The organism is Comamonas sp. 17RB (assembly GCF_030056555.1).
GTDB classification, from domain to species: Bacteria; Pseudomonadota; Gammaproteobacteria; order Burkholderiales; family Burkholderiaceae_C; genus Comamonas; species Comamonas terrigena.
The window spans coordinates 282,756-328,411 of record NZ_JASHHY010000007.1; the positions used below are offsets into that span (position 1 = coordinate 282,756).

General features: G+C 66.9%; 38 protein-coding genes and 1 tRNA gene (1 of these 39 only partly in view). 7 read left to right on the forward strand and 32 right to left on the reverse strand.

The features are described 5' to 3' along the window. The 5 genes from QM470_RS14435 to QM470_RS14455 form a co-directional block, all read right to left on the reverse strand. Positions 1-2,365, reverse strand: partial view of a valine--tRNA ligase gene (locus QM470_RS14435; RefSeq protein ID WP_283339739.1) — the 5' portion only. It extends 524 nt beyond the left edge of the window; only the first 2,365 of its 2,889 coding nucleotides appear in the window; the start codon lies at positions 2,363-2,365; its stop codon lies beyond the left edge, outside the window. 238 nt (positions 2,366-2,603) lie between these two features. Beyond that, on the reverse strand, positions 2,604-3,272 hold the full coding sequence (locus tag QM470_RS14440; RefSeq protein WP_283339740.1) for a VOC family protein: 669 nt from the start codon (positions 3,270-3,272) through the stop codon (positions 2,604-2,606). Between the two features lie 155 nt (positions 3,273-3,427). Further along, entirely contained in the window at positions 3,428-4,000 is a 573-nt protein-coding gene (locus tag QM470_RS14445) for a YceI family protein (RefSeq protein WP_066540688.1), read from the reverse strand. A gap of 161 nt (positions 4,001-4,161) precedes the next feature. Beyond that, positions 4,162-4,734: a YceI family protein gene (locus QM470_RS14450; protein WP_280011709.1), complete on the reverse strand. Its 573-nt coding sequence runs from the start codon at positions 4,732-4,734 to the stop codon at positions 4,162-4,164. A 37-nt stretch (positions 4,735-4,771) separates the two neighbouring features. Continuing rightward, complete coding sequence (locus QM470_RS14455; protein WP_280011710.1) at positions 4,772-5,335, reverse strand: cytochrome b; 564 nt, start codon at positions 5,333-5,335, stop codon at positions 4,772-4,774. Between the two features lie 175 nt (positions 5,336-5,510). Here QM470_RS14455 and QM470_RS14460 point away from each other — a divergent pair, with 175 nt between their 5' ends. Further along, entirely contained in the window at positions 5,511-6,107 is a 597-nt protein-coding gene (locus QM470_RS14460; RefSeq protein ID WP_283339743.1) for an IMPACT family protein, read from the forward strand. An 86-nt stretch (positions 6,108-6,193) separates the two neighbouring features. Here the strand turns inward: QM470_RS14460 and QM470_RS14465 are convergent, their stop codons facing one another. The 4 genes from QM470_RS14465 to hemC are packed head-to-tail and all read right to left on the reverse strand — an operon-like array spanning position 6,194 to position 10,355. Beyond that, positions 6,194-7,474 carry a heme biosynthesis HemY N-terminal domain-containing protein gene (locus QM470_RS14465; RefSeq protein WP_283339744.1) on the reverse strand — a complete coding sequence of 427 codons (1,281 nt, stop codon included), beginning with the start codon at positions 7,472-7,474 and terminating at the stop codon, positions 6,194-6,196. Positions 7,475-7,489: 15 nt separating this feature from the next. After that, positions 7,490-8,602, reverse strand: coding sequence for a uroporphyrinogen-III C-methyltransferase (locus QM470_RS14470; RefSeq protein ID WP_283339745.1), 1,113 nt, complete (start codon positions 8,600-8,602; stop codon positions 7,490-7,492). After that, positions 8,599-9,414, reverse strand: a complete 816-nt coding sequence (locus QM470_RS14475) for a uroporphyrinogen-III synthase (RefSeq protein ID WP_283339746.1) — start codon at positions 9,412-9,414, stop codon at positions 8,599-8,601. Before QM470_RS14475 ends, QM470_RS14470 begins: the two co-directional genes overlap by 4 nt. Then, positions 9,414-10,355: a hydroxymethylbilane synthase gene (hemC, locus tag QM470_RS14480; protein WP_283339747.1), complete on the reverse strand. Its 942-nt coding sequence runs from the start codon at positions 10,353-10,355 to the stop codon at positions 9,414-9,416. Before hemC ends, QM470_RS14475 begins: the two co-directional genes overlap by 1 nt. A 74-nt stretch (positions 10,356-10,429) precedes the next feature. On the opposite strand from hemC, the gene ppc reads away from it, so the two are divergent. Then, on the forward strand, positions 10,430-13,270 hold the full coding sequence (ppc, locus tag QM470_RS14485; RefSeq protein WP_192334703.1) for a phosphoenolpyruvate carboxylase: 2,841 nt from the start codon (positions 10,430-10,432) through the stop codon (positions 13,268-13,270). 192 nt (positions 13,271-13,462) lie between these two features. After that, positions 13,463-14,065 carry a C40 family peptidase gene (locus tag QM470_RS14490; RefSeq protein ID WP_283339748.1) on the forward strand — a complete coding sequence of 201 codons (603 nt, stop codon included), beginning with the start codon at positions 13,463-13,465 and terminating at the stop codon, positions 14,063-14,065. A gap of 87 nt (positions 14,066-14,152) precedes the next feature. On the opposite strand, the gene QM470_RS14495 is transcribed toward QM470_RS14490, so the two are convergent. From QM470_RS14495 to modA, 15 genes are all read right to left on the reverse strand, one after another. Further along, positions 14,153-15,430 carry an amidohydrolase family protein gene (locus QM470_RS14495; RefSeq protein WP_283339749.1) on the reverse strand — a complete coding sequence of 426 codons (1,278 nt, stop codon included), beginning with the start codon at positions 15,428-15,430 and terminating at the stop codon, positions 14,153-14,155. An 81-nt stretch (positions 15,431-15,511) separates the two neighbouring features. Beyond that, positions 15,512-16,435 carry an ABC transporter permease gene (locus tag QM470_RS14500; RefSeq protein WP_283339750.1) on the reverse strand — a complete coding sequence of 308 codons (924 nt, stop codon included), beginning with the start codon at positions 16,433-16,435 and terminating at the stop codon, positions 15,512-15,514. 109 nt (positions 16,436-16,544) lie between these two features. Then, positions 16,545-17,606: an ABC transporter permease gene (locus tag QM470_RS14505; protein WP_272970984.1), complete on the reverse strand. Its 1,062-nt coding sequence runs from the start codon at positions 17,604-17,606 to the stop codon at positions 16,545-16,547. Positions 17,607-17,628: 22 nt separating this feature from the next. Further along, positions 17,629-19,206 (reverse strand): ABC transporter ATP-binding protein, encoded by a 1,578-nt coding sequence (locus QM470_RS14510; RefSeq protein ID WP_283339751.1) that lies wholly within the window; start codon positions 19,204-19,206, stop codon positions 17,629-17,631. A gap of 205 nt (positions 19,207-19,411) precedes the next feature. After that, positions 19,412-20,416: a BMP family protein gene (locus QM470_RS14515; protein ID WP_066540723.1), complete on the reverse strand. Its 1,005-nt coding sequence runs from the start codon at positions 20,414-20,416 to the stop codon at positions 19,412-19,414. 365 nt (positions 20,417-20,781) lie between these two features. Continuing rightward, positions 20,782-22,113 carry a tRNA (N6-isopentenyl adenosine(37)-C2)-methylthiotransferase MiaB gene (miaB, locus tag QM470_RS14520; protein WP_283339753.1) on the reverse strand — a complete coding sequence of 444 codons (1,332 nt, stop codon included), beginning with the start codon at positions 22,111-22,113 and terminating at the stop codon, positions 20,782-20,784. Positions 22,114-22,226: 113 nt separating this feature from the next. Next, complete coding sequence (locus tag QM470_RS14525; protein WP_218332891.1) at positions 22,227-22,589, reverse strand: hypothetical protein; 363 nt, start codon at positions 22,587-22,589, stop codon at positions 22,227-22,229. Positions 22,590-22,654: 65 nt separating this feature from the next. After that, positions 22,655-23,584, reverse strand: a complete 930-nt coding sequence (gene fdhD, locus QM470_RS14530; protein ID WP_502846846.1) for a formate dehydrogenase accessory sulfurtransferase FdhD — start codon at positions 23,582-23,584, stop codon at positions 22,655-22,657. A gap of 111 nt (positions 23,585-23,695) precedes the next feature. Then, positions 23,696-24,643: a formate dehydrogenase accessory protein FdhE gene (fdhE, locus tag QM470_RS14535; protein WP_283339755.1), complete on the reverse strand. Its 948-nt coding sequence runs from the start codon at positions 24,641-24,643 to the stop codon at positions 23,696-23,698. Next, complete coding sequence (locus tag QM470_RS14540; protein ID WP_283339756.1) at positions 24,640-25,299, reverse strand: formate dehydrogenase subunit gamma; 660 nt, start codon at positions 25,297-25,299, stop codon at positions 24,640-24,642. The genes fdhE and QM470_RS14540 overlap by 4 nt, the downstream gene beginning before the upstream one ends. Further along, positions 25,296-26,204, reverse strand: a complete 909-nt coding sequence (fdxH, locus tag QM470_RS14545) for a formate dehydrogenase subunit beta (RefSeq protein WP_283339757.1) — start codon at positions 26,202-26,204, stop codon at positions 25,296-25,298. Before fdxH ends, QM470_RS14540 begins: the two co-directional genes overlap by 4 nt. Before the next feature lie 9 nt (positions 26,205-26,213). After that, positions 26,214-29,264, reverse strand: a complete 3,051-nt coding sequence (fdnG, locus tag QM470_RS14550) for a formate dehydrogenase-N subunit alpha (protein WP_283339758.1) — start codon at positions 29,262-29,264, stop codon at positions 26,214-26,216. Between the two features lie 383 nt (positions 29,265-29,647). Next, positions 29,648-30,745: a molybdenum ABC transporter ATP-binding protein gene (gene modC, locus QM470_RS14555; RefSeq protein ID WP_279998064.1), complete on the reverse strand. Its 1,098-nt coding sequence runs from the start codon at positions 30,743-30,745 to the stop codon at positions 29,648-29,650. Continuing rightward, positions 30,742-31,440 carry a molybdate ABC transporter permease subunit gene (gene modB / locus QM470_RS14560; RefSeq protein ID WP_283339759.1) on the reverse strand — a complete coding sequence of 233 codons (699 nt, stop codon included), beginning with the start codon at positions 31,438-31,440 and terminating at the stop codon, positions 30,742-30,744. Before modB ends, modC begins: the two co-directional genes overlap by 4 nt. A 124-nt stretch (positions 31,441-31,564) precedes the next feature. After that, positions 31,565-32,323, reverse strand: a complete 759-nt coding sequence (gene modA / locus QM470_RS14565) for a molybdate ABC transporter substrate-binding protein (protein ID WP_283339760.1) — start codon at positions 32,321-32,323, stop codon at positions 31,565-31,567. Positions 32,324-32,406: 83 nt separating this feature from the next. On the opposite strand from modA, the gene QM470_RS14570 reads away from it, so the two are divergent. Continuing rightward, on the forward strand, positions 32,407-33,216 hold the full coding sequence (locus tag QM470_RS14570; RefSeq protein ID WP_283339761.1) for a TOBE domain-containing protein: 810 nt from the start codon (positions 32,407-32,409) through the stop codon (positions 33,214-33,216). A 178-nt stretch (positions 33,217-33,394) separates the two neighbouring features. Continuing rightward, positions 33,395-33,943 (forward strand): hypothetical protein, encoded by a 549-nt coding sequence (locus tag QM470_RS14575; RefSeq protein WP_066540746.1) that lies wholly within the window; start codon positions 33,395-33,397, stop codon positions 33,941-33,943. A 64-nt stretch (positions 33,944-34,007) separates the two neighbouring features. Here QM470_RS14575 and QM470_RS14580 read toward each other — a convergent pair whose 3' ends face one another. Further along, positions 34,008-35,081 (reverse strand): DNA/RNA non-specific endonuclease, encoded by a 1,074-nt coding sequence (locus QM470_RS14580; RefSeq protein WP_283339762.1) that lies wholly within the window; start codon positions 35,079-35,081, stop codon positions 34,008-34,010. Positions 35,082-35,364: 283 nt separating this feature from the next. Between QM470_RS14580 and QM470_RS14585 the strand changes: the two genes are divergently transcribed. Next, positions 35,365-35,441 (forward strand) — tRNA-Arg (locus tag QM470_RS14585). A 141-nt stretch (positions 35,442-35,582) separates the two neighbouring features. Here QM470_RS14585 and QM470_RS14590 read toward each other — a convergent pair. The 7 genes from QM470_RS14590 to QM470_RS14620 form a co-directional block, all read right to left on the reverse strand. Next, positions 35,583-37,916, reverse strand: coding sequence for a CHASE2 domain-containing protein (locus QM470_RS14590; protein WP_283339764.1), 2,334 nt, complete (start codon positions 37,914-37,916; stop codon positions 35,583-35,585). A 118-nt stretch (positions 37,917-38,034) separates the two neighbouring features. Continuing rightward, the gene (locus tag QM470_RS14595; protein WP_283339765.1) at positions 38,035-39,741 is read right to left on the reverse strand and encodes a FecR family protein; all 1,707 of its coding nucleotides are present in this window, start codon (positions 39,739-39,741) and stop codon (positions 38,035-38,037) included. Between the two features lie 61 nt (positions 39,742-39,802). After that, positions 39,803-40,519 (reverse strand): response regulator transcription factor, encoded by a 717-nt coding sequence (locus QM470_RS14600; protein WP_218332881.1) that lies wholly within the window; start codon positions 40,517-40,519, stop codon positions 39,803-39,805. A gap of 68 nt (positions 40,520-40,587) precedes the next feature. After that, positions 40,588-41,904 (reverse strand): tryptophan--tRNA ligase, encoded by a 1,317-nt coding sequence (locus tag QM470_RS14605; RefSeq protein ID WP_283339766.1) that lies wholly within the window; start codon positions 41,902-41,904, stop codon positions 40,588-40,590. Between the two features lie 61 nt (positions 41,905-41,965). After that, on the reverse strand, positions 41,966-42,634 hold the full coding sequence (locus QM470_RS14610; protein WP_066540769.1) for a site-2 protease family protein: 669 nt from the start codon (positions 42,632-42,634) through the stop codon (positions 41,966-41,968). A gap of 41 nt (positions 42,635-42,675) precedes the next feature. Then, positions 42,676-43,311 (reverse strand): L-threonylcarbamoyladenylate synthase, encoded by a 636-nt coding sequence (locus QM470_RS14615; RefSeq protein ID WP_066540774.1) that lies wholly within the window; start codon positions 43,309-43,311, stop codon positions 42,676-42,678. 31 nt (positions 43,312-43,342) lie between these two features. Next, a complete protein-coding gene (locus QM470_RS14620) occupies positions 43,343-44,221 on the reverse strand; it encodes a PHP domain-containing protein (protein WP_283339767.1) in 879 nt (292 codons plus the stop codon). A gap of 231 nt (positions 44,222-44,452) precedes the next feature. Between QM470_RS14620 and QM470_RS14625 the strand changes: the two genes are divergently transcribed. Continuing rightward, positions 44,453-45,656: methyl-accepting chemotaxis protein (locus QM470_RS14625; protein WP_283339768.1), on the forward strand; the 1,204-nt coding region annotated here is incomplete at its 3' end.

Sequence of the window (45,656 nt, forward strand, 5' to 3'; positions counted from 1 at the left end):
TGGCGATCGAGGCACCGGCACGGCCGGCCACGGGGGCCACCTTCTGCCACAGGGCTTCGGTGACGAACGGGATGATGGGGTGGGCCAGACGCAGAATGGTTTCCAGCGTGCGGATCAGCGTGCGGCGTGTGGCGCGCTGCTGGGCTTCGTTGCCGGTCTGGATCTGCACCTTGGCGATTTCCAGGTACCAGTCGCAGAACTCGTTCCAGACAAAGTCGTAGAGGGTGTTGGCGACGTTGTCCAGACGGAACTCTGCAAAGCCCTTGGCCACTTCGGCCTCGACCTTTTGCAGCTGCGAGACGATCCAGCGGTCGGGCTGGCTGAACTGCAGATAGCCGCCGGCACAGTCGGCCGCGGTGTGGTCCTGCAGACCGCAGTCATAGCCTTCGCAGTTCATCAGCACAAAGCGGGAGGCGTTCCACAGCTTGTTGCAGAAGTTGCGGTAGCCCTCGCAGCGCTTGCTGTCGAAGTTGATCGAGCGGCCCAGCGAGGCCAGTGCGGCAAAGGTGAAGCGCAGCGCATCGGCACCGTAGGCGGGAATGCCTTCGGGGAATTCCTTCTGCGTGTTCTTGCGCACCTGGGGGGCGGTTTCGGGCTTGCGCAGGCCGGTGGTGCGCTTGTCCAGCAGCGGCTCCAGCGAGATGCCGTCGATCAGGTCGACCGGGTCCAGCACATTGCCTTCGGACTTGGACATCTTCTTGCCCTGTGCATCGCGCACCAGGCCGTGGATGTAGACATGCTTGAACGGCACGCGACCGGTGAAGTGCGTGGTCATCATGATCATCCGGGCCACCCAGAAGAAGATGATGTCGTAGCCCGTCACCAGCACCGACGAGGGCAGGTAGAGGTTGTAGTCATCGTCGGCGGCATCGGTCTGGCCGGGCCAGCCCATGGTGGAGAACGGCACCATGGCGGACGAGTACCAGGTGTCCAGCACGTCCGGGTCGCGCGTGAGGGTCTTGCCGGGGGCCTGGGCCTGGGCTTCGGCTTCGTTCTTGGCGACGTAGAGATTGCCTTCCTCGTCATACCAGGCCGGAATCTGGTGGCCCCACCACAGCTGGCGCGAGATGCACCAGTCCTGGATGTTGTTCATCCACTGGTTGTAGGTGTTGACCCAGTTCTCGGGCACAAACTGCACTTCGCCAGAGGCCACGGCATCGATGGCCTTTTGGGCGATGGACTTGCCGGTCGGGTCCTGGTCGCTGACCTTGCTCATGGCAATGAACCACTGGTCGGTCAGCATGGGTTCGATCACCTGGCCGGTACGGTCGCAGATCGGCACCATCAGCTTGTGCTTCTTGATCTCGACCATCAGACCCAGTTCCTCCAGGTCGGCGACGATGGCCTTGCGGGCCACGAAACGGTCCATGCCACGGTATTTCTCGGGCGCTTCGTCGTTGATCTTGGCGGTCAGCGTCAGCACGCAGATCATCGGCAGCTTGTGGCGCAGGCCCACCTGGTAGTCGTTCTGGTCGTGCGCAGGCGTCACCTTCACCACGCCGGTGCCGAACTCGCGGTCCACGTATTCGTCGGCAATGATGGGGATCTGGCGGCCCACCAGTGGCAGGGTCACGGTCTGGCCGATCAGGTGCTTGTAGCGCTCGTCTTCGGGGTGGACCATCACGGCCACGTCGCCCAGCATGGTTTCGGGGCGGGTGGTAGCGACCACCAGATTGCCTTCACCGCTGGTCAGCGGGTAGGCAATGTGCCAGAGCGAACCGTCCTTTTCCTGGTTTTCCACTTCCAGATCGGACACGGCCGACTGCAGCACCGGGTCCCAGTTCACCAGGCGCTTGCCGCGGTAGATCAGGCCTTGCTGGTACAGCTTCACAAAGGTCTCGGTCACCACCTTGGACAGCTTGTCGTCCATGGTGAAGTACTCGCGGCTCCAGTCCACGGTGTCGCCCATGCGGCGCATCTGTGTGGTGATGGTGTTGCCGGACTTTTCCTTCCACTCCCAGACCTTCTTGGTGAACTCGTCACGGCCCAGGTCATAGCGGCTCACGCCCTGGGTCTGCAGCTGGCGTTCCACCACGATCTGGGTGGCAATGCCGGCGTGGTCGGTGCCGGGGATCCAGGCCGTGTTGTAGCCCTTCATGCGGTGGTAGCGCGTCAGCGAGTCCATGATGGTCTGGTTGAACGCGTGGCCCATGTGCAGCGTGCCGGTCACATTGGGGGGCGGCAGCTGGATGGCGAAATTGTTGCCCGCAGCGGTGGCTTCGGCGCCGGGCTGGCCCGTGCCGCGGTAACCGGCGTTGCCGTAGCCGCGCTTCTCCCACTCGGGGCCCCACTGGGCTTCGATGGCGGATGGCTCAAAAGACTTGGAGAGGCTGTCGAGGCCTGGCTGGGCAATGGTGTCGCTCATGGCTGCGTGAAGGAAATCTGGAAATGCAAACGGCATCCACAGGGGATGCCGTCTGCAGGGAAAAAGACGGATTGCAATGATTTTAGCCAGCACCCCCGGCTGCGCGCAGGTCGGGGTCTATGGTGCAGTGCCAGACCGGTGCCGCATGCCAGCGGCATGCGCATGGTGTGCTGTGAAATCAGGAGCACACCATGCCGTTGTCCGCGTGCCCCTGGCCGTGCGCGTGCGGCAGGCTCAATCAGCGTTGGCCGCCGTATTCCGGTCGGTCGTTGTGCTGGGGCTTGAGGGGCGTGCTGCTGGCGCCGGCCGCGCGTTCCGCACGCCACTGCTGCTTGCGTGCGGTCCATTCGGCCAGGCGGGCATGGGCGGTGGTGCTTTCGCGCGCCATCTGCACGGCATCGGCCAGCTGGGCCGACAGCTCCAGCCGGATGCCGTTGGGGTCGAAGAAATAAATGCTTTTGAAGATGTGGTGGTCGGTCACGCCCAGCACCTCCACACCATGCGCCTGCAGGCGGGCCTTGGTGTTTTCCAGCTCCTGCACGCTGTCCACGCGGAAGGCGATGTGGTTGATCCACAGCGGGGTGTTGGGGGAGGGCAGGGCTTTTTCGTCGTCGCCGATGTCAAAGAAGGCGATGAAGCTGCCGTCGCGCAGGCGGAAGAAGAAGTGGGTGTAGGGGCAGTACTCGCCCGTGGAGGGCACATGGTCGCTCTGGATGATGTGGTAGAGCGGCAGGCCCAGGATGTCTTCGTAGAAGTGGCGCGTTTCCTCTGCATCGCGCGCCTTGTAGGCGTAGTGGTGCAGCTGCTGGATGGCGGCAGGCGGTGGCAGCGTGGCCAGGTCCGGGCGGGCGCCGGCAGGGAGGCTGACCGGGGAAATGGCCTGGGGACTGGCAGAGGCGGTGGGCATGTGCAGCTCCTTTTACGTATATGCAATGCATTGCACTAAACGGAATTTTAGGAACTGGCGGCGCTGTTGGGCAAAGAAAAACCCGCATGCCGGGAGGGCAGGCGGGTGGCAGGCACGGCCGCGTGGGCGGCCATGCAAGGCGGTCGGTGCAGGGTTTACTGCTTGACGGCTTCCAGTTGCAGCACCAGGCGCACGTTCTTGGCAAAGCCCCAGTCCACGCCGTAGTTCACGCCCCACTGGGTGCGGTCGATGGTGGCTTCAAAGTCGCCGCCGCAGACTTCACGCTTGAGCATGGGGCTTTCGTAGCAGGTGAACTTGTTGGCCTTGATGGTGATGGGGTGGGTCTGGCCGTTCAGCGTCAGCTGGCCGGTCACTTCCTTGAGCTTGTCGCCGTCGAACACGAACTTGTCGGACACGAACTTGGACACCGGGTACTGGTCGGTGTTGAAGATGTCCTTGCTCTTCAGGTGCTTGTCGAAGGCTGCGGTGCCCGAGTTCACGCTGGTCATGTCCAGCGTCACTTCCACCTTGCCGGTCTTGGCGGCCTTGTCGAATTCCACGGCGCCTTGCTTCTTGTCGAAACGGGCGCGGTTGGTGGAGGCGCCGAAGTGGTCGATTTCGAAGGTGGCGAAGGTGTGGGTGGGGTCGATGGCGTACTGGGCCGGTGCAGCGTGGGCGGCGGTGGCGAACAGGCTGGCGGCGGCCAGAGCAAACAGGGTGGAACGCATGAAGGAATCTCCTGTGTGAAAAATGAATGAGAGAGGGAAAACGGAACCGTGAATCAATGGCTGCCTGTGTGCATGCCGCCATGCCCTGAACGCGTCTTGGAAATCAAGACCGCGTTCCTATGCAGCAGAGCGGGTGTGCACACCGGTGGCTGTCCAGAACGTCAGAGCTTGCCCACGCCGGTCAGTGCCAGCTTGAACTGCACGGTGACTTCGTCGGCCACCATGGAGGTGTCGGCCCAGTCGCCATCGCCGATCTTGAACGACAGGCGCTTGAGCGGCAGGGTGCCGGCAGCGATGGTGGTGGCGCCCGATTGGGTCAGCACCACGGGCACGGACACCTTCTGGGCGTTGCCCTTGATGGTCAGCGTGCCGTCCACCTGGTACTTGCCGCCGCCCAGCGCCTTGACGGCGGTGGAGTCGAACGTGGCCTTGGGGAACTTGGCGATGTTGAACCAGTCCGCGCCCAGCAGGTTGCTGTCGGTCTCCTTGGAGCCCATGGTGGCGCTGCCGGTTTCCACGGTGAAGTGGATCTTGCTGGTTTCGGGCTTGGCGGTGTCAAAGCTCACCTGCGCGTCGAACTTCTTGAACTGGCCTTGCAGGGGCACGCCCATCTGCTTGGCGGTGAAGTTGATGCTGCTTTGCGCCGGCACCAGGGCCTGGGCGGCCATGGCGGCGGTACCCAGCAGGGTTGCACTGGCAAGGATGGCGGCGCGGAAAGTGGTGCTGAAAGTCATGGTGAACTCCTGACGCTCGAAAAAAACAGGGGACGAATTAGGCGGTTTTGCCGGGCAGCATGCGGCGCAGCAGGCCGTCGCGGTCAATGAACTGGTGCTTGAGTGCCGCTGCAATGTGCAGGGCAATCAGGGCGGCCAGCGTGTAGGCGCTGATCATGTGCCAGGGCTTGAGGGCTTCGGCCAGTGCCGGATCGGCCGGCACGAAATTGGGCAGCTGCCACAGACCGAACCACACGATGGGGAAGCCGGCGGCCGAGCTGTAGGCCCAGCCCAGCAGCGGCACCGCAAAGAACAGCAGGTACAGCAGGTGGTGCACGCCATGGTGGGCGAGGTGCTGCCAGCGCGGCATGGCCGCCGCCATGGCGGCAGGCAGTGCGGGCGGGCGGTGGGTGATGCGCCAGACCAGGCGCAGCAGGCTGAGCACCAAAATGGTGACGCCAGCCCATTTGTGCCAGTTGTAGTACTTCAGGCGCGCCGGGGAGAACGGCAGCCCGGTCATGTACCAGCCAAAAGCCAGCAGGCCGATCAGGCCAACGGCCAGCAGCCAGTGCAGTGCGATGGCGGGCAGGCTGTAGCGGGTGGAAGCGGTGGGGGTGGGCATGGTTATGCGTTTTTTTTAAAGCACCTGGCAAGCGGCCATGAAGCGCGACAAGAGATGGAGTGTAGGAAGCAAAGGTGACAGAAAAGTTCAGGCAAATTGACGTGACAGTTCAAAAAGCTTGAATGCCGGAGTGGCCCGTGGTGGGGCCTCCGGCTCAGGTAAGCTCACCAGCCCTATGGCCCAGACCCTTGCTTCCCCCGCGCACAGTGAATTGATCATCAAGAAAAGCCGTTTCATCGGCTGCGTGCAGCCCATGCGCGACCGCGCCAGCGCCCAGGCCACCGTGGATGCCCTGTGGAAGCAGCACCCGGCAGCGGCCCACATCTGCTGGGCCTTGGTGGCCGGCGGCCAATCTGCGGCGGTGGACGACGGCGAGCCCAGCGGCACGGCCGGCCGGCCGATGCTGGATGTGCTGCGCCACCAGGAGCTGGAAGGCGTGCTGGCCACCGTGGTGCGCTACTTCGGTGGGGTCAAGCTGGGGGCTGGCGGCCTGGTACGGGCCTATACCGACAGCGTGGCGCAGGCGCTGATCGGCGCGGAAAAGATCACGCTGCAGCGCATGGCGCTGCAGCAGTGCGAGGTGCCCTATGCCATGGAAGGCTGGCTGCGCCGTGAAATCGCCCATGCCGGGGCCGAACTGCTTCAGGTGCAGCACGGTAGCATGGTGGCCGCGCAGTGGACCTTGCCGGAAAGTGCCGCCACCGCCCTGGTGGAGCGCCTCAACGACCTGGGGCAGGGGCGCCTGGGCTGGCTGGAGCACTGGCCGGACTGACGCCGCTGGCAAAGGACGCTCCTTCGCGCCAGGCTGGCGCCGGCGGCGTTCCCCGTCCGCTGTCCTCGGTGATGGGCGGGGGGGGGTTACTTGCCGTGCAGCGCCGCCTGCTTCCAGGCGTGGGCGGCTTCGTCGGGCGCTTCGTGGCGCTCGGCCAGAATGGCCAGAGCCGTCCAGGCGCTGTGCAGCAGTGCCTGGTCCTTGAGCTGCTGGGTGGACTGGCCCAGCAACTGCTGGGCCTTGCCCCACAGCTGGCGCTGCAGGCAGGCCATGCCGGCCAGGTACTGCAGGCGCGGGTTGTGCGGGGCATGCCGCAACGCCGCTTCGATGCGGCCCAGCCAGGCGGCGTCCAGATCGTCCAGGCTTTCCTGCAGCGCCAGGACCAGGCGGGTGCTGTGCTCGCTGTGCAGGCCCTGGGGTTGCTGCAGCTGGGCCTCCCAGACCGGCAGCAGCCATTCGCGTGCGGTGGCGCTGTCACCTCCCAGGGCCACCAGGCGGCGGGCGGCGGGAATGGCCAGCTCGGGCGCACTGCGTTCGCGCGCTTCCGCTTGCGACCAGGCGCTCAGCAGCTGCCCTGCGTCGTGGGCGCTGTGGATCTGCTCCAGCAGCAGGCTGCGCAGCAGGCTGGCCGACGCTTCGGGCGAGAACGCCTTGTGCTTGGCCAGCAGGCGCGCGGTTTCCAGTGCCGGCTGGGTCTGCCGGGCCAGGCGCGTGGCCTTGAGCTTGATGCGCAGCGCAATCGTGCGGCGTGCCGCGCCATGGGGCAGTTCGCTCAGGCGTTCCAGCGCGCCACTGGCGTCGCGGTCGTCCAGCGCCCAGCGGGCCGAGCGCATTTGCGCGCCTTCGCGCAGCTCCTGCTGCTGGGTGGTGCCGTTCAGCGGCGCCAGATCCAGCGCGGCGTCCAGGTGTTCATCCCGGGTGGCACGGTCCTGCAGGGCATGGGAGCTGTCGGCCGCCGCCATGTGGGCGATGGTGCGCAGCTGCAGCCGGTAGGCCACCGTGGCCTTGTCCTTGTCCAGCCCGTCTTCCAGCGTGAGCGACTGCAGGGCCGCCTTGCGGGCCCGCAGGAAACGGCCGGCATGCAGATGGGTCAAGGACTCCAGCAGGGCCTGGTGCATATTGCGTTCGCGCTGTTGCAGGCGCCAGCGCTTGGCCTGCAGCGGCAAGGTGACCAGGGCGGAAAAGCCGCGCAGGGCGCCATACAGAATAAAGAATGCCGCCAGCAACAGCAGCACCACCATGTTCAGGGACAGGTCCAGCCGGTAGGGCGGCCAGAACAGCATGACCGAGCCCTGGTTGTTGCCCGCAAACAGGGCGCCAGCCACGGCCAGGCAGAACAGACCGACAAACCACAATGCAGCGCGCATGCTGGGCCTCCCCGGTCAGCGGCTGGAAGCGGCTGTGGCCAGCGCGCTCAGCGTGTCGTTGATGGAAGGCTGCTCGGTCTGGCGCAAATGCGTCTGGATCTGCAGCATCAGGGCCTGGGCGCTTTGCGTGCGGCGGGACTGGCTGTCGAAGTACTTGGCCAGGGCGGTGTTGGCACTTCCCAGGTCGGAGCGTGCCGAGTCGTATTGGCGCGCCAGCAGGCCCAGGCGGGCATTGAGTAGCTTGAGCTTGAGGTTCTCGCGCAGGAAGAAAGCCTGTTCGGGCGCCAGCAGCACGGCGTCCGGGTGGTCGATGCGGCGGATGCGCACCAGATCGCGGGCTTCATCGGCCGAAGCGCTCCAGACGCGCTCGCCCCAATGCTTCCACCAGGCCCATTGGGTGGGGGTGACCGCCGCATCCAGCGCGGGCGGCAGCGGCACACCGGTGCTGGCGCTGCCCTTGGCCAGGTTGGGGGCCTGGGTCACGCTGTTGAGCATGGGGATCTCGTCCACCATGCGCACCAGCTCATCCAGCCGCGCCAGCAGGCCGGCGGTGTCGGTGACCGAGGCGCGGGACAGGCGTTCCAGATCCTGTTCGATGGCGCGCTGTACCGGGGCCAGGCGCGGCTGGGCCGTGCGTTCCACACGCTGGGCCGAGCCTTTGAGGGTAGCCACCAGCGGTTCCAGGCTACCGGAGAGCTGGGCCTGCTGCACGGCCATGCGCAGGGCGGATTCGAGGTCGATCAGCAAGGTCTCGTCGCGCGAGCGGGAGACGCTGTGCATCAGCTCTTCGAGCTGGGTGCGTTGCAGGGTGGCGTCCTGCATGCGGGCTTCCACCACGGCCAGGCGGCCGGTGGCGTCGCGCACCAGATCCTGGGATTCACGGGCAAGCGCACGGGCTTCGGTGGCCTGGGTGCCGGACTCGGCCGTCTGGCGCGCCAGTTGCTCCTGCATGCCATCCACCTTCTGCCACAGCAGCACGCTGCTGCCCAAGCCGGCCGCGGCCAGCACCATAGCCACCCAGGCCAGGGGCGAGGGACCGGTACCGGTGCGCACGGGGGCGCCTGGTGCCGTCGGGGGCTGCTCGGAAGATGGGGGGAAAGGAGGGTGCTGTGCGCCGTCGGTGCTCATGACCAGGATTCTATCGACGCAGACACACTTTCCACATCAGGCTTACATTCCAAAACATCGCCAAAGCCTGCGCTGCGCGCCGTGGCAGCGATGCGGGGGTGGGTGACCAGCGCGCGCTGGCGACTCCAGTCCTGTGCGGGGCACAGCTGCAGCAGGTGGGCAATGGCTTCCGAGCTGCTGAACAGCCACAGGTCGCGGGCGGCGCAATGGGCCGCAAGGCGTTCCTGCAGCGCAGGGGTGGTTGCAGGGCATTGGCGGCTGTAGACCCCCACCAGCTCGACCTGTGCGCCCAGGCTGCGCAGCTGGCTGGACAGCCATTCGCGGCCGGAGCCCTGGCTGTCGGTGGCGCTGTGGAGGCTGGCGCCGCGCACGATCAGCACGCGGTCGCCGGGGCGGATCTGCGGTGCCACGACGGCCCACAGGGATTCGGAATCGAACTGCGGCGCATCGGCGGGCGGGCTGTCGATGGCGGAGGCCGCAAGGCCCGATTGCTCCAGCACCTTGGCGGTGCCGGGGCCGGGTGCCCACAGGCGCAAGCCCTGGGCATGGACGGCCTGGGAAAGGAGGTCCGACATCCCGGGGGCGGCCAGCAGGCCGCGCACCGCATTCGGGCTGACAAACATCACGGCCCGGTAGCCCGCCAGTTCCTGGCCCACGCGCTGCAGCGCGGCCAGCGTGGCGGGATCGGCAGCGGGGGCAATGTCCAACAGCGGCAGCACGGCGGTATCCAGGCCCCGGGCCTGCAGCAGTTGCTGCCAATGCAGCGCCTCAGGCAGGGGACGGGTCAGGATGACGGCGGGCCGCGCGGCCATCACTGGGCCTTGGCGGCGCAGCGGGCGCCCTGGGCCAGCAGCTGTTCGGCCACGGCATTGCCCAGGGCTTCGGCCTGGTCCAGCGTGGTGACGTGGGCCTGCTGGCGCACCTGGATCAGGGCCTGCACGCCTTCGATATCGCCCCAGGCGGCATCCAGCGTCAGCGTGCCATCGTCGGCCAGCAGCGCATGGGCGGCCAGCGGCACGGAGCAACTGCCGCCCAGGCGGCGGCTGACGGCACGCTCGGCCGCCACGCGCAGCCAGGTGGGCATGTGCACCAGCGGCTGCAGTGCCGCAATCAGGTCCGTGCGGTCGCTGCGCACCTCGATGCCCAGTGCGCCCTGGCCGGCAGCGGGCAGCATGCTGCCCGGTTCGAATTCACAACGGATGCGCTCGGCCATGTTCAGGCGCTTGAGGCCGGCGGCCGCCAGCACGATGGCGTCGTACTGGCCTTCGTCCAGCTTGCGCAGACGGGTGTCGAGGTTGCCGCGCAGCGGCTCGATCTTCAGGTCCGGGCGCAGGGCCTGCAGCAGCACCTGGCGGCGCAGGCTGGAGGTGCCGACGACGGCGCCCTGGGGCAGCGCATCCAGGCTGGCGTAGCGGGGCGAGACAAAGGCGTCGCGCGGGTCTTCCCGTTCCATCACGCAGGCCAGTACAAAGCCTTCGGGCAGTTCCATGGGAACATCCTTGAGAGAGTGCACGGCAATGTGGGCACGGCCTTCTTCCAGGGCCACTTCCAGTTCCTTGACAAACAGGCCCTTGCCGCCGACCTTGGACAGCGAACGGTCCAGAATCTGGTCGCCCTTGGTGGTCATGCCCAGCAGCTCCACCTGGTGGCCACGCGCGCGCAGCAAGGCCTGCACATGTTCGGCCTGCCACAGGGCCAGGCGGCTTTCACGGGTGGCGATCACAAGAGAGGAAGAAGTGTGGGTAGCAGTCATGGGTTGTCAGCCTTCGGGGCAACTGGGAATGCTAGCATGCGCGCCGACACCATCCGCCACCTGGAGCCTTTTGCATGAATGCAGCAGCCCGCCGACGTTCCGAGTCCCCCACCACCGCGCCCGTCCGCCGTACCGACAAGGACCAGCCGCTGATTGACGATATCCGGCTGTTGGGCCGCCTGCTGGGCGATGTGATCCGCGAGCAGGAAGGTGCCCCCGCCTACGAGCTGGTGGAGCAGGTGCGCCAGCTGTCCGTGGCGTTCCGCCGCGACGCGGACCAGGCAGCCAACAAGGCGCTGAAGAAGCTGCTCAAGGGTCTCACCGGCGACCAGACGGTCAGCGTGATCCGCGCCTTCACCTATTTCTCGCACCTGGCCAACCTGGCCGAAGACCGCCACCACATCCGCCGCCGCGAGGTGCACGAGCGCGCGGGTCACAGCCAGGAAGGCAGTGTGGAGGTGGCACTGTCGCGCATCCGCTGGGAAGGGATCGACACCGATGCCGTGGTGCAGGCGCTGGCCGCCGCCTATGTGGCCCCGGTGCTGACCGCCCACCCCACCGAAGTGCAGCGCCAGAGCATTCTGGCGGCCGAGCAGGACATTGCCCGGCTGCTGGCCGAGCGCGACCTGATCCGTGCCCGGGCCCAGCTGTATGCCAGCAGCAAGGATGCGCTCAGCCCCAGGGAGCTGGCGCAGAACGAGGAGCAGCTCAAGGCCCGCGTGGTACAGCTGTGGCAGACGCGCCTGCTGCGCCATGCCAAGCTGACGGTGGCCGACGAGATCGAGAATTCGCTGCGTTACTACGAGGCCACGTTTCTGCGCGAGATTCCGCGCATCTACCGTGAAATGGAGCAGCAGCTCGATGGCAAGCGCATCCACAGCTTTCTGCGCATGGGCCAGTGGATCGGTGGCGACCGCGATGGCAATCCGAATGTGACGGCCGAGACCCTGGCACTGGCACTGCGCCGCCAGTCCGAGGTGGCGCTGCGCCACTACCTGACCGAGGTGCACTTTCTGGGTACCGAGCTGTCGATGGCCGCGCGGCTGGCCGACGTCTCGCCCGCCATGCAGCAACTGGCGGATGCGTCGCCGGACCGCAATGCGCACCGCGAAGACGAACCCTACCGCCGCGCGCTGACCGGCATGTACGCCCGCCTGGCGGCCACGCTGCGCAAGCTGTCGGGCGGGGAAGCCGCCCGCCACGCGGTGGCGCCGCAAAACCCCTATGACACGCCGCAGGAGCTGCTGGGGGATCTGCGCACCATCGAGGATTCGCTGCAGCGCAACCATGGCGGGGCACTGGCGGCACAGCGCCTGTCGCCGCTGATCCGTGCGGTGGAAGTGTTCGGTTTCCACCTGGCCACGGTGGACCTGCGCCAAAGCTCGGACCAGCATGAACTGGTGGTGGCTGAGTTGCTGGCGGTCGCCAAGATCGAGGCCGACTACAGCGCGCTGGACGAAGCCGGCCGCCAACAGCTGCTGCTGCGCATGCTCAGCGATGCCCGCCCGCTGCGCGTGGTGGGGGCGGCGTACTCCGCACACAGCCAGGCCGAACTGGCGATCTTTGCCACCGCCCGCCAGGCCCGTGCCGACTACGGCGCCGAAGCACTGCGCCACTGCATCATCAGCCACACCGAATCGGTCAGCGATCTGCTGGAAGTGTTGCTGCTGATGAAGGAAGTGGGGCTGATGCGCGGCACGCTGGACAGCAGCGAAGCCGTGGCCGACATGGTGGTGGTGCCGCTGTTCGAGACCATTGGCGATCTGCGCCAGGCGGCGTCCATCATGCAGGCCTATTACGACCTGCCCGGCATTGCCGCGCTGTGGAAGCGCTCCGGCGCCGAGCAGGACATCATGCTGGGCTACAGCGACAGCAACAAGGACGGCGGCATCTTCACCAGCAACTGGGAACTGTACCAGGCCGAATCGGCACTGGTGCAGGTGTTCGATCCGCTGGCGGCGCAGTACGGCATCCGCCTGCGCATGTTCCACGGCCGGGGCGGCACCGTGGGCCGGGGCGGCGGCCCCAGCTACCAGGCCATTCTGGCGCAGCCGCCGGGCACGGTGCGCGGCCAGATCCGCCTGACCGAGCAGGGCGAGGTGATTGCCTCCAAATACTCCAACCCGGAGATCGGCCGCCGCAATCTGGAAACCCTGGTGGCCGCCACGCTGGAAGCCACGCTGCTGCAGCCCACCAAGCTGGCGGGCAAGCCTTTCCTGGTGGCGGCCGAAGCGCTGTCGCAGTCCAGCATGGCGGCCTACCGCAAGCTGGTGTACGAGACCCCGGGCTTCACCGATTACTTCTTCAGCGCGACACCGATCCGCGAGATTGCCGAGCTGAACATCGGTTCGCGCCCGGCTTCGCGCAAGCCTTCGCAGAAGATCGAAGACCTGCGCGCCATTCCCTGGGGCTTCAGCTGGGGCCAGTGCCGTCTCACCTTACCGGGCTGGTACGGCTTCGGCACGGCGGTGCACGAGTTTGTCCATGCCAAGGGGCAAGACCCCGCCAAGCAGCAGGCCCTGCTGCGCCGCATGTGCAAGCAGTGGCCGTTCTTCCGCACGCTGCTGTCGAACATGGACATGGTGCTGGCCAAGAGCGACCTGGCGCTGGCATCGCGCTACAGCGATCTGGTGCCCGACGCCAAGCTGCGCAAGCGCATTTTTGCGTCCATCCAGGCCGAATGGCACCGTACGGCCGAAGCGCTGGAAATGCTGACTGGCGAGAAGGACCGGCTGGCACACAACAGCGCGCTGGCACGCTCCATCCGCCACCGTTTCCCCTACATCGACCCCTTGCACCACCTGCAGGTGGAACTGGTGCGCCGCTGGCGTGATGGGGCGGGCGATGAGCGGGTGAAGATGGGTATCCATATCTCCATCAACGGCATTGCCGCGGCGCTGCGCAACACGGGCTGACAGGGCCTTCGCGGCGCCCGCCGTGGCGCTGTGTGCCTGCAGCTGGCGCCTTGCTGCGCGCGGGCGATGGCCTGGGGTGGCAGGTGCCGGTCTGCGCCAGGGCCGGCATGCTGAAACCGCCATGGGCTAAAGCCCAGCGGGCTTGCGGGCCATGCTCCCGTGCTGATAGCGGGCAGCGCCATAATGCGGCCCATGCACCAAGCTCCCATCCCGTTGTCCACGGCGTGCGGTTCTGACCGTGCCGCATTGCCGCCTGCGCTTCACGTGCCTGCCCGCCGCCTGCTGTTGCTGACGGCGGCAGCGACGGCCGCTGTCCTGGCCGGCTGTGCCAGCAGCGGCAAGCGCAGCAGCACGGCAGCCGCTGTGCCCAAGGCGCGCGGCGGCGGGGTGCCCGCGGTGAACCCGCTGGCGCTGAGCAGCGATCTGCGCGAAGCCTTGCTGGCGCGGACCATGCTGGTGGTCAACACCCCTTACACCTATGGCGGCAACAACCCGGAAGGCGGGTTCGATTGCAGCGGGCTGATCCAGTGGGCGGTCGCAGGCATCCATGCCAGCCGCCTGCCGCGCACCACGGCCCAGTGGGCCCAGGCCAGCAGTCCGGTCAACCGCGATCTGCAGCGCGGCGACTTCGTGTTCTTCAACACCCTGGGCGGCGCATATTCGCACATGGGCATTTATGTGGGCAACGGCCAGTTCGTGCATGCCCCGTCCAGCGGCGGAACCGTGCAGCGGGTACGCATGGACAACGTCTACTTTGCCAAGCGCTTCACCGAAGCACGCAGCATCTTCGCCTGAAGACCACACCACTCCACACCAAAACGGCCTGCGATGGCAGGCCGTCTGGCATGGGGCAGGGCGTAGGCCGCAGTCTGCTGACCGCGCTCAGCCCCGGTGCAGCAGAGTGGTCTGTGCCGGGCGGCCGGGCAGGTTCAGCGTGGCCACCGGTGCCGGCGTGCTGGCAATGCGCTGGCCGCGGCGCCACACACCCAGGCGGGTGCTCTTCAGGCGCAGGGCTTCGACCGGGTCCTTGGCGTGCAGCAGCACGAAGTCGGCGTTGCAGCCGGCCTGCAGGCCGTAGCCTTCCAGACCCAGCAGCCGGGCCGGGTTGCGGGTGATGGCATCGAAGCACTGCTGCATGCCCTGGCGGCTGGTCATCTGTGCCACATGCAGGCCCATGTGCGCCACGTCCAGCGCATCGCCGCTGCCCAGGCTGTACCAGGGGTCCATCACACAGTCATGGCCGAAAGCGACGGTGAGGCCGGCGGCCATCAACTCGGGCACGCGGGTCATGCCGCGGCGCTTGGGGTAGGTGTCGTGGCGGCCCTGGATGGTGATGTTGATCAGCGGGTTGCTGACCACGCCCAGCTGGGCTTCGGCCATCAACGGAATCAGTTTGCTGACGTAGTAGTTGTCCATGCTGTGCATAGAGGTCAGGTGCGATCCGGTGACGCGGCCGTGCAGACCCAGGCGCTGCGTGTGGTAGGCCAGCGTCTCGACATGGCGCGACAGCGGGTCATCGGACTCATCGCAGTGCATGTCCACGCGCTTGCCCAGCTCGGCCGCTAGTTCGCACAGCTGCTTCACGCTTTCGGCGCCATCGGCCATAGTGCGCTCGAAGTGGGGGATGCCGCCGACCACGTCGACCCCCATGGCCAGCGCGCGCTTGAGGTTGTCCATGCCGCCCGGGGTGCGCAGCACACCGTCCTGGGGGAAGGCGACCAGCTGCAGGTCGATGTAGGGCGCCACGCGCTTCTTGACGTCCAGCATGGCTTCCACCGGCAGCAGGCTGGGGTCGCTGGTGTCCACATGGCTGCGGATGGCCAGCAGGCCGCGTGCCACCGCCCAGTCGCAATAGGCCAGGGCGCGTTCCACCAGGGCGTCGTGCGTCAGCTGGGGCTTGAGCTCGCCCCACAGCGCAATGCCTTCCAGCAGCGTGCCGCTTTCGTTGACGCGCGGCATGCCGTAGCTCAGCGTGGCGTCCATGTGAAAGTGCGGGTCCACAAAGGGGGTGGACAGCAGCAGACCTTGTGCATCCACTGTTTCGTGCGCAGGGGCCTGCAGGCCTTCGGTCACTTCGGTGATCTTGCCGTCCTGCACGGCCACGGACATATGGGTGCGGCCGTCGGCCAGCGTGGCATGGGTGATCAGTAAGTCCAGCATGGGTGTTTCTCTTGGTCGGTGAAGGTGGCCGCTCGCGCACTCGGCACGTGCCGCAGCGGCCATGGACAGGGGGGCGGAGCCTCAGCGTTCGCCCTTGCGGTATGGCTTCATCAGTGCCTGGGGATAGGCTGCCTTGCGCGCCACCAGCACCAGGGCCAGGATGGACAGCAGATACGGCAGCATCAGATAGAACTGGTAGGGCAGCAGGCCTTCGCCCGACTGCTGCAGGCGCAGCTGCAGCGCATCGAAGAAGGCGAACAGCAGCGCACCCAGCAAGGCCTTGCCCGGTTTCCACGAGGCAAACACCACCAGTGCAATGCAGATCCAGCCCCGGCCGTTGATCATGTTGAAGAAGAAGGCGTTGAAGGCCGACAGCGTCAGGAACGCGCCTGCCACGGCCATCAGCGCCGAGCCGGCCACGATGGCTGCCGTGCGCACGGCGATCACCGGGATGCCCTGGCCTTCGGCCGCCAGCGGGTTCTCTCCCACCATGCGCACGGCCAGGCCCGAGGGGGTGCGGAACAGCCACCAGGCCAGCAACGGCACCAGCAGCAGGGCCAGCAGGGTCAGCACCGTCTGTTCGCCCAGGATGGGAATCGGCAGCCAGTCCATGGCCTGGAAGGGCTCGATGGTGGGCGGGGTGTTCACCTTGGGAAAGCTCACGCGGTAGCCGTAGTACGACAGCGCGGTGGCCAGCATGGTGATGCCCAGACCCGACACGTGCTGCGACAGTGCCAGGCCCACGGTCAGCCAGGCATGCAGCAGACCGCACAGGGCGCCGGTCAGTGCGGCCACCAGCACCCCGGTCCACAGCCCATGGCCGGCATACACGGTGAGCCAGCCGGTGAAGGCGCCGGCCACCATGATGCCTTCGATGCCCAGGTTCAGCACGCCGGCGCGTTCGCACAGCAAAACGCCCAGGGTCCCCAGCAGCAGCGGCGTGGCGGTGCGCAGCACGGCCACCCAGAAGGCGGAGTTCGACAGGATGTCCAGAAATTCGGTCATGCTGCGCACTCCCCGGTGAAATGGTCAGAAACGGCGCTGCCTGCCTGCTGGCAGTGCGCCCGGGGGGCCGCGTGGGCCGTCAAAGTGAGTTCATGCATGGGCCGGCTCCTCACTTCCAGCGCAGACGGTACTGCGTCAGCAGGCTGGCCACCAGCACCGAGAGCAGCGATGCGGCCACGATCACATCGGCAATCGCATTGGGCACGCCCACCACGCGGCTCATGCTGTCGGCACCCACCTGCATGCCGGCCACAAAAATAGCGGCCGCCACCACGCCCAGCGGGTGCAGGCCCGCCAGCATGGCGATCACGATGCCGGCGTAGCCATAGCCGGGCGACATGTCCAGCGTCAGGTAGCTGGTGCGTCCTGCCACTTCGATCGCGCCGGCCAGCCCGGCCAGCCCGCCGGACAGCAGGGCCACCAGCACCACGGTGCGGGTGACCGGGACACCGGCAAAACTGGCGGCCTTGGCGTTGGCGCCGGCGGCACGGATGTCAAAGCCCGCCGTCGTGCGCTGCAGCAGCAGCCAGGTGAGCACGGCCAGCACCAGGGCCATCAGCAGGCCGGTGTGCAGACGGGTCTGCTCGATCAGGCGCGAGAGTTCCAGGTCCGACTGCAGGGCCACGCTCTGTGGCCAGCCCAGTGCCATTGGGTCTTTCATCGGGCCGTCCAGCAGGTAGGCCACCAGCAGCAGCATCACAAAGTTCAGCAGCAGCGTGGTCACCACCTCGTCCACGCCCAGGCGGGTCTTCATCAGCGCCGGGCCCAGCAGCATGGCGGCACCGGCCAGGGCGGCGGCCACCAGCATCAGCGGGAACAGCACATAGATGGGCAGCTCCAAGCCGGTGCCGCCATGCATGCCGCCAACGGCAACAGCCGCCACGGCGCCGGCATACAGCTGGCCTTCGGCGCCGATGTTGAACAGGCGTGCGCGAAAGGCCACGGCCGCCGCCAGACCGGTCAGGATCAGAGGCACGGCACGGGTCATGGTTTCGCTCAACGCAAACAGCGAGCCGAAGGCACCTTTGAACAGCTCGACATAGGTGGCCCCCACGGGGGCCTTGGCCCACAGCACCAGCAAACCGCTGATGAGCAGGGTGAACACCACGGCACCCAGCGGCGCGGCCACCATGGCGGTTTTGGAAGGGGAAGGTCGTTTTTCTAATCGCATGGGAATGTGCTTTCGCCCGGGTTCAATGGGCGCCGGCCATGGCCAGGCCAATGGATGCGCGGCTCCAGTCGGCGTGGGGCCGGGCTTCGGTGAGCGTGCCTTCGTGCATCACGGCAATGCGGTCGCCCAGGGCCAGGACTTCGTCCAGGTCGTCCGAGATCAGCAGCACGGCCGCGCCGGCATCGCGGGCGGCCATCAGCTGCTGCTGCACAAAGTGCACGGCACCGATGTCCAGCCCCCAGGTGGGCTGGTGGGCCACGATCAGGCGGGGGGCTGCGCCGGGCTGGCCGTCCACCCCGGGAGGCAGCAGGGCGCGGCCCAGAATCAGCTTCTGCATATTGCCGCCGGACAGCGCGCGGGCGGGCGCATGCAGGCCGCCGCCGCGCACGTCAAACGTGGTGCTGACATGCTGGGCGTAGTCCTGTGCGGCTTTGCGCCGGACCCAGCCCAGGCGCGAGAACCAGCGGGTGCGCAGGCGTTCGGACACGGCGTTTTCCCACACCGGCAGATCGCCCACCACGCCGGTGCCGTGGCGGTCTTCGGGGATGCGGGCTACGCCCTGGGCCACCAGGGTGACGGGTGACCTGGGCAGGGGCTGGCCCAGGTAGGTCAGCTGCCCGCCGGTGACGGCGCGCACGCCGCACAGCACATCGGCCAGTGCGACCTGGCCGTTGCCGGACACCCCGGCGATGGCGACGATTTCACCGGTCTTCAGCTCCAGTGACACGTTCTTCAGCCGGTCACGGCTGTCCTTGCCTTTGGCCGGTGCGGAATCCAGCTGGCGCAGGCTGCAGACGCTGTCGCCCACATGCTGGGCCGGGCGGCGTTCGGGCAGCGTGATGGCGTGGCCGACCATCCATTCAGCCAGCTGGGCCTGGGTGCAGCCGGCGGTGGCCGATTCGGCCACCAGCTTGCCATGGCGCAGCACGGCCACGCGGTGCGAGACACGCAGCACCTCGCCGAGCTTGTGGCTGATGAAGATGATGGACAGGCCTTGCGCCACCATCTGGCCCAGGGTGTCGAACAGGGCCTCGCTCTCGGCGGGAGTGAGCACGGCCGTGGGTTCGTCCAGGATCAGGATGCGGGCGCCGCGGTACAGTGCTTTCAGAATCTCGACGCGCTGGCGCTCGCCCACGGACAAGGTGCCCACGCGGGCGTCCGGGTCCACCTGCAGGCCGAATTGCTGCGCCACGTCCAGCAGCTTGCGGCGGGCCCCGGCGGTGTCCAGGCTCAGCCGGGCCAGCGATGTGCCGCCGGCCATGATGTTGTCGAGCACGGAAAGGTTGTCGGCCAGCGCAAAGTGCTGGTGCACCATGCCGATGCCGGCGGCCAGCGCAGCGCGCGGCTGGCCCGGCGGCAGGGGCTGGCCGAACACCTCGATGTGGCCGGCATCGGCCACATAGTGGCCGAACAGAATCGACATCAGCGTGGATTTGCCGGCACCGTTTTCGCCCAGCAGCGCGACGATTTCGCCCCGCTGCAGCGTGAGCGAGATGGCGTCGTTGGCCACCAGCGTGCCAAAGCGCTTGGTGATGCCCTGCAGCTGCAGGACGGTGGGGGGCGCGGAGCCCGGTGGGGTGGATGCGGTCTCAGTGAGCATGTGTGCGGGTGCCATTGCCTGTGCAGGGGGCGCGGCGGGGAAGGGCGCGCGGGGTGGCGTCAAGGTACAGGCCCGAGGCAGGCTTGTACAGGGCCGAAGTCCCGGACTTGCGCCCGGGAAGAGCAAAGCGGTAGCGCCGACGTGCAGCGAGCCGGTGGTACCGGCTCGCTGCAGGGGCGGTGCGCAGGCTTGCGCGGTCCGGCGCTTACTTGGCCGTGGTCTTGGGCTGGCTGTCGTTCACCTTGACGGTGAACTTGCCGGCCAGGATGTCGGCCTCGCGGGCCTTGACCTTGGCTGCCAGGTCCGCCGGCACCTTCTTCTCGAACGTGCCCAGCGGGGCCAGCGACGAACCCTTGTGCTTCATCATCGAATACGGGCCGTAGTCTTCGGCCTTGTACGTGCCGGCCTTCACGGCCTGGATGGCGCGGTCCACGCTGGGCTCCATGTGCCACAGGGCCGAGGCGACGACGGTGTCGGGGTACTGGGCCTGGGTGTTGATCACGTTGCCGATGGCCAGCTTGCCTTTTTCCTTGGCCGCATCGCTCACGCCAAAACGCTCGGCGTACAGCACGTCGGCGCCCTTGTCGATCATGGCGAAGGTGGCTTCCTTGGCCTTGGGTGGGTCAAACCAGCTGTTGATGAAGGAGACCGTGAATTCCACCTTGGGGTTCACTTCCTTGGCGCCTTCCATGAAGGCGTGCATCAGGCGGTTCACTTCGGGGATGGGGAAGCCGCCGACCAGACCGATCTTGTTGGACTTGGTCATGCCGCCGGCGATCATGCCGCTCAGGTAGGCAGGTTCCTGGATGTAGTTGTCGAACACGCTGAAGTTGGGGGCCACGGGCTTGCCCGAGGAGCCCATCACGAAGGCGGTCTTGGGGAAGTCCTTGGCCACCTTGCGGGCGGCGGCTTCCACGCCGAACACTTCACCAAACATCAGCTGTGCGCCACCGGTGGCGTACTCGCGCATCACGCGCTCGTAGTCGGCGTTGGCCACGTTTTCGCTGGACTTGTATTCGATCTCGCCACGGGATTCGGCGGCCTTGAGCGCCTGGTGGATGCGGCTGACCCATTGCTGCTCATAGGGGACGGTGTAGACCGCCGCCACCTTGATCTTGGCCTGGGCCATGGCGGAAGCAGGCAGCATGCCGGCCAGTACCAGGGGCAGCGCGGCCAGGCCGCCCTTGATGAGGTTGCGCCGTGTGTTCATAGGAAAGACTCCTTGTGTGTATAGCAGGTCTGCCCCACACCGGAGCAGTCCAGATGTCTAGCAAGTTCCGCACCCAACGGGCGGCTATCTTGCGTCGGAACAGGGTCGCAGGGGACTCCGTGGAATCCCTGGCCGTGCAACGGGCAAGAAAAAGCCGCGAGGGTGTGCATCCACGCGGCGGGGTCATATGGTAGCGCGATTGGCGGGGTGTGCAGCGCTGGCCGGCGATGGTCATGTGCTGCACTCGGGATGGCGGTGTGCGCCAGGGGCGATGGCACAGCCGCCGCCGGCGGGTGGGGGGCTGTGCCGGACCGGGCCGGGTTGGGTCGGGCCAAGGGCGCCGGGGTCCGGCACCGGCCGGGCGGTCAGCTGCGCACCAGCACTTCGCCGCGCAGGGTGTAGGTCTTGGCTTCGGTGACGCGGACGTCCACCATCTGGCCGATCAGGCGCTCGTTGCCGGGGAAGTTGACCACGCGGTTGCATTCGGTGCGGCCCATCAGCTCGCTGCCGTCGCGCTTGCTCAGCCCTTCGACCAGCAGGCGTTGCACCGTGCCCACGCGCTCTTCGCTGATTTCCTTGATGTTCTGGTTGATGACGGCCTGCAGCTCCTGCAGGCGGCGCAACTTCACATCGTGGGGGGTGTCGTCGTGCAGGTTGGCGGCCGGCGTGCCGGGGCGGGGGCTGAAGATGAAGCTGAAGCTGTTGTCAAAACGGACGTCGTGGATCAGCTTCATCATCTTCTGGAAGTCTTCTTCCGTCTCGCCGGGGAAGCCGACGATGAAGTCGCTGCTCATCGCCAGATCCGGACGGATGGCGCGCAGCTTGCGGATGGTGCTCTTGTACTCCATGGCCGTGTAGCCGCGCTTCATGGCCATCAGGATCTTGTCGCTGCCGTGCTGGACGGGCAGGTGCAGGTGGCTGACCAGCTGGGGCAGCTTGGCGTAGGCTTCGATCAGGCGGGGCGTGAACTCGTTCGGGTGGCTGGTGGTGAAGCGGATGCGTTCGATGCCGGGGATCTCGGCCACATATTCCAGCAGCAGCGCAAAGTCGGCGATTTCGGTGGTGTCGCCCATCTTGCCCAGGTAGGCGTTCACGTTCTGGCCCAGCAGCGTGACTTCCTTCACACCCTGGTCGGCCAGGCCGGCGACTTCCACCAGCACGTCTTCGAACGGGCGGCTGACTTCTTCACCGCGCGTGTAGGGCACGACGCAGTAGCTGCAGTATTTGGAGCAGCCTTCCATGATGGACACAAAGGCCGAAGCCCCGTCCACGCGGGCAGGCGGCAGGTGGTCGAACTTCTCGATTTCGGGGAAGGAAATGTCCACCTGGGGCTTGGCCTTGGCGGCGCGCGCGTTCAGCAGATCGGGCAGGCGGTGCAGGGTCTGGGGGCCGAACACCACGTCCACATAGGGCGCGCGCTTGATGATTTCTTCGCCTTCCTGGCTGGCCACGCAACCGCCCACACCAATCAGCACGCCTTTTTCCTTCAGGTGCTTGAAGCGGCCGAGGTCGGAGAACACCTTTTCCTGCGCCTTTTCCCGCACCGAGCAGGTGTTGAACAGGATCAGGTCGGCCTGCTCCGGGTCGTCCGTGGATTCATAGCCCTGGGCAGCACCCAGCACGTCCGCCATCTTGTCCGAGTCGTACTCGTTCATCTGGCAGCCAAAGGTTTTGATAAAGACTTTTTTCGTGGTCATGGCAGTGGGGCGGCCGCAGAGGTCATGGCCTGTGCGCCTTGAAGAAAACCATCCGCCGGCACCATTGCAGGGCGCAGGCGGCAGTCAGAAAGAAAAAAAGAAGCGGGTGGGGCTCAGCGCTGGCTGGGCAGCTTGGCCTGGACTTCTTCCGGGGTCAGGATCCAGGCCTGGGACAGCCACTGGGTGCTGGGCTCGATCACATAGTTCACAGCGAACTTCTGGCCTTGCAGCGTGTGGGCAAGGACCAGCTGGTTCCTGGCATTGAACAGGCGAAAGTCCGGCGTGGTGCGGATCTTCTTGCCGTTGAGCGCGACCTCGGGCATGGCCGAGATCAGCAGTTCACCGCGCTGGGCGGTATCGGGGAAGCTGCGCGCAGCGTCGGGGTAGGTGCGTGCATGGGCCGCAGGCACGGCCATGCCGCCCAGCAGGGCACAGGCCAGGGCCGCAGCAGAAAAGACAGTGGAACAGCGGGTCATGGTGTACATCCAGGGGCTGAAGCCGCCATTGTACGAAGCCGCCGCTTTCACAGTGCGCTGCCGGGTCAAGTCCTCGGGGAGGCCGCTGCCAGCGGTGGCAGGCCGGCGCCAGCGGCATACAGCATGGCCTGGGGCGGGCGGCACAGCCCCCAGAAGCGCAGCCCGGTCAGCTCGGCCATGCGCACGCCCATGGCGGTGGGGGCCGAGATGGTGGCCAGCGCAGCCACCCCCAGCTTGGCGCACTTGCGCACCAGTTCATGGCTGCCCCGGCTGGACAGCACCACGAAGCCCGGTTCGCCCAGGCGGCCGCTGCGGGCCAGGCGGCCCAGCAGCTTGTCGAGTGCGTTGTGGCGGCCCACATCCTCCAGCACATCGTGCAACTGCCCATCCAGCGTGGCCCAGCCGGCCGCGTGGATGGCGCCGGCCTGGGCGTTGAGCACCTGCTTGGCCGACAGCGCATCGATGGCGCGGCACACCGTGGGCAGATCCACCCGGGCCAGCCAGTCGTGTGCCGGCAGTGGGGCAAAGTCCAGGTCCAGGGCGGCAAAGCTTTCCACGCCGCAGACCCCGCAGCCGGTGCGCCCGGTCATGCTGCGGCGATGGTCCTTGAGGCGGGCAAAGCAGCGGGAGGAGATGTCCAGCTGCACTTCTACCCCGTCCATGCCGGGGGGCAGGCCTGCGGCGGAAGCGGCCACCGGTGTGACGTCAATGCCATAACAGTCGGCGGCGCTGTCCAGAATGCCTTCGCTCAGGGCAAAGCCCAGGGCAAAGTCTTCCAAGTCCAGCGGCGTGCCCATCATCACCGCGTGCGAGATACCGTTGAACACCAGGGCAATCGGCACCTCGCTGGCCAGCACGCGCTCTTGCAGGCGCAGGCCGTCCTGCAGGTGGTGGCGCTCCACGGGGACGTGGCGGATGGCAGGGATGGAGAGGGGGGCACCGTCTGGTGGAACCAGGGAGCAGGTGCCGGCGGCAGTGTCGGTCATGGCTGCCATTATCGATTCAGCCCTGCAAACTGTCCCGGGCAAGGACGGTCTGCAGGGCTGCGGGGGCGCAGAAGGCACGCAGAAAGCGTGCAGCAGGTGGGCTGAGGGTGGAAGGGTGAATCAGGCCAGCGGCGGCAGCATCAGCGGGTTGATGCCGCTGCGCACCAGGTCCTGGTCTTCCATCTCGGCATCCAGGGCCAGGCTGGCCAGGTCATCGGCCACCAGTTCCAGCTGGTGGTCGGCCTGCAGATAAAAGGCCTTGAGGTAGCTGTGGCAGTCGCCGCAGCTCTCGGCCTTGATGGCGGTTTTTTCGTCTTCCAGGCACCAGTAGTCCAGCTTCCCGGTGGCATCGCAGCTGGTGCAGGTGGTGCGCACCACATGCCACTGCGTCTCGCACAGGCTGCACTGCAGATAGCGCAGGCCCGCCTGGGCGCCGCCCAGCACCAGGCTGCCGGTGGGGGCGTGGCCGCACGCGGGGCAGTCATGGCGGTGGGCACCCAGCTCGGCCATGCCGCTGCCGGGCAGCTGGCTGGCGAGCTGGCGCCAGTACAGCGACAGGGCGCTGTGCAGCAGCTGGGCGACGCCCGCATCGGGCAATTCGGCGCTATCGGCCGGTTCGTCGCCGCGCAGCATGGCCAGCAAGGCGTTGGCCCAGCGGTTGCGCTGGGCGCTGTCGGCCGTGCGCAGCGCTGCCAGGGCCTGCTGGATGGGCGCGCCCTGCATGCTGGCGGGCGATGCCAGCTGGGCCAGCAAGCCGTCCAGCAGCTGCAGCCAATGGGCAGAACGCTGCAGGCTGTGACTGTGCAGCGGGGCATGGGGCTGGCGCAGGGCCTCGGCCAGACCGTGCACTTCGGCGGCGCTCAGGGGCGTGGCCTCGGCCGCAGCCTGCTGGGCGTCGGCCAGGTCGGCGGCCCACAGCAGGTAGTCGGCCATGGCGTGGCCATCCGCCAGCTGGCGCAGGCGCGCGGCCCGCCGGGCGTAGGGCAGTGTGGCATCGGGCAGGCGCACCGGGGCGATGTACTCCACGCCCGGAGAGCGTTCCGATTCAGGGACGATGCGGATGCTCATCGTGCCGGCCTCGCCGTCTTCTTCTTGGCGGAGGCCTTGGCGCTGATCTGTGCATGCCAGCGGTCATGGTGGGCCTTGGCCCAGGCATGGCTGACATAGCCGGTGACCATGCCGCGGATCGAGCCCTTGACCCAGAACGCCAGGTAGATGTGGCCAATGATCAGCAGCATCAGGCCCACACCGGCGACCGCGTGCAGCAGCAGGGCCACACGCAGCACCGGGATGGGGAACAGGTGGGCGAAATAGGCGCGCCAGATCACCAGCCCGGTGAGCAGCAGCGCGCAGATCAGGCCCATGATGCCCCAGAACATGAGCTTCTGGCCGGCGTTGTACTTGCCGATGCGCAGCGGCTTGCTGTGATCGCCGGCCACCACGGACTTGACGTTTTCCAGCCAGAGGCGGTCTTCCTTTTCAGGCAGGTTGTATTTCACAAACCGGATGAACAGGTAGACCAGGGCCACGAACACCACGATGCCGAAGAAAGGGTGCAGCAGGCGGGCCATCTGCGGCGTGCCGAACACGCCGTTGAGCCAGTTCAGGCTGGGAAACAGCCAGGACAGGCCCGACATGGCCACCAGGAAGAAGCAGGTCACCATGGCCCAGTGGCACAGGCGATCGGGCAGCGGGGTGCGCAAAATCATGCGGTCTTTTTTCATGCCTTCTCTCCCTTCTTGGCGTGGTCATGCTCCTCGTCTTCATCCTCATCGACCTCGTTGGGGCCGGTGCTGATGTAGTGGGCGGCAGCGCCGGCCAGTGCCGTGACAAAGCCGATGGCCGCCAGCGGCTTGAACCAGCCCTTCCAGCCTTCCACCACGCCGCTGATGTGTGGAGCCTTGGGCAGCTTGTGGTAGAGCTCCGGCTGGTCGGCATGGTGCAGCACGTACATCACGTGGGTGCCGCCCACGCCGGGCGGGTTGTAGACGCCGGCGTTCTCCACGCCGCGGCTCTTCATTTCCTGCACGCGGCCTTCGGCCTTGTGCAGCATGTCGTCCTTGGCGCCGAAGCTGATCGCCCCGGTGGGGCAGGTCTTGACGCAGGCCGGCTCCTGGCCCACGGCCACGCGATCGGAACACAAGGTGCACTTGTAGGCCTTGTTGTCTTCCTTGCTGATGCGGGGCACGTTGAACGGGCAGCCGGCCACGCAGTAGCCGCAGCCAATGCAGTGCTCGGACTGGAAGTCCACGATGCCGTTGGCGTACTGCACGATGGCGCCGGGCTGGGGGCAGGCCTTGAGGCAGCCGGGGTCTTCACAGTGCATGCAGCCGTCCTTGCGAATCAGCCACTCCAGCTTGCCCTTTTCGTTGACATGCTCGTCAAAGCGCATCAGCGTCCAGCTCTGGGGCGAGAGGTCGCGCGGGTTGTCGTAGACGCCGAAGTTCTCGCCCACGTCGTCACGCAGATCGTTCCATTCGCTGCAGGCAACCTGGCAAGCCTTGCAGCCGATGCAGATGCTCACGTCGATCAGCTTGGCGACCTCGTCCTTGTGGTCGCGTGCATGGGCGGCCGGCGTGAGGTCGTTGGTGGCCGAGCGCCGCACGATATCTTGGGATTGCATACTCATGGGCGCGCCTTATGCTTTTTCGATGTTGACCAGAAAGGCCTTGAACTCGGGGGTCTGGGCATTGGCGTCCCCGATGCCGGGGCTCAGCGTGTTGGCCAGATAGCCCTTGCGCGTGGTGCCTTCGTAGCCCCAGTGGCAGGGGATGCCGATCTGCTCGATCTCCTGGCCATCGACCTGCAGCGTCATCACGCGCTTGGTCACCACGGCCTTGCCCTTGATGTGGCCGCGCTTGCTGGAGACGCGGATCATGTCGCCGGCCTTGATGCCTTTCCTGTCGGCCAGCTTTTCCGAGAGTTCGATGAACTGTTCGGGCTGGACGATGGCGTTCAGGCGCGAGTGCTTGGTCCAGTGGCGGAACATCTCGGTGATCGAGTAGGTCGTGGCCACATAGGGGAACTGCTCGCGCGAGCCCATGCGGGCGGCATCGTCGGCAAAGACGCGCGCCACGGGGCTCTTGCTGACCTGGGGGTGCAGCGGGTTGGCGGCCAGCGGGCTTTCGGTGGGTTCGTAGTGCTCAGGGAAGGGACCGTCGTTCATGCCCTTGAGCGAGAACAGGCGGCCCAGACCGTCGGGCTGCATGATGAAGGGGCTGACGCCGCTGTTCGGCGCTGCCGTCAGCGGGTAGTCGGGCACGTCCGCGCCGCCCCATTTCTTGCCGTCCCAGTGCAGGATCTGGCGCTTGGGATCCCAGGGCTTGCCCGAGGGATCGGCCGAGGCGCGGTTGTACAGCACGCGGCGGTTGGCCGGCCAGGCCCAGGCCCAGCCGGGGGTGTTGCCATGTCCGGTGTCGGTGTTGTCGCGGCGCGCCATCTGGTTGCCGGCTTCGGTCCACGAACCGGCAAAGATCCAGCAGTAGCTCGCGGTGGTGCCGTCATCGCGCAGCATGCCGAAATCGGACAGCAGCGATCCCTTCTTGGCGATCAGCTTGCCGCTGTCGTCGTACAGGTCCGCCAGCGCATAGCCGTTGGTTTCCTTGGCCACTTCCTCGGGGTGCGGATCGTAGGGGTTGTGGTATTGCCAGCGCGTGTTCATCAGCGGCGCCGGGTTGGCACCGCCTTCCTTGGCGTACAGCTCGCGCAGCTTCATGAAGATGCCGCCCAGAATGCGGCCGTCATGGCGCGCCTCGAACGGCGGCTCCTGTGCGGCCCAGTGCCACTGCAGCCAGCGGCCGGAGTTGACGATGGTGCCGTTTTCCTCGGCAAAGCACGACGAGGGCAGGCGGAACACCGTGGTCTGGATCTGGGAGGGGTCCACGTCGTTGAATTCGCCGTGGTTCTTCCAGAAGGTGGAGGTCTCGGTCTGCAGCGGGTCGATGATGACCAGGAACTTGAGCTTGGACAGCGCGTCGCGGATCTTGCCGGAGTCGGGCATGGCCGCCACCGGGTTGAAGCCCTGGGCGATGTAGCCGTTGACCTTGCCGCGGTACATCAGATCGAAGTAGGCCAGCATGTCGTAGCTGCGGTCCCACTTGGGCAGCCAGTCGTAGCCCCAGCTGTTCTCGCGCGTGGCATGGTCGCCGTACAGGTCCTTCATCAGGCTGACGAAGAACTTGGGCGTGTTCTTCCAGAAGTTGACCTGGCCGGGCAGATCGGCCTGCGGCGTGGACTCCTTCAGGTAGTCGTCCATGGTCTGCTGCTGGTCGGTCGGCAGGTTCAGGTAGCCGGGCAGGCGGGTGGAGAGCAGGCCCAGGTCGGTATAGCCCTGGATGTTGGAGTGGCCGCGCAGCGCATTCACGCCGCCGCCGGCCATGCCGATGTTGCCCAGCAGCAGCTGGATCATGGCCGAGCCGCGGATGATCTGTGCGCCCGCCGTGTGGTGGGTCCAGCCCAATGCGTACAGGAAGGTCGCAGTGCGGTCGGGCACGCAGGTGCTGGCCAGTTGCTCGCACACATGCAGGAAGTCTTCGACCTGGGTGCCGGTGATGGTGTTCACCATCTCGGGCGTGTAGCGCTCCACATGCTTCTTCAGCAGGTTCAGCACGCAGCGCGGGTGCTGCAGCGTCAGGTCCTGCAGCGCATGACCCTGGGCATCGCGCTCGTAGGTCCAGCTGCTCTTGTCGTAGCTCTTCTTGTCGGCATTGTAGCCGCTGAACAGGCCTTCTTCGAAGCTGTAGTCCTCGCGCACGATCAGGCTGGCGTTGGTGTAGGCCTTGACGTATTCGTGCTGGATCTTGTCGTGCTGCAGCAGGTAGTTGACGATGCCCATCAAGAAGGCCGCGTCGGAGCCGGCGCGGATCGGGGCGTAGAAATCCGCCACCGATGCCGTGCGGTTGAAGCGCGGATCCACCACCATCAGATGGGCTTTGTTGTGGATCTTGGCTTCGATGGCCCACTTGAAGCCCACGGGGTGGGCTTCCGCCGGGTTGCCGCCCATGACCAGAATCACGTTGGCGTTCTTGATGTCCACCCAGTGGTTGGTCATCGCCCCGCGGCCGAAAGAGGGCGCCAGGGCCGACACCGTGGGGCCGTGGCACAGGCGCGCCTGGCAGTCGAAGCCGACCATGCCCAGTGCGCGCGCAAAGCGGAAGTCCAGCACGCCGGTTTCGTTGGATGCGGCCGACGAGGCCAGCATGCCGGTGCTGAGCCAGCGGTTGACCACCTGGCCCTTCTCGTTCTTCTCGATGAAGTTGGCGTCGCGGTCGTCCTTGAGCAGGCGGGCGATGCGCTCGTTGGCTTCGTCCCAGCTGATGCGCTTCCACTCGTTGGTGCCGGCTTCGCGCACCTCGGGGTACTTCAGGCGCTGGTCGGAGTGGATGTAGTCCAGTGCCCCCGCGCCCTTGGGGCACAGCGAGCCGCGGCTGACCGGGTGGTCCGGGTCACCTTCGATGTGGAAGATCTTGGCCTTGGCGTTTTTGGCGCCGTCGCCCAGGCTGTACATCAGCATGCCGCAGCCGACCGAGCAATAGGTGCAGTTGTTGCGGGTTTCCTTGGCGCGCAGCAGCTTGTACTGGCGGGGCAGGGTGGCCATGGCCACCGAGGGGGCAAAGCCCAGGGCTGCAGCCGTCGCACCGGCCGCACCGGCGCCACAGAGCTTGAAGAATCTTCTTCTGCCGTGATTCATCGTGATTCGTTTTTCTTCAACCGCGCTCCCATGACCATGGAGGGCGTTAGGTTTGCAGGCGCGGCATGCATGCGCCTGGTGAGCCGGGGGGACAGCCCGGACTCGAAGCCTCGACCTTGACGATTGCCCACGCATTGCCGGACCTCACGGGCCACGTCGAATGTTGAGGGGTGCCAATGGCAAGCAATTGAACCGGTGCGGCAGGCGCCGGTTCGCAAAGCGAGGAATTGCGTGAAGACCCTCAAGTCTTCATGTCATCCAGTTCCTACAAGGAGACGGGAAGGCACGCGAATCTATTCACCTCACACCTTGATGTCCAGCAAACATGAGCGCAAGCCTCGGGTATGCATTCCCCGCGCGCACGGTCACCGCAATGCATGCACTCAATCCAGCAGGGCCACACCCTTGACCTGGGCCCAGGCGGATTGGCCGGCGCACAGGCCCATCTGCTGCACCGAATGCTGGCTCAGCCGGGCCAGCAGCATGGTGGCGCCAGCCTGCAGCTGCAGCATGGCGTAGCCCGGGGCTTCGGGCTGGATGGCGGCTATCTGCACCGGCAGCACATTGAGAATGCTGGAATACGCGGGTGGCACCAGCGCCACACTCACGTCCCGCGCCTGGATGCGCAGGCGCACCGCCGTGCCGGGGGCGCGAGCCTGGGTGCCGACCAGGCGCAGCTGGCCACCGTCGAACTGCGCCGTGGTCAGGTGGTCGCTGGCGTCGTGTTGCGTGACCGTGGCGGGCACCACCGCCGCTGCCGTGTCCCCGTGGGCCAGGGGCAGGTCCAGGCGTGCCAGCAGTTGGGCCGTGTGGCCTTCGGCCACCACCCGGCCGGCGCGCAGCAGCACCAGGTGGCTGGCCAGGCGTGCCACCTCGTCCAGCGAATGGCTGATGTAGAGCACCGGAATGTCCAGGTGGGCCTGCAGACGGTCCAGATAGGGCAGCACCTCGGCCTTGCGTTCGGCATCCAGCGCCGAGAGCGGCTCGTCCATCAGCAGCACGCGCGGGCTGGTGGCCAGGGCCCGGGCGATGGCCACGCGCTGGCGTTCGCCGCCGGACAAGGTGGATGGCTTGCGCGGCAGCAGCGGTGCAATGCCCAGCAGCTCGATCACCTGCTCCAGCGCCACACGCTGGCGGGCAGCCGGGGTGCGGCGCAGGCCGTAGCGGATGTTGTCCTCGGCCGTGAGGTGGGGGAACAGGCTGGCTTCCTGGAACACATAGCCCAGGGCGCGCTGGTGCGTGGGCAGCCAATGCCGGGCCGCGTCGTCCTGCCAGACATCGCCGTTCACGGTGACGCGGCCATGCGCGCGCTCCAGCCCGGCGATGCTGCGCAGCAAGGTGGTCTTGCCGCAGCCGGATGGGCCGAACAGGGCCGTCACGCCCTGACCGGGCAGGTTGAGCTGTACATCCAGTGCAAAGTCGGCGCGCTGCAATTGCAGGTGGGCCGCAATGCTGCGGTCGTTGGAGTGGGGCGCGGTCATAGTGGAGAGGCGTGGCGGTGTTCGCGCGGCTGCAGCCAGCTCAGCAGCACCAGTACCACAAAGGCAAAGGCGACCATGCCGCCGGCCAGCCAGTGGGCCTGGGCGTATTCCATGGCTTCCACGTGGTCGTAGATCTGCACCGACACCACGCGGGTCACGCCGGGGATGTTGCCGCCCAGCATCAGCACGATGCCGAATTCGCCCACGGTGTGGGCAAAGCTCAGCACGGCGGCGGTGATGAAGCCGGGCCGTGCCAGCGGCAGGGCCACGGTGAAGAAGCGGTCCAGCCGGCTGGCGCCCAGTGTGGCCGCCACTTCCAGCGGGCGGTTGCCGATGGATTCGAACGCGCGCTGCAGCGGCTGCACGGCAAACGGCAGCGAGTACACGACCGAGCCTACCACCAGCCCGGGGAAGGTGAAAGGCAGGCGCCCCAGGCCCAGGGCCTCGGTCAGCTGGCCGATGGGGCCGTGGGGCCCCATGGTGACCAGCAGATAGAAACCGATCACCGTGGGCGGCAGCACCAGCGGCAGTGCCACCACGGCACCGATGGGCCCACGCCAGCGCGAGTGCGTGTGTGCCAGCCACCAGGCCAGCGGCGTGGTCAGCACCAGCAGCAGCACGGTGGTGACGCTGGCGAGCTCCAGCGTCAGGCGGATGGCGGCCCAGTCTTCCGGGCTGAGGTGGGGTGTGTTCACGGCGTGGCGGCAGAAAGCCGCACTATATAAAAACCGAAGGAGCGCTGTCCGTGCGCAGGCGGCCAGGACAGCGGCATCCCCTTATGCGGAAACCTGCGCGGTGCGCGCAGGTGCACTGTGGTGCTTAGAAGGCGTAGCCATAGGACTTGATGATGGCGCGGGCCTTGTCGCCCTTGAGGTAGTCCATCAGCGCCTTGGCGGCGGCATTGTCCTTGGCGCTTTTCAGCACGATGGCGTCCTGGCGGATGGGCTCGTGCATGGAGGCGGGAACGATCCAGGCCGAGCCTTCACGGATATTGCCGTCTTCCATCACCTGCGACAGCGCCACAAAGCCCAGTTGCGCATTGCCGCTGGCGGCGAACTGGTAGGTCTGGCCGATGTTCTCGCCCAGCACGGTCTTGGGCTGCACCTGGGCGGTGAGGCCCAGCTTGCCCAGGGTTTCCATGGCAGCCAGGCCGTAAGGGGCCAGCTTGGGATTGGCGATGGCAATGTGCTGCCAGTCATTGCGCTGGAGCACGGCACCCTTGTCGTCCACATAGCCTGCCTGCTTGCTCCACAGCACCAGCTGGCCGATGGCATAGGTGAAGCGGCTGGCGTCCACGCCCTTGCCTTCCTTGGCGATCTTTTCGGGCGTGGTGTCATCCGCAGCCAGCAGAATGCCAAACGGTGCACCGTTGCTGATCTGGGCGTAGAACTTGCCGGTGGCCCCAAACGACAGCACGGCCTTGTGGCCCGTGTCCTTCTCGAACTGGGCAGCAATCTTCTGCATCGGGGCGGTGAAGTTGGCGGCCACTGCCACGGACACTTCGTCGGCGTGGGCCGCACCGGCCAGCAGCACCGCACAAGCGAGGGTCAGGTGGCGCAGAGGGAAAGACTGGGACATGGTTCGCTATTCCTTATTTGAATAGCGCGAAGTATAGCCATCCCGTCCGCCTGCAACTTTTTGTGCAGGCATGATGCGGGGCTATGGCTGACCGCACCGCTTCTTCTTCCCCCATGCCCGCGACGGCTTTGCTCGATGCGCTGGGCCACAGCATGTCGGACAAGCGCATCGAGGTGCTGCGACACCTGGTGCACAACGGCTCCATCTCCCAGTCCGCGCGCGACTGCGGCATCAGCTACAAGGCGGCCTGGCAGGCGCTGGACACCTTGACCAATCTGGCGGGGGTGACCCTGGTGGAGCGCAGCGTGGGCGGCGCCGGCGGGGGCGGTGCCACGCTGACCGAGGCCGGTCATGCCCTGCTGCAGGCGGCCGATGCCATGGAGCGTGCCCGCTCCGAGGTGCTGGCCCGCTTGCAGGGCGCCGGCCTGCACCAGCCGGTGCTGGCACGCCTGGCCGTACGCACCAGCATGCGCAACCAGTGGCCTTGCACGGTGCAGTCGCTGCACACCGAAGGCGGCCGTGTGACCGTGCTGCTGCGCACCGACAGCCGCCATGCGGCCCCGTTGCGAGCCCAGGTGACGCGCGAAAGTGCCGAACTGATGGGGCTGGTTCCCGGCCAGGCGGTGCTGGCCATGGCCAAGGCCACAGCGGTGCAGGTGCTGTCCGGGGCGGCGGCGGCCGATGGGTTGCAGGCCACGGTCTGGGACGGCGAAGTGACGCGGGCCGATACCGGCGAGGGCGCGGAAGTGGCTGTGCGCCTGCCGGGCGGCGTGCATGTGGTGGGGTTTGCAGTGGGCGCGCCGCTGCAGCCCGGCGCGCAGGTACAGGTGCGCATTCCTGCGGCGGCCGTGGTGCTGGCGCTGGTGGATGGGGCAGGTCTGGCCGGTGCTTGATGCATGTCAATCCCGCCGATGGCCGGTGGTGGGATAGTGGGCCTAATGTGACCCCTGGTACGGCGGATACGCGCCAGCCATGGCGGACAGGTATCGGGGATACCTCATTTTTGACACAATACGGACCATACCGCATGACTCTGCCCGGGGAGGCAGCGCACCACATTGAGAGCTATCTGTGAGTATCTTTGATCGCCTGAAATCCAATCTGTCCGGCAGTGATGCCGCTCCTGCCGCTGCGACATCCGCTGACGATGAGGGGAAGGTGGGCGGTGGCCGCTTCATGGGCAAGGACGAATCCCAGGCCATGCGCCGTGCGGAGCGTGCCGCCCCGGAAAAACCGGTGGAAAAAGGGCTGAGCGGACCAGGTGAGGTGTGGGTGTTTGTCTGCCCCAATACCCAGCGCCTGATTCTGGTGCCCCGGCTGGGAGCCGCCCAGGGCGAGGTGCTGACCCAGCACATGCTGTCCGATCTGCAGCGCATCGGCCTGTGCGAAGAGGTGTCCTACCACGCAGGCTACGACCAGTACTGGAAAATGCCGACGCAGGAAGCCATTTTGCGCATGCCCACGCTGCACAGCGTGGAAGTGCTGCCCATGAAGCAGATGAAGCTGACCACCCAGCTGGTCAAGCCGGGCGAGGCGCGCGGCTTCTGGATGCGGGTGCGCCTGCGCGAAGAATCGGAGCTGCCGCAGCCCGACTCGGCGCAAGACAGCCGCGTGGGCTGAGCCTGCCCTGACTGCCCAGAAGACACCGCCTTCGGGCGGTTTTTTCATGGGCGGGCTGGTGCATTCACTGCACGCCGCCCGTCACCGTCAAGCCCGACAGCAGATGCCACTGGGTCTGCACCACGAAGTCGGCGTAATCCATGGGGCGCTGGATCTGGGCGTCGGCGCTGTTGGGCAGCACATAGGCCCAGGCGCGCTGGCTGCTGGCATCGTAGACCAGCTTGAACAAGTGGTCGGGAACCCAGACCTGGCTGCTTCCCAGCAAGTGCGGCACGCCCTGGTAGAGCGGGCCGCTGAAGACGAACACATCGCCCGCCGCCCGCTGGGCGTACTTGCGCACATCGGCCTCCAGCTTGGCCCAGACCTTGCGGTTGTTAGTCGGGTCCTGGGGCACCATGTTCGTCAGGGCGAACGACTGGGCCATGCCGCTGGCGCTGTACTGGTTGGCGGCAGCGGCCATGTGGCCGCGGTCATAGCCGCTGCCCTGGTAGTCCGCCAGCGTGGCGCGCTGCGCGCTGGGCACGCGCGCGTCGGCATAGAAACGGTCGGTACGTTCCTGGCCGGCCGCCTGCTGCAGGCGGCCCCGGTTCAGCCGCTCCACCACCACCATCGGTGTCTTGGTGCGGCCGGAATACAGCACGGCAAACCCTTCCGAGCACAGCGCGCGCGCAGCCCATTCGGTGCCGATGCTGCCTGGTTGCAGGACACGGCCGGCCGGAAACTGCTCGCGGCAGGCCGCAAAGCCGCTGCTGTCGGTGGCGGAGGAGGTGGTGGTTGCTATCGGCGTGCTGGCCGTGGTCGCCGGCGATGCCGTGGGGCGTGTGGCCTGGGAGGGCGCGGGGGACTGGGCCCAGTTCCCGATGCGCTGCTTGACCAGGCGTGTGGCTTCATCGGCCAGTCCTTCGCCCCAGCCGCGCAGTTGCTGGCGCGCACCGTCCAGGTGGCTGCGCCAGGATTGGCTGAGCAGGCTTTCCGGACTGTGGGTCAGCAGGTCCCAGGGGCTCAGGGCCTGTACCAGCACGGCGTTGCCGAACAGGGCGCCCCAGATGAAGAACGCCAGGCGGCCGGTGAGCCGGTGCTTGAGTCGCTGGAACCAGTGGAGGGGAGCGGGAGAAGACTTGCGCTTGCGGGTGGCCATGGACACACAAAGCCGCTGCCAGGACCGTGGGCGCAGGCGACGCACGGCAGACAGGGCGGGCACGGGGAAAGGAGCGGCCGGGCGGGAACCGGAGATGGTTGCTATTTTTCACATAGCAACTTATCAATGGAGTGTAAGCCTTGCAAGCTTGTCTTGTTGCAAATAACTGTAAAAATACCCAGGTGTCTTGCGAGTGTCTCTGCCGCGGTTTTTTGCGCTTTGCTGCGAAAAATTCAGCGTTTTCCCTGAAGCCCTGTTTTTTCTGCATATAATCATGGCTTCGGCGGCTGTAGCTCAGCTGGATAGAGTACTTGGCTACGAACCAAGGGGTCGTGGGTTCGATTCCTGCCAGCCGCACCAAAACGACAAGCCTCAGAGTGGAAACGCTCTGAGGCTTTTTCGTTTTTGGACCTATGCCGCCGCTGCAATGGCGCTATCTGCCTTGGCGGGCCAAGCATGCCACGCTGGTCTGCACCCTTCCGGGGCAGCGCCGGTGCGGGATCAGCGCTTGGCAAACACCAGGCGGAAGGTGCTGCCCTGGCCGGGCGTGCTGTCCAGCTCCATCACGGCGCCGTGGCGCTGCATCACGGTGTGCACAAAGGCCAGGCCCAGGCCCACCCCCTGGATGCGGCTGGCTTCATGCTGGGCCAGGCGGGTGAACGGCTGGAAAAGTGTGGCCTGCTGCTCGGGGCTGATGCCGTCGCCCTCATCGCGCAGCACCACCACCCAGTGCGCAGGGCGATCTGTGATGCTGCAGTGCACGGTGCTGCCGGCGGGGCTGTATTTAATGGCATTGCCCAGCAGATTGCCCAGCACGCGGCGCAGCTGACCGGGGTCGCCGGTGACCAGGGCTTCCGCCTCCTGGGGCATCCAGTCGATGTCGATCAGCTTGGCGTGGGCGGCGGCCCAGCTGTCGTCCACGGCCTGCTCCAGCAGCAGGCCCAGCTCCACGGCTTCCTGGCGCGGGGGCTGCTGCTGGGCGCGGGCCAGGTGCACAAAGTCATCCGCCAGCGCCAGGGCGCTGCGGGCATAGCGTTCGATGCGCACTTCGGTGTCGCTGGACACCAAGGGGCCGGCACTGTCTGCCGCCCTGTGGCCGAAGGTGCGGTCCATCTCCAGCAGGGTGACGATGGCGCCGATCGGGGCGCGGATGTCGTGCGAGATGAAATGCATGGCCTGGTCGCGCTGGGCCATGGCCTGGCGCATGCGGGTGATGTCCACCAGGGTCAGCAGCCAGCCAGTGGTGGGCGGCGCGGCAAACGGGCGGCCCACCAGCAGCAGGTGGTTGCCCAGGCGGTCGGTGCCCTCATGCTGGAAGGACGCCTGTCCGCCCGCCAGGGTCTGCGGGTCGAACAGCGGTCCCTGGCTCTCGTTTTCCCGGGCCCCGGCCAGCAGCAGTTGCACGTCCTGGCGTTCCTGCAGCGTCTGGCCCAGCGACTGGGCATAGCGGTGGGCCGCGCTGTTGGCCAGCAGGATGCGGCCTTGCGGATCGCACACCAGTGTGGGGGAGGGCAGCTGCAGCAGGCTTTCGCTGACAAAGTGGTGCAGGGCACGCAGCTGGCGCGAGGCCTGCTCCACCGCCTGGATGCGCTGGGCCAGCATGTCCTGGCCCATCAGGCCGGACTGCAGCGGTGCCAGTGCGCCGCTGCGGCCCAGGTCGCGCATTTCATGCTCCAGAAAGCGGGCCGCGGCATTCAGGCGCCGCCAGCTCCACAGCGGGTAGGCCAGAGCCACCAGCAGCAGTGCCGCCGCAGGAGTCAGCACCAGTTGCCACCACAGCGGTGCCAGGGTGGCCGTCAGCAAGGTGGCGGACCACAGCAGCACGCAGGCGGCCAGCGCGGCCGAGGGGCCCAGCAGGGCCAGGGCCAGCAGAGTCAGCAGCACAGGCAGGACATTGAACAGCCGGTTGGCTGTGGCCGATGCCGGCGTCGCATGCGTGTGCTGGAGCGCACCATTGAGGATCTGGGCCACCATCACCACATTGGGGGTATGCTGCGCCGTCTGGGTGGGGGTGGCGATGGATGCGGACAAGCCGGTGGCCAGGCTGCCGACCACCACATACTTGCCGCGGAAGGCGCTGGCGGGAATGGCGCCGCGCACCACGTCGATATAGGAATAGGTGGTGAATGCTGGGTTGCCGCCGGCAAAGCCGATGTATTGCAGGGCGGGCGGGGCACCGGCAGGCTGCGGCGCACACAGCGCATCCTGCGGCTGGGCCACGCAGCGCATGGCCAGGCCCAGATGCAAATGGCTCTGACCGGCCAGGCCGGCGCGCGGTGCAAAGCTGCGCACGCCGCCATCGGCATCCACACGCAACTGCACATGGCCCAGGGCGGCGGCGGCCTGGACCAGGGCGGGCAACTGGCCCACGGGGCTGCCTGCCAGGTCTTGCGCCACCGGCAGCACCACGCGACCGCTGTCGGCAATGGCGCTGGCCAGCAGGGCGTCGTCGGCGGGGTAGTCCAGATCTTCTTCACTGAACAGCACATCCAGCCCGATGGCCTTGGGGTTCTGCGCCGAGAGGTGGCGCACCAGCTGGGCATGGATGGCCCGGCGCCAGGGCCAGCGCCCAATGGCTTCGATGCTGCGCTCGTCGATGGCAATCACCACCACCTCGGGCGATGCCGGGCGCTGCTGCAGCCGGGTCGCCAGATCCTGCACCAGCAGATTGCTGCGCTCCAGCTGCTGCGGGCCGGCCAGCCACCAGCAGGCGGCCAGCAGCAGGGCGCTGAAGATCCACCATTCCCGCCGCAGTCCCAGGTGGCCCTGTGACACGTCAGAGGCGCGCAGCCGATTCAGCCAGCGCCACATGTGCGGGGCATGGCGGCTTGTCATGGTGCGCTAGGGGTGCGGAGGCCCAGCCGCTTTCTTGGCAAGGTCGACGAGGGTCTGGCGTGGCAACCGCGCAGCCGACCCGCTGGAGGGAAGTGATCCGCCAGGGGCGCAGTGGGGCTCATGGCGAGAGCACATCCAGGCCGCTACCGCTGCGCAGCGGCATGCCCGAGCCGTCGCGCACCCAGGGCAGCACGGTGAACTGGCGTGCGGTCGACAGCGGACTGTCCAGGCCGGACGGATCGCGCACCTGCAGGCGCAGGAAGTACTGGCCGGGGCCGAGGTTGGCGGCCTGCCATGCGGGCTGGTTCACACGGGTGTCCAGCACCGGGTGCTCGGCCTCCGGTGTACGGGCCACGACAATGCGCCAGCTCTGGCCGGGCTCGCCCTGCCAGTGCATGGTGGGCACGCCAGCGGCGGTGTTCCATTGCAGCGCGGCCGCATCGGGCACGGCGGGGCGCGGGATGGCACGGAAATCCTGGGGCGCGGCAAACGGACCTTGGTCCATCTGGCCGTTGTCCAGCGTGCGGATGCTGGCGGTGCGCCAGTGGTAGTTGCCTGCGGCGAGGTCGGTGGTCTGCAGCGCGCAGCCTTCACGCACCACCCGGTCTTGCAGCGGGGCGCTGAAATCCTGGCTGGCGGCCGCAATCTGGATGCGGTAGGCGGACACGCCATGCACCGGCGTGCAGCGCAGGTCCACACCATCGGTGGGCAGCTGGGCGGCGGGCGCTGTCTGGTAGAGCGGTGGCACCGGGTGGGCCTTGACCTTCAGCGGCCCCTGGGCGGGCAGACCGGGAATGCCATGGCCGTCCATGGCCTGCACGCGCAGGAAATAGCTGCCATCCGGCACGGCGGCAAAGCGGGCCTTGTCGCCGGCGAAGCGGCCGTTGCGCAGCACCTGCTGGCCGGCCGCATCCTGTGTGACTTGCACCACATAGCCTGTACCCTGGGTGGGGGCCGGCAAGGGGAGGTCCAGCCATTGGGCATCTTCGGCCAGGCGGGGCAACTGGCCCTGGGGCAGTGCCGGCAGCAGTGCGGCCTGGTGCAGCTGGCCGTCGGCCGTTACGGCGGCACCGCGGCCTTTGGGCACCTGGGCACTGGCGTTGGGGGACTGGTGGGATGCCACCTGCACCGCACCCTGCTGCACGGCGGTGGCGGTGCTGCCGTCGGCCGCAAGGTAGACACCGAACTGCGTGCCGCGCACGCTGCTGGTGGCCGTGCCGGTGCGCACGTCCAGCGCCGCAGGCTGGGCCTTGTTGGGCGGAACAGTCGCTTCCACGGCGCCGTTTTGCAGCTCCACCACCGATTGCAGGCTGCCCGTGCGCCCTTTGCGGCGCAGCTGTTGCAGCAGCAGCGTGCTGTCGGCCTGCACCTTCAGCAGCGAGCCGTCGGCCAGGCGCACGCTGACAAAGGCATCGGGCGCCACATGCAGGCGGCTGCCTTCGGGCAGCTGCTGGCCCGGGGTGAGTGCGGATTCGCCGGCCGATCCGGTGTGCGACGGCGGCGGCAGCACGGTCACCCGGCCCTGCAAATAGTCTACCGAGGCCGTGGCCATGCGCAGCAGGTGGTTGGGAATCTCCAGCACCGAGCCCGGCTGCAGGCGGTAGGGACTGCCGACCTGGTTGTGCCGTTGCAACAGCTGCCATTGGCTGGCGTCACCCAGGTAGTGGCGGGCCAGCTGTTCCAGCGTATCGCCGGTGTGGATGCGGTGGCGCGTCACCCCGGTGGCCGAGGAGGCGGCAGTCTGTGCCTGGGCGCTGCAGGCCAGGGTGAGAAGAATGCAGGCGGCGGCGCTGGGCCACAAAGCTGCAGGACGGAGAAAGTGCATAGGCATACAGCATGCAAGCCTGCAGGAAAAAGCGGATAGCCGCAAGTTGCTGGAGGTGGGGCTAGGAGGCCAGGTCCAGATTGGTGGGCGTGGTGCAGCCCAGTGCATCCAGCCGGTAGCCCAGGCCGTAGACGGCCGAGATGGCGTACTCCTGGCCGGGGCGCAGGCGCAGCACCTGGCGCAGGCGCGAGACATGGGTGTCCAGCGTGCGCGACAGCACTTCGGAGTTCTGCCCCCAGACGGCTTCGCGCAGATGGTCGCGCGACATCAGCCGGCCCTGGTTCTGGAACAGCAGCACGGCCAGCGCGAATTCCCGGTGCGTGAGCACCACGGACTGGTCGTGGAACTCGGCCGTGAAGGTGGACTGGGTGAAGCGGTAGGGACCGAACTCCAGCACATCCTCTTGGGCCTGCGGGTAGGCGCGGCGCAGCAGCGCGGCAATGCGTGCCTGCAGCTCGGCCACGCGGATGGGCTTGACGATGAAATCATCGGCCCCGCAGTTCAGGCCTTCGACCAGATCGCGCTCTTCGCTGCGGTGGGTGATGAACACGATGGGCAGGGTGGCCGGCAGGTGCTCGCGCGCCCAGCGCACGACTTCGGGGCCGGAGAGGTCGGGCACTTCCCAGTCCACCAGCAGCAGATCGAAGCTCTCGCGGCGCAGATCCTGCACAAAGCTCGCTCCGCTGTGGTGCAGACGGCACAGGTGGCCCGCCTGGCGCACCACCTGGTCGATCAGCTCCAGTTGCAGTGGGTCGTCGTCAAGAACTGCGATACGCATAGTGGTGGGGCCTCCCTGGTGTTTGCGTGGATTGTCTCAAACCTGGCGTGGCGGGCAGTGCACCCGGGTCATTCCGCCTGGGCGGCAGCGTGGAGCTGCTGCAGGGCGGCGGTGATGTCGGCCTCCTGCACGCCGTCCAGCGGCTGCAGATGGCTGCGCACGGCCTCCAGTGCGGCGGCACCTTCCTGCTGCAGGCGGGCGATGTGCTGGCCGGCCTCGCGGGGCTGGGCAAAGCCGGTGCTCTGCAGCAGCACCTGGCCGCTGGCGGTGGTGAGCTTGAAATAGAACTGGCCGTCTTTCTCGCGGTATTGCTTGAACACCGGCAGTGCGGCCTTGTCGGCCTTGGCCGCCTTCTGGCTGGTCTGTGTCATGCCAGTCAGCGTGCGCAGGCCCACGGCGGCGCGCAGGCGCTGCAGCAGCGGGCGGCTGAGGGCGCGGGCACGTTCGGCACCGGCCTGCAGCACGGCTTCCACCTTTTCGGGGTGGGCCATCAGGTCTTCGTACCGGGCGCGCATGGGGGTGATTTCGCGCTCGATGCACTCGTACAGCTTCTGCTTGGCATCGCCCCAGCTGATGCCGTCGGCGTAGGCCTGGCGCATGGCGGCGGTCTCTTCGGCCGTAGCAAAGGCCTGGTACATCTGGAACAGGGCCGAGCCTTCGACTTCCTTGGGTTCACCCGGTGCACGCGAGTCGGTCACGATGGAGCCGATCAGCTTCTTCAGCTGGGCAGGGGGCGTGAACAGCGGGATGGTGTTGTCGTAGCTCTTGCTCATCTTGCGGCCGTCCAGACCGGCCAGCAGGGCCACGCTGTCTTCCACGGCCGCTTCGGGCAGGGTGAAGTGCTCGCCATACAGGTGGTTGAAGCTGGACGCCATGTCGCGCGCCATTTCGATGTGCTGCACTTGGTCGCGGCCCACGGGGACCTTGTGGGCGTTGAAGGCCAGGATGTCGGCCGCCATCAGCACCGGGTACATGAACAGGCCGGCCGTCACGCCGTCATCGGGCTCGGTGCCGGCGGCGGTGTTCTTGTCCACGGCCGCCTTGTAGGCGTGGGCGCGGTTGAGCAGCCCCTTGCCGGTCACGCAGGTGAGGAACCAGGTCAGTTCGGGGATCTCGGGCACATCGGACTGGCGGTAGAACGTCACATGGGCCGGATCCAGGCCCGCAGCCAGCCAGCTGGCGGCGATTTCCAGCGTGGAGCGCTGCACGCGGTCCGGATCCTGGCATTTGATCAGTGCGTGGTAGTCGGCCAGGAAGTAGAAGTTCTCCACATTCGGGGCGCGGCTGGCGGCAATGGCGGGGCGCATCATGCCGGCGTAGTTGCCCAGGTGGGGGGTGCCGGACGGGGTAATGCCGGTGAGGAAACGGGTAATGGCTTGTGTCATGGTGCAGACAGTCTCAGGCCGTGGAGCGCCGGTGGGCGCTCCACGCAAAGGAAAAAATGGATCAGGCGAGCCAGCGGGTCAAAGGGGTGAGTATCCAGTCCAGGGCTTCGTAGCCCCAGGCCATCAGCGGACGCAGCCACCAGGTGCCGACAAAGCCGAAGAGGACCAGACCCAGAACAATGAAGAAGCCGAACGGCTCGATGCGCGAAAACTGGTAGGCCAGCCTGGAAGGCAGCAGGCCCGCCAGAATGCGGCCACCGTCCAGCGGCGGCAGCGGGAACAGGTTGAAGGCCCACATCACCAGATTGGTCAGGATGCCGGCGCGGGCCATTTCCAGGAAGAAGCGTTCCTGGATGCCCGACACCACCAGCACGATCAGCAGCACCGCCCACAGGATGGCCTGCAGGAAGTTGGCCGCCGGGCCGGCCAGCGCCACCCAAATCATGTCGCGCTTGGGGTGGCGCAGGCGGCTGAAGTCCACCGGCACCGGTTTGGCATAGCCGAACAGAAACGCGCCCGAGGTGGAAAAGTACAGCAGCAGCGGCATCAGGATGGTGCCGATGGGGTCGATGTGCTTGAGGGGGTTGAGCGTCACCCGGCCCAGGATGGTGGCCGTGGGATCACCGAAATGGCGGGCCACGTAGCCATGGGCGGCCTCGTGCACCGTGATGGCGAACAGCACGGGCAGGGCATAGATCAGAACGGTTTGCAGGAGTTCGGTGGCGTCCACAGTGTCAGCGCAGTCGAGGTATGAAAGAAGGCAAGGTGAGGTTATAGCCCCAAAGCCTGGAGGCTGCCCTGTCCCTGGCGCACCAGCTCTGCATCGCCGCCGCTGTACATGGGGGTGAGGTCCAGCACCGTGGTGGGTTCCATGGGGCAGGCGCCGGCATCCACGATGCCGTCGAGCAGCTTGTCAAAGCGCGCACGGATCTCGTCCGGGTCATTCAATGGTTCGGTCTCGCCGGGTGCAATCAGCGTGGTGCCCAGCAGTGGCTCGCCGTGCAGCTCCAGCAGCATCTGCAGGCCTTTGCGGTCGGGCACGCGCAGGCCGATGGTCTTGCGTGACGGGTGGCTCACGCGGCGCGGCACTTCCTTGGTGGCATCCAGGATGAAGGTGTAGGGGCCTGGCGTGGCCAGCTTCATCAGCCGGTACTGGCGGTTGTCCACGCGGGCGTAGTTGGCCAGCTCCGACAGGTCACGACACAGCAGTGTCAGGTGGTGCTTGTCATTGATCTGGCGGATGCGGCGCAGACGGTCCACGGCGTTCTTGTCGTCCAGGTGGCAGACCAGGGCATAGCTGGAATCGGTGGGGACGGCCAGGATGCCGCCGCCGCGCAACAGGTTGGTCGCCTGCTGCAGCAAGCGGGGCTGGGGGTCCACCGGGTGGATTTCGAAGTACTGGGCCATGGGGCTGGTTTCCTGGTAGCGGTGCCGGGCGTCAGTGCGCGCGGTGGGGGGCGGGCTGGATGCGGTCTGCCAGCAGCTCCCAGACGGGATTCAGCCTGCGGGGCAGTGCGGGCAGGGTCCCCAGGGCAATGCGGGATTCTGCCGGGCTGTGGAAGTCGCTGCCGCGCGAGGCGTGCAAGCCCCATTCGCGGGCGCATTCGGCGTAGCGCAGGGCTTCTGCGGCGGAGTGGCCGCCGCAGGTGACTTCGATGCCCTGGCCGCCGCAGGTCTTGAATTCGTCCAGCAGCGCATGCTCCAGCGTGCCGCCCAGAGCGTAGCGGGCCGGGTGGGCCATCACCGCCACGCCGCGGGCGGCGGTGATCCACTGCACGGCTTCGGCCACGCCGGCCCAGCGCTGGGGCACAAAGCCGGGCTTGCCCTCGGTCAGAAAGCGCTGGAACACCTCGGTCACATCGGCGCAGACGCCTGCATCCACCAGAAAGCGGGCGAAATGGGTGCGCGAAATCAGATCGGGGTTGCCCACATAGCGCAACGCGCCTGCGTAGGCATCGGGGATGCCGGCCAGTGCCAGCTGGTGTCCCATTTCCTGGGCCCGTGGGCCCCGGCTGTGGCGCAAGGCGTGCAAACCTTGCTGCAATGGCCCATCTGCGCAGTCAAAGCCCAGGCCCACGATATGGATGGTGTGGCCGGCATAGCTGGCCGAAATCTCCACCCCCGTGAGGTAGTCCAGGCCCTGGGCATGTGCGGCCTGGCAGGCTGCGGTCTGCCCGGCCAGCTCGTCGTGGTCGGTCAGTGACCACAGGTCCACGCCGCCCTGGCGCGCACGGGCCGCCAGTTCGGCAGGCGCCAGCGTGCCATCCGAGAAGGTGGAGTGGCAATGGAGATCGGCATTCAGATAGGGGGTGGGCACGCGGACATTGTAAAAGTCTGGCCGCTCCAGCGCAGTGGCCTGAGAAAAGCAGGGGAGAACCGCGCTGGCTGGCCGGGAGCACCTGCCCTGTGCAATGCGGTTTGGAGTGCATCAAACCCTGTGTTTATTGGCCGCTTAGGGGGGGGGGAGCGGATGGATACTTTGCTGGCGGTTGCTGGGGCGTGGCCCATGCCTGCGCCGTTGCTGGAGGGGCTCAAGCCTGTTTGCACCATGAAAATCCAAAATCTTTCCGTGGCCCAGAAGATCTGGGTGATGCTGACGGTGGTGATTGCCGCATTGCTGTGCCTGGGCGGCGTGCTGGTCTATGCGCTGGGCAAGAATGACGAGAACATTCGCCAGCAGGTGATCGACTATGACCAGCGTATCCGGCTGGCGGAAAAATGGAGCGGCATCACCGAGCTGGCCGTCAGCAGCGTGACGGCGGCCGCCCAGTCTTCCGAGCCGGACATGATCAAGATGCTGGTCGAGCGCACGCAGACGGAAGCCAACCGCGCCAGCGAAGTGCAGCGGGAGCTGGAGGCACGGCTGTCGTCGGAAGAAGGCCGCGCACAGCTGGCTCGCATCCAGGACACCCGGACCAAGGTGCTGTCCCTGAACAAACAGCTGGCGGACTTGCGGGGGGCGGGCGACACCGAGCAGGCCAACCGGGTCATGAAGCAGGAATTTCTTCCGGCGGTCGATGTGTACAGACAGACGCAGCAGGACATGGTCAAGCTGCAGGAAACGCTGCGCGACCGCATCGTGACCGACGGAAATACCTTGCGCCAGCAAGCACTGTGGATTGCCGCGGGGGTGACGGCGCTGGTGCTGTTGCTGGCACTGGGCCTGTCGCGCGGCATGATCCGCCAGGTGACGCTGCCGCTGGATCGGGCGGTGGCGCTGACCCGCCGCATTGCCGACGGCGACCTGACGGTGGAAGCGCATGACGAGCGCAAGGACGAACTGGGCCTGCTGCTGCGCAGCCTGTCCGAGATGAGTCACAAGCTGCGCGCGGTGGTGGGTGAGGTGCGCAGCGGGGTGGAATCGGTATCGGCGGCGTCCAGCCAGATTGCCACCGGCAACCAGGACCTGTCGGCCCGTACCGAGCAGACCGCCGCCAACCTGGAAGAAACTGCTGCCAGCATGGAAGAGCTGACGTCCACCGTGACGCAATCGTCCGAGACCGCCCGCCAGGCCAACCAGCTGGCCGGCATGGCCGCCCAGGCGGCCGAGCGGGGCGGCTCGGTGGTGCAGCAGGTGGTGCATTCCATGCAGCAGATCACCGACAGCAGCCGCCGCATCAGCGACATCATCGGCGTGATCGACGGCATCGCCTTCCAGACCAACATCCTGGCGCTGAACGCGGCGGTGGAAGCGGCCCGTGCCGGTGAGCAGGGCCGGGGCTTTGCCGTGGTGGCCGGGGAAGTGCGTTCCT

Excerpts from the sequence above, each read along its gene's own strand:
- ppc (WP_192334703.1), top strand. The coding sequence starts at position 10,430 with ATGAATGCAGCAGCCCGCCGACGTTCCGAGTCCCCCACCACCGCGCCC.
- QM470_RS14460 (WP_283339743.1), top strand. The coding sequence starts at position 5,511 with ATGGCCCAGACCCTTGCTTCCCCCGCGCACAGTGAATTGATCATCAAG.
- QM470_RS14470 (WP_283339745.1), bottom strand. The coding sequence starts at position 8,602 with ATGAGCACCGACGGCGCACAGCACCCTCCTTTCCCCCCATCTTCCGAG.
- fdhE (WP_283339755.1), bottom strand. The coding sequence starts at position 24,643 with ATGAGCATCCGCATCGTCCCTGAATCGGAACGCTCTCCGGGCGTGGAG.
- QM470_RS14600 (WP_218332881.1), bottom strand. The coding sequence starts at position 40,519 with ATGCGTATCGCAGTTCTTGACGACGACCCACTGCAACTGGAGCTGATC.
- QM470_RS14490 (WP_283339748.1), top strand. The coding sequence starts at position 13,463 with ATGCACCAAGCTCCCATCCCGTTGTCCACGGCGTGCGGTTCTGACCGT.
- miaB (WP_283339753.1), bottom strand. The coding sequence starts at position 22,113 with ATGACCACGAAAAAAGTCTTTATCAAAACCTTTGGCTGCCAGATGAAC.
- QM470_RS14440 (WP_283339740.1), bottom strand. The coding sequence starts at position 3,272 with ATGCCCACCGCCTCTGCCAGTCCCCAGGCCATTTCCCCGGTCAGCCTC.
- QM470_RS14465 (WP_283339744.1), bottom strand. The coding sequence starts at position 7,474 with ATGCGCGCTGCATTGTGGTTTGTCGGTCTGTTCTGCCTGGCCGTGGCT.
- fdnG (WP_283339758.1), bottom strand. The coding sequence starts at position 29,264 with ATGAATCACGGCAGAAGAAGATTCTTCAAGCTCTGTGGCGCCGGTGCG.
- QM470_RS14580 (WP_283339762.1), bottom strand. The coding sequence starts at position 35,081 with ATGGCCACCCGCAAGCGCAAGTCTTCTCCCGCTCCCCTCCACTGGTTC.
- modA (WP_283339760.1), bottom strand. The coding sequence starts at position 32,323 with ATGTCCCAGTCTTTCCCTCTGCGCCACCTGACCCTCGCTTGTGCGGTG.
- QM470_RS14595 (WP_283339765.1), bottom strand. The coding sequence starts at position 39,741 with ATGCACTTTCTCCGTCCTGCAGCTTTGTGGCCCAGCGCCGCCGCCTGC.
- QM470_RS14570 (WP_283339761.1), top strand. The coding sequence starts at position 32,407 with ATGGCTGACCGCACCGCTTCTTCTTCCCCCATGCCCGCGACGGCTTTG.
- hemC (WP_283339747.1), bottom strand. The coding sequence starts at position 10,355 with ATGACTGCTACCCACACTTCTTCCTCTCTTGTGATCGCCACCCGTGAA.
- QM470_RS14515 (WP_066540723.1), bottom strand. The coding sequence starts at position 20,416 with ATGAACACACGGCGCAACCTCATCAAGGGCGGCCTGGCCGCGCTGCCC.
- QM470_RS14590 (WP_283339764.1), bottom strand. The coding sequence starts at position 37,916 with ATGACAAGCCGCCATGCCCCGCACATGTGGCGCTGGCTGAATCGGCTG.
- fdxH (WP_283339757.1), bottom strand. The coding sequence starts at position 26,204 with ATGAGTATGCAATCCCAAGATATCGTGCGGCGCTCGGCCACCAACGAC.
- QM470_RS14445 (WP_066540688.1), bottom strand. The coding sequence starts at position 4,000 with ATGCGTTCCACCCTGTTTGCTCTGGCCGCCGCCAGCCTGTTCGCCACC.
- QM470_RS14455 (WP_280011710.1), bottom strand. The coding sequence starts at position 5,335 with ATGCCCACCCCCACCGCTTCCACCCGCTACAGCCTGCCCGCCATCGCA.
- QM470_RS14615 (WP_066540774.1), bottom strand. The coding sequence starts at position 43,311 with ATGGCCCAGTACTTCGAAATCCACCCGGTGGACCCCCAGCCCCGCTTG.
- QM470_RS14510 (WP_283339751.1), bottom strand. The coding sequence starts at position 19,206 with ATGCTCACTGAGACCGCATCCACCCCACCGGGCTCCGCGCCCCCCACC.
- modC (WP_279998064.1), bottom strand. The coding sequence starts at position 30,745 with ATGACCGCGCCCCACTCCAACGACCGCAGCATTGCGGCCCACCTGCAA.
- QM470_RS14495 (WP_283339749.1), bottom strand. The coding sequence starts at position 15,430 with ATGCTGGACTTACTGATCACCCATGCCACGCTGGCCGACGGCCGCACC.
- QM470_RS14605 (WP_283339766.1), bottom strand. The coding sequence starts at position 41,904 with ATGACACAAGCCATTACCCGTTTCCTCACCGGCATTACCCCGTCCGGC.
- QM470_RS14540 (WP_283339756.1), bottom strand. The coding sequence starts at position 25,299 with ATGAAAAAAGACCGCATGATTTTGCGCACCCCGCTGCCCGATCGCCTG.
- QM470_RS14475 (WP_283339746.1), bottom strand. The coding sequence starts at position 9,414 with ATGGCCGCGCGGCCCGCCGTCATCCTGACCCGTCCCCTGCCTGAGGCG.
- QM470_RS14450 (WP_280011709.1), bottom strand. The coding sequence starts at position 4,734 with ATGACTTTCAGCACCACTTTCCGCGCCGCCATCCTTGCCAGTGCAACC.
- fdhD (WP_502846846.1), bottom strand. The coding sequence starts at position 23,584 with ATGGCAGCCATGACCGACACTGCCGCCGGCACCTGCTCCCTGGTTCCA.
- QM470_RS14525 (WP_218332891.1), bottom strand. The coding sequence starts at position 22,589 with ATGACCCGCTGTTCCACTGTCTTTTCTGCTGCGGCCCTGGCCTGTGCC.
- QM470_RS14505 (WP_272970984.1), bottom strand. The coding sequence starts at position 17,606 with ATGCGATTAGAAAAACGACCTTCCCCTTCCAAAACCGCCATGGTGGCC.
- QM470_RS14500 (WP_283339750.1), bottom strand. The coding sequence starts at position 16,435 with ATGACCGAATTTCTGGACATCCTGTCGAACTCCGCCTTCTGGGTGGCC.